The sequence below is a fragment of the Indioceanicola profundi genome (assembly GCF_003568845.1).
Lineage (GTDB): Bacteria > Pseudomonadota > Alphaproteobacteria > Azospirillales > Azospirillaceae > Indioceanicola > Indioceanicola profundi.
On the sequence record NZ_CP030127.1, the window covers coordinates 698,985 to 755,429 of the forward strand.

General features: G+C 64.9%; 52 protein-coding genes and 3 pseudogenes (2 of these 55 running past the window's edge). 23 read left to right on the top strand and 32 right to left on the bottom strand.

Annotated features, from left to right (window positions below):
- Nucleotides 1-740: the 3' portion of a glycosyltransferase family protein gene (locus tag DOL89_RS19290; protein ID WP_119680983.1), read on the top strand. Its footprint begins 460 nt before the window's first position; only the last 740 of its 1,200 coding nucleotides appear in the window; the start codon falls outside the window, past its left edge; the stop codon is at nucleotides 738-740.
- On the opposite strand, the gene DOL89_RS19295 is transcribed toward DOL89_RS19290, so the two are convergent.
- The gene (locus DOL89_RS19295) at nucleotides 676-1,674 is read right to left on the bottom strand and encodes a glycosyltransferase family 2 protein (protein WP_119680984.1); all 999 of its coding nucleotides are present in this window, start codon (nucleotides 1,672-1,674) and stop codon (nucleotides 676-678) included. The genes DOL89_RS19290 and DOL89_RS19295 overlap by 65 nt on opposite strands.
- A complete protein-coding gene (locus DOL89_RS19300) occupies nucleotides 1,671-2,447 on the bottom strand; it encodes a glycoside hydrolase family 16 protein (RefSeq protein ID WP_119680985.1) in 777 nt (258 codons plus the stop codon). Before DOL89_RS19300 ends, DOL89_RS19295 begins: the two co-directional genes overlap by 4 nt.
- Before the next feature lie 222 nt (nucleotides 2,448-2,669).
- Between DOL89_RS19300 and DOL89_RS19305 the strand changes: the two genes are divergently transcribed.
- Together DOL89_RS19305 and DOL89_RS19310 are read left to right on the top strand one after the other, a co-directional pair.
- Complete coding sequence (locus tag DOL89_RS19305; protein WP_162937693.1) at nucleotides 2,670-3,935, top strand: O-antigen ligase family protein; 1,266 nt, start codon at nucleotides 2,670-2,672, stop codon at nucleotides 3,933-3,935.
- Entirely contained in the window at nucleotides 3,932-4,924 is a 993-nt protein-coding gene (locus DOL89_RS19310) for a glycosyltransferase family 2 protein (protein ID WP_162937694.1), read from the top strand. Before DOL89_RS19305 ends, DOL89_RS19310 begins: the two co-directional genes overlap by 4 nt.
- A 19-nt stretch (nucleotides 4,925-4,943) precedes the next feature.
- Here the strand turns inward: DOL89_RS19310 and DOL89_RS19315 are convergent, their stop codons facing one another.
- The 4 genes from DOL89_RS19315 to DOL89_RS19330 all read right to left on the bottom strand — a co-directional run bounded on the left by DOL89_RS19315 (nucleotide 4,944) and on the right by DOL89_RS19330 (nucleotide 9,999).
- Nucleotides 4,944-5,813, bottom strand: a complete 870-nt coding sequence (locus DOL89_RS19315; protein WP_119680987.1) for a hypothetical protein — start codon at nucleotides 5,811-5,813, stop codon at nucleotides 4,944-4,946.
- A 69-nt stretch (nucleotides 5,814-5,882) separates the two neighbouring features.
- Nucleotides 5,883-7,658, bottom strand: a complete 1,776-nt coding sequence (locus DOL89_RS19320) for a hypothetical protein (protein ID WP_162937695.1) — start codon at nucleotides 7,656-7,658, stop codon at nucleotides 5,883-5,885.
- Nucleotides 7,655-8,470, bottom strand: coding sequence for an acyltransferase (locus DOL89_RS19325; RefSeq protein ID WP_119680989.1), 816 nt, complete (start codon nucleotides 8,468-8,470; stop codon nucleotides 7,655-7,657). Before DOL89_RS19325 ends, DOL89_RS19320 begins: the two co-directional genes overlap by 4 nt.
- Before the next feature lie 11 nt (nucleotides 8,471-8,481).
- On the bottom strand, nucleotides 8,482-9,999 hold the full coding sequence (locus DOL89_RS19330) for an FAD-dependent oxidoreductase (protein WP_119680990.1): 1,518 nt from the start codon (nucleotides 9,997-9,999) through the stop codon (nucleotides 8,482-8,484).
- A gap of 372 nt (nucleotides 10,000-10,371) precedes the next feature.
- Here DOL89_RS19330 and DOL89_RS19335 point away from each other — a divergent pair, with 372 nt between their 5' ends.
- From DOL89_RS19335 to DOL89_RS19365, 7 genes are all read left to right on the top strand, one after another.
- Nucleotides 10,372-11,466, top strand: coding sequence for a glycosyltransferase family 2 protein (locus tag DOL89_RS19335; protein WP_225889989.1), 1,095 nt, complete (start codon nucleotides 10,372-10,374; stop codon nucleotides 11,464-11,466).
- The gene (locus DOL89_RS19340) at nucleotides 11,463-12,410 is read left to right on the top strand and encodes a glycosyltransferase (protein ID WP_119680991.1); all 948 of its coding nucleotides are present in this window, start codon (nucleotides 11,463-11,465) and stop codon (nucleotides 12,408-12,410) included. The genes DOL89_RS19335 and DOL89_RS19340 overlap by 4 nt, the downstream gene beginning before the upstream one ends.
- A gap of 32 nt (nucleotides 12,411-12,442) precedes the next feature.
- Nucleotides 12,443-13,438 (top strand): lysylphosphatidylglycerol synthase transmembrane domain-containing protein, encoded by a 996-nt coding sequence (locus DOL89_RS19345; protein WP_119680992.1) that lies wholly within the window; start codon nucleotides 12,443-12,445, stop codon nucleotides 13,436-13,438.
- A gap of 254 nt (nucleotides 13,439-13,692) precedes the next feature.
- Nucleotides 13,693-14,070, top strand: a complete 378-nt coding sequence (gene tnpA / locus DOL89_RS19350) for an IS66-like element accessory protein TnpA (protein WP_119680993.1) — start codon at nucleotides 13,693-13,695, stop codon at nucleotides 14,068-14,070.
- Complete coding sequence (gene tnpB, locus DOL89_RS19355) at nucleotides 14,067-14,414, top strand: IS66 family insertion sequence element accessory protein TnpB (RefSeq protein ID WP_119680994.1); 348 nt, start codon at nucleotides 14,067-14,069, stop codon at nucleotides 14,412-14,414. The genes tnpA and tnpB overlap by 4 nt, the downstream gene beginning before the upstream one ends.
- Nucleotides 14,415-14,494: 80 nt before the next feature.
- A complete protein-coding gene (tnpC, locus tag DOL89_RS19360) occupies nucleotides 14,495-16,120 on the top strand; it encodes an IS66 family transposase (RefSeq protein ID WP_119681371.1) in 1,626 nt (541 codons plus the stop codon).
- A 428-nt stretch (nucleotides 16,121-16,548) separates the two neighbouring features.
- Nucleotides 16,549-19,374, top strand: coding sequence for a nucleoside hydrolase-like domain-containing protein (locus tag DOL89_RS19365; RefSeq protein ID WP_119680995.1), 2,826 nt, complete (start codon nucleotides 16,549-16,551; stop codon nucleotides 19,372-19,374).
- A 102-nt stretch (nucleotides 19,375-19,476) separates the two neighbouring features.
- Here the strand turns inward: DOL89_RS19365 and DOL89_RS19370 are convergent, their stop codons facing one another.
- Both DOL89_RS19370 and DOL89_RS19375 read right to left on the bottom strand, forming a co-directional pair.
- On the bottom strand, nucleotides 19,477-20,064 hold the full coding sequence (locus DOL89_RS19370) for an NAD(P)/FAD-dependent oxidoreductase (protein WP_225889990.1): 588 nt from the start codon (nucleotides 20,062-20,064) through the stop codon (nucleotides 19,477-19,479).
- 239 nt (nucleotides 20,065-20,303) lie between these two features.
- Nucleotides 20,304-20,894, bottom strand: coding sequence for an NAD(P)/FAD-dependent oxidoreductase (locus DOL89_RS19375; protein ID WP_119680997.1), 591 nt, complete (start codon nucleotides 20,892-20,894; stop codon nucleotides 20,304-20,306).
- Between the two features lie 152 nt (nucleotides 20,895-21,046).
- Here DOL89_RS19375 and DOL89_RS19380 point away from each other — a divergent pair, with 152 nt between their 5' ends.
- The 3 genes and pseudogenes from DOL89_RS19380 (at nucleotide 21,047) to DOL89_RS19390 (ending at nucleotide 24,074) form a co-directional block, all read left to right on the top strand.
- Entirely contained in the window at nucleotides 21,047-21,265 is a 219-nt protein-coding gene (locus tag DOL89_RS19380; protein ID WP_119680998.1) for a hypothetical protein, read from the top strand.
- Nucleotides 21,266-21,426: 161 nt separating this feature from the next.
- Nucleotides 21,427-22,801, top strand: a pseudogene (locus DOL89_RS19385) (ISNCY family transposase).
- A gap of 208 nt (nucleotides 22,802-23,009) precedes the next feature.
- Complete coding sequence (locus DOL89_RS19390) at nucleotides 23,010-24,074, top strand: ISNCY family transposase (RefSeq protein WP_119680999.1); 1,065 nt, start codon at nucleotides 23,010-23,012, stop codon at nucleotides 24,072-24,074.
- Between the two features lie 50 nt (nucleotides 24,075-24,124).
- On the opposite strand, the gene DOL89_RS19395 is transcribed toward DOL89_RS19390, so the two are convergent.
- A complete protein-coding gene (locus DOL89_RS19395) occupies nucleotides 24,125-25,648 on the bottom strand; it encodes an integrase catalytic domain-containing protein (RefSeq protein ID WP_119681000.1) in 1,524 nt (507 codons plus the stop codon).
- A gap of 132 nt (nucleotides 25,649-25,780) precedes the next feature.
- Nucleotides 25,781-27,364, bottom strand: coding sequence for an ISL3 family transposase (locus tag DOL89_RS19400; RefSeq protein WP_318658541.1), 1,584 nt, complete (start codon nucleotides 27,362-27,364; stop codon nucleotides 25,781-25,783).
- Nucleotides 27,365-28,143: 779 nt separating this feature from the next.
- On the opposite strand from DOL89_RS19400, the gene DOL89_RS25395 reads away from it, so the two are divergent.
- From DOL89_RS25395 to DOL89_RS19415, 3 genes are all read left to right on the top strand, one after another.
- Entirely contained in the window at nucleotides 28,144-28,338 is a 195-nt protein-coding gene (locus tag DOL89_RS25395; RefSeq protein ID WP_205574711.1) for a site-specific integrase, read from the top strand.
- A 484-nt stretch (nucleotides 28,339-28,822) separates the two neighbouring features.
- Entirely contained in the window at nucleotides 28,823-29,233 is a 411-nt protein-coding gene (locus tag DOL89_RS19410) for an MbcA/ParS/Xre antitoxin family protein (RefSeq protein ID WP_119681001.1), read from the top strand.
- Nucleotides 29,227-29,925 carry an RES family NAD+ phosphorylase gene (locus DOL89_RS19415; protein ID WP_119681002.1) on the top strand — a complete coding sequence of 233 codons (699 nt, stop codon included), beginning with the start codon at nucleotides 29,227-29,229 and terminating at the stop codon, nucleotides 29,923-29,925. Before DOL89_RS19410 ends, DOL89_RS19415 begins: the two co-directional genes overlap by 7 nt.
- A 445-nt stretch (nucleotides 29,926-30,370) precedes the next feature.
- Here the strand turns inward: DOL89_RS19415 and DOL89_RS25650 are convergent, their stop codons facing one another.
- From DOL89_RS25650 to DOL89_RS19425, 3 genes are all read right to left on the bottom strand, one after another.
- Nucleotides 30,371-30,502, bottom strand: coding sequence for a hypothetical protein (locus DOL89_RS25650; RefSeq protein WP_404813502.1), 132 nt, complete (start codon nucleotides 30,500-30,502; stop codon nucleotides 30,371-30,373).
- 203 nt (nucleotides 30,503-30,705) lie between these two features.
- The gene (locus DOL89_RS19420; RefSeq protein WP_119681003.1) at nucleotides 30,706-30,963 is read right to left on the bottom strand and encodes a hypothetical protein; all 258 of its coding nucleotides are present in this window, start codon (nucleotides 30,961-30,963) and stop codon (nucleotides 30,706-30,708) included.
- A gap of 45 nt (nucleotides 30,964-31,008) precedes the next feature.
- Complete coding sequence (locus DOL89_RS19425; protein ID WP_119681004.1) at nucleotides 31,009-32,562, bottom strand: Fic family protein; 1,554 nt, start codon at nucleotides 32,560-32,562, stop codon at nucleotides 31,009-31,011.
- Nucleotides 32,563-33,704: 1,142 nt separating this feature from the next.
- On the opposite strand from DOL89_RS19425, the gene DOL89_RS19430 reads away from it, so the two are divergent.
- Nucleotides 33,705-34,313 (top strand): hypothetical protein, encoded by a 609-nt coding sequence (locus tag DOL89_RS19430; RefSeq protein ID WP_162937696.1) that lies wholly within the window; start codon nucleotides 33,705-33,707, stop codon nucleotides 34,311-34,313.
- Between the two features lie 48 nt (nucleotides 34,314-34,361).
- On the opposite strand, the gene DOL89_RS19435 is transcribed toward DOL89_RS19430, so the two are convergent.
- The 8 genes from DOL89_RS19435 to fliF form a co-directional block, all read right to left on the bottom strand.
- On the bottom strand, nucleotides 34,362-34,598 hold the full coding sequence (locus tag DOL89_RS19435) for a hypothetical protein (RefSeq protein WP_119681006.1): 237 nt from the start codon (nucleotides 34,596-34,598) through the stop codon (nucleotides 34,362-34,364).
- A 147-nt stretch (nucleotides 34,599-34,745) separates the two neighbouring features.
- A complete protein-coding gene (locus tag DOL89_RS25060; protein ID WP_162937697.1) occupies nucleotides 34,746-36,224 on the bottom strand; it encodes a hypothetical protein in 1,479 nt (492 codons plus the stop codon).
- 13 nt (nucleotides 36,225-36,237) lie between these two features.
- On the bottom strand, nucleotides 36,238-37,260 hold the full coding sequence (locus DOL89_RS19445) for a flagellar motor switch protein FliG (protein ID WP_119681008.1): 1,023 nt from the start codon (nucleotides 37,258-37,260) through the stop codon (nucleotides 36,238-36,240).
- 14 nt (nucleotides 37,261-37,274) lie between these two features.
- Nucleotides 37,275-37,601, bottom strand: a complete 327-nt coding sequence (locus DOL89_RS19450) for an EscU/YscU/HrcU family type III secretion system export apparatus switch protein (protein WP_119681009.1) — start codon at nucleotides 37,599-37,601, stop codon at nucleotides 37,275-37,277.
- Nucleotides 37,598-38,395 (bottom strand): flagellar type III secretion system pore protein FliP, encoded by a 798-nt coding sequence (fliP, locus tag DOL89_RS19455; RefSeq protein ID WP_119681010.1) that lies wholly within the window; start codon nucleotides 38,393-38,395, stop codon nucleotides 37,598-37,600. The genes DOL89_RS19450 and fliP overlap by 4 nt, the downstream gene beginning before the upstream one ends.
- 125 nt (nucleotides 38,396-38,520) lie before the next feature.
- Nucleotides 38,521-38,871, bottom strand: coding sequence for a flagellar motor switch protein FliN (gene fliN, locus DOL89_RS19460; protein WP_119681011.1), 351 nt, complete (start codon nucleotides 38,869-38,871; stop codon nucleotides 38,521-38,523).
- Between the two features lie 26 nt (nucleotides 38,872-38,897).
- Nucleotides 38,898-39,569 carry a FliH/SctL family protein gene (locus tag DOL89_RS19465; protein ID WP_119681012.1) on the bottom strand — a complete coding sequence of 224 codons (672 nt, stop codon included), beginning with the start codon at nucleotides 39,567-39,569 and terminating at the stop codon, nucleotides 38,898-38,900.
- Complete coding sequence (fliF, locus tag DOL89_RS19470; RefSeq protein WP_225889992.1) at nucleotides 39,569-41,230, bottom strand: flagellar basal-body MS-ring/collar protein FliF; 1,662 nt, start codon at nucleotides 41,228-41,230, stop codon at nucleotides 39,569-39,571. The genes DOL89_RS19465 and fliF overlap by 1 nt, the downstream gene beginning before the upstream one ends.
- A gap of 194 nt (nucleotides 41,231-41,424) precedes the next feature.
- Here fliF and DOL89_RS19475 point away from each other — a divergent pair, with 194 nt between their 5' ends.
- The 4 genes from DOL89_RS19475 to DOL89_RS19490 are packed head-to-tail and all read left to right on the top strand — an operon-like array spanning nucleotide 41,425 to nucleotide 44,217.
- Nucleotides 41,425-41,904: a flagellar basal body-associated FliL family protein gene (locus DOL89_RS19475; RefSeq protein ID WP_119681014.1), complete on the top strand. Its 480-nt coding sequence runs from the start codon at nucleotides 41,425-41,427 to the stop codon at nucleotides 41,902-41,904.
- A gap of 9 nt (nucleotides 41,905-41,913) precedes the next feature.
- Nucleotides 41,914-42,990 carry a flagellar motor switch protein FliM gene (gene fliM, locus DOL89_RS19480; protein ID WP_119681015.1) on the top strand — a complete coding sequence of 359 codons (1,077 nt, stop codon included), beginning with the start codon at nucleotides 41,914-41,916 and terminating at the stop codon, nucleotides 42,988-42,990.
- A 28-nt stretch (nucleotides 42,991-43,018) separates the two neighbouring features.
- Nucleotides 43,019-43,516 (top strand): DUF6468 domain-containing protein, encoded by a 498-nt coding sequence (locus tag DOL89_RS19485; protein WP_162937698.1) that lies wholly within the window; start codon nucleotides 43,019-43,021, stop codon nucleotides 43,514-43,516.
- A gap of 11 nt (nucleotides 43,517-43,527) precedes the next feature.
- The gene (locus DOL89_RS19490; RefSeq protein ID WP_119681017.1) at nucleotides 43,528-44,217 is read left to right on the top strand and encodes a MotE family protein; all 690 of its coding nucleotides are present in this window, start codon (nucleotides 43,528-43,530) and stop codon (nucleotides 44,215-44,217) included.
- 22 nt (nucleotides 44,218-44,239) lie between these two features.
- On the opposite strand, the gene DOL89_RS25965 is transcribed toward DOL89_RS19490, so the two are convergent.
- From DOL89_RS25965 to DOL89_RS19545, 11 genes and pseudogenes are all read right to left on the bottom strand, one after another.
- Nucleotides 44,240-44,449 (bottom strand): copper resistance protein B, encoded by a 210-nt coding sequence (locus DOL89_RS25965; protein WP_119681018.1) that lies wholly within the window; start codon nucleotides 44,447-44,449, stop codon nucleotides 44,240-44,242.
- Nucleotides 44,422-44,937: pseudogene (locus DOL89_RS19500) on the bottom strand (multicopper oxidase domain-containing protein); the annotation flags it as partial. The gene DOL89_RS25965 and the pseudogene DOL89_RS19500, both read right to left, overlap by 28 nt.
- Before the next feature lie 15 nt (nucleotides 44,938-44,952).
- Nucleotides 44,953-45,087, bottom strand: a pseudogene (locus tag DOL89_RS19505) (plastocyanin/azurin family copper-binding protein); the annotation flags it as partial.
- 130 nt (nucleotides 45,088-45,217) lie between these two features.
- Complete coding sequence (locus DOL89_RS19510) at nucleotides 45,218-46,201, bottom strand: glycosyltransferase family 4 protein (RefSeq protein ID WP_119681021.1); 984 nt, start codon at nucleotides 46,199-46,201, stop codon at nucleotides 45,218-45,220.
- A gap of 397 nt (nucleotides 46,202-46,598) precedes the next feature.
- Nucleotides 46,599-47,273 carry a zinc ribbon domain-containing protein gene (locus tag DOL89_RS19515; protein WP_119681022.1) on the bottom strand — a complete coding sequence of 225 codons (675 nt, stop codon included), beginning with the start codon at nucleotides 47,271-47,273 and terminating at the stop codon, nucleotides 46,599-46,601.
- A gap of 5 nt (nucleotides 47,274-47,278) precedes the next feature.
- Nucleotides 47,279-48,145 carry a hypothetical protein gene (locus tag DOL89_RS19520; protein ID WP_119681023.1) on the bottom strand — a complete coding sequence of 289 codons (867 nt, stop codon included), beginning with the start codon at nucleotides 48,143-48,145 and terminating at the stop codon, nucleotides 47,279-47,281.
- Nucleotides 48,145-48,423: a hypothetical protein gene (locus tag DOL89_RS19525; RefSeq protein ID WP_162937699.1), complete on the bottom strand. Its 279-nt coding sequence runs from the start codon at nucleotides 48,421-48,423 to the stop codon at nucleotides 48,145-48,147. Before DOL89_RS19525 ends, DOL89_RS19520 begins: the two co-directional genes overlap by 1 nt.
- Before the next feature lie 205 nt (nucleotides 48,424-48,628).
- Entirely contained in the window at nucleotides 48,629-48,892 is a 264-nt protein-coding gene (locus DOL89_RS19530; RefSeq protein WP_119681025.1) for a hypothetical protein, read from the bottom strand.
- 500 nt (nucleotides 48,893-49,392) lie between these two features.
- Nucleotides 49,393-50,997 carry an alkaline phosphatase D family protein gene (locus tag DOL89_RS19535; RefSeq protein WP_119681026.1) on the bottom strand — a complete coding sequence of 535 codons (1,605 nt, stop codon included), beginning with the start codon at nucleotides 50,995-50,997 and terminating at the stop codon, nucleotides 49,393-49,395.
- A gap of 136 nt (nucleotides 50,998-51,133) precedes the next feature.
- Nucleotides 51,134-53,194 carry a PhoX family protein gene (locus tag DOL89_RS19540; RefSeq protein WP_119681027.1) on the bottom strand — a complete coding sequence of 687 codons (2,061 nt, stop codon included), beginning with the start codon at nucleotides 53,192-53,194 and terminating at the stop codon, nucleotides 51,134-51,136.
- 190 nt (nucleotides 53,195-53,384) lie between these two features.
- The gene (locus DOL89_RS19545; RefSeq protein ID WP_119681028.1) at nucleotides 53,385-54,605 is read right to left on the bottom strand and encodes a glycosyltransferase family 4 protein; all 1,221 of its coding nucleotides are present in this window, start codon (nucleotides 54,603-54,605) and stop codon (nucleotides 53,385-53,387) included.
- 357 nt (nucleotides 54,606-54,962) lie between these two features.
- On the opposite strand from DOL89_RS19545, the gene DOL89_RS19550 reads away from it, so the two are divergent.
- The gene (locus tag DOL89_RS19550) at nucleotides 54,963-55,961 is read left to right on the top strand and encodes a BMP family lipoprotein (RefSeq protein WP_119681029.1); all 999 of its coding nucleotides are present in this window, start codon (nucleotides 54,963-54,965) and stop codon (nucleotides 55,959-55,961) included.
- A gap of 99 nt (nucleotides 55,962-56,060) precedes the next feature.
- Nucleotides 56,061-56,445: the 5' end (the start) of an ABC transporter ATP-binding protein gene (locus tag DOL89_RS19555; protein WP_119681030.1), read on the top strand. It continues 1,184 nt past the right edge of the window; only the first 385 of its 1,569 coding nucleotides appear in the window; it begins with the start codon at nucleotides 56,061-56,063; its stop codon lies off the right edge, out of view.

Genomic DNA, 56,445 nt, shown 5'->3' on the forward strand with positions numbered 1-56,445 from the left:
TGAGCTCCCCCGCCTTCATCAGCGAATATTTCGATAAGATGCAGGGGTTCCGCGGCGACTGGTTCCTGCTGGAGAACAAGATTTGCGCCGCCCAGCTTCCCGATGCACCGCAGGTCGAGCCGTCCCGTCCAGCGCCGGGGGAGCCCTGGGTGATCGGCTGGTTCGGAACCATGCGGTGCGTCCGCAGCCTGTCCCTCCTGACCCAGATCGCCGATGCCCTGCCGGACAAGGTCCGCATCGACCTGCGCGGATTTCCGACGGAGACCGGGCTGGAGCGCTTCCTAGAGATCATCGCCGACCATCCGAACATGGTCTACGGCGGCGAGTTCAAGAGCCCGCAGGATCTAGACCGCCTGTATGGCGGCGTGCATCTGGCCTGGTGCTTCGATTATCACGACGCCGACGCCAATTCCCGATGGCTGTTGCCCAACCGGCTGTATGACGCGGCGTATCACGCTGTCCCGCAGTTGGCCGCGGCCGGCACCTATACGGGCCGGCGGGTCGAAGAACAGGGGTTGGGTTGGACCTTTCCGGAACCGCTGGTGCCGGACCTGATCGCCTTCCTGAAGCGCCTCACCCCGGAGGAATGGGCAGAGCGGCATGCGGCCATTGCGGCACTGCCGGCCACCCACTTCCGGGACGACAGCGACATACCGGCGCTGGTCGCCCGGGTGCTCAGCCCACCAGGGGCTGCCGGAGCCGGACAATCCGCTTTTGCGCGCTCTCAAGCCCGAACTTGAAGATATAGGGCAGAAGCTGGGGCCGGCGGATCGCAAGTCCAAAGGCCTCAGCGGCAGCGCCGGACTTCAGCGCCCCGACAAAACGCATGTGGCCGATCATCAGCTCAATGGTCCGATGCCGTTCCTTCAAGGCCCGGACAACATCGGTCCGGCCCAGCGCCGACGCTTTGCCGACCGCCTCAAGGCTACGCCGCCGAATCGCTTCCATGTCCGACATGGACAGGGACCGGCTGAGGGAACCGGGAGTGACCGTGTAGTAGTAGTGCCCTTCCGGCACCAGCCGCCATCGCGCGCCTGTCAGCAGGCAGTCCAGATAAAAATGGAAGTCCTCCGCGACCGGCATATCGGTCAGGAACCGGATGCCGCGGTCCAGCACCTCCGCCCGGATCAGTGGCTTCAGATAGCCCAGCGTGTAGCCGTACTTTAGAAAGACGTTCCCACGGACAAAGGTCGGGGCGTCAAGCGGCTCCGGCAAGTCAAGCCGGTCCATCCGAAAGACATGCCCGCGCTGCTCACCCAGCGGACCGACCAGGACCATGTTGTCCGCGACCATGTCGGCGCCGTCCTCCTGCGCCAGCCGGAGAAGGCGCGCCAAGCGGCCCGGGGCGAAGCGGTCGTCGGCATCCAGAAGGGCAATCCAGCGGCCCCTCGCCGCGTCGAGCGCACGGTTGCGCGCGGCGCCGACCCCAGCGTTGCGCGGCTGCCGCAACAGACGGATGCGCGAATCTGCTTCCGCCATCCGCTCCACGATCAAGGCCGTCGAGTCAGGCGAAGCATCCTCGACCACCACCACTTCAACCTCGACGCCTCTCTGGTCCAAGGCGGAGGCGATAGCAGCTTCAATAGTCGATTGTGCCCGATAGGCCGGGATGATGACGCTGACATCAGGCCTGATCTCTGCAGTGGGAAGGGACATTGAACCGGGCGCGCTCATTTCTTGGTCTTCTCCCCGCAGGCCTGATTGCTTTCAAAAGGCGTGTACGAAATCCACTCATAGAGCGCCTTCAATGGCTCTCCCGGATATTCGAACCGCCCAAGCCAGCGGTCGACACCGGTACCGTTCCAGATATTGGCGATGATTTTGCCCGGCATTACCGGCAAGGGCCCTCGTGCGCCGCGCTCCTCATGTACCTGCCGTCCATTGACGAACCAGCGGATCGCGTCCGGACGCCATTCAATCGCATAGTCGTTGAAGCTGTCCGCCGCATCGAACCCCAGCTCGATCATGGTTTCCTTCCCACCTTTGCCGTTGGTGAAGTAGTTGACCTGCATGCGGGTCGTGTCCTTGCCCAGGAACTCGATATCCAGCTCGTCCATCGGGTCCCCATGGTGCGGCCCCGTGTAGACGAAGAAGGAGGAAACAGTTCCGATGCCACGGGCCGGCTTCATCCTGACGTCAAAACGCCCGTAACCGGCAAATCCCCGGCTCTGAATCTCGGCAGCCCGGAATGGACGGCCTGAACTGGGCTGATCGTCCAGCACAAGGGCAATGCCGCGTCCTTCGCGCCGCACATTGTCCTTGCTCCAGCCAGCATTGAACATGCCGCCATTGCTCCAACCTTCGGAAATCAGCCAGCGTTCGCCGTCCAGTTCCTCCAACTGGTCCACGAAGGGCTGACAGATGGTCTGGCGCGCCAGCGCCTCGCCCGGTCCCGCAAGAATCGCCATCAGCGCCACCAGTCCCGCCGAAAGATCAGTCCGCACCATGCGGATTCCTCATGTAGCTTCCCTGACATTCGGGTTGCAGGGTCGCAATCCGTAACCCAACGGGTCCACCGCTATGCCGAGGTAATTGCCTAATCCGGTCGGTTTCGGGCTGTTCCGGAGGTGGAGTGCGGAATGGGCACTCACTCCTTTCGAACTGTCCATGCAACCCGGACGCTTCAGCGGGGTTTACCGTCGTCAGCAGCCACTGCAGTGCGGCACAGCATGCAACGCTTATTCATCTTCCTCGAACTCCTCCTCTATGCGGGCGCCGTCCTGCTCGCGGCGGGAGCACTCGACTTCCTCATCCGCCTCGTCCCTGCGGCCGGTCTGCTGCGCGCGGGGCTCTGGGGCTTGACCTATCTTGGCTTCGCCGCGCTCTTTGCGCTCTACCCGAACGTATTGATGCAGGCGATGCGGGCGGGTTGGCCGCTGTTGCTCTGGCCGGCCATGGCCCTCCTGTCCTATCTGTGGTCGGCGGACAAGAGCTCGACCCTGGTGGCGGGGATGCAGCTTCTCTCCATCACCCTGTTTGGCATGTTCATGGGCGCCAGGCTGGGCGTGGCCGCCATGACCCGAATCCTCTTCCTGGTTCTTGGCGTCACCGCCGTGCTGTCACTGGGCGTGATCGGGCTGGGCGAGGTGGCGAAGGACCATCACGGCAATCTGATCGGCGCGTTCAGCCATAAGAATGTGACCGGCAACCGCATGGCCGTCCTGATCCTGGCCTCCACCATCCTGGTTGCGGCGGGGCAATGGCGCTGGATGGCGATACCGGCCTTTCTGCTGGCAGCCCTCGTCCTGGTCCTGTCCGGGTCCGCCACCGCATTGGTGGCCATTGCCGCATGCCTGTTCGGGCTGGCGATGCTCTATTGCCTCGACCTGCCGGGGCAGTTGCGCGTCCTCGGCCTGTCGCTGGTCGCCCTGGCGGGAACGGCAGTCCTTTTCGGCGCCTACTGGGTCCAGGTGAACCTGCCCGAAGCGGCGCTGGAGATGCTGGGGAAGGATACGACCCTGACCGGACGCTCGACGCTCTGGGAGTTCGCCCTGCGGTCCATCGCCGAAAAGCCGGGCTTTGGCTACGGTTATGACGCCTTCTGGACCGGCGACCGCTTCGATGCAGAGTGGCTGCGCTGGATCATGGAGCAGCGTCTGGCCCACTTCCACAACGGCTTCCTGGACATCGGCGTTCAGCTCGGCATTCCGGGCATGGTGGCTCAGGTCGGGATCATGCTGCTCTTCATCTGGAAGGCCTTCCGGTACATGGCTGCCGACGGGAGCGCGTTCGGCTGGATGCCTTTGGCACTGATGGCGCTGATCGTCGTGTCCAATACGGCCGAAGTGATTGTGTTCACCCGCCACGGCTTCCTGCAGTTCCTGATGTGCGCCGTCTATGTCCGGATGGTCCTGGCCGTGGTCCCGCGCCCGACCGTCACCTGGACGCCCGCACCCGCACGGATGCAGCCTCGGATGCAGGAGGGCTGGCAGTGAGCGTTCCCGATCCCGTCGTCTCCATCATCATCCCGGCCTACAACGCGGCCGGGTTCATCGCCCGATCCGTCCAGTCGGCCCTGGCGCAGAGCTACAGCGCCATAGAGGTCGTGGTCGTGGATGACGGTTCCAGTGACGGCACCGTGGGTGAGGTCCAGCGGATCTCCGCCTTGGACCCGCGCGTCCGCCTCGTCCGCACCCCTCGGAACCTGGGTCCGGCCGGCGCCCGCAACCTGGGGATCAGCGCCGCCCGGGGTGACTGGATCGCCCTTCTGGACGCAGACGATGCCTATGACCCGCGCCGGATTGAGACGCTGATGGTGTTCGCCGGCCGGGAAGGGGCGGACATGATCGCGGACAACCTTCTTCTGGACGAGGAGGGGGGAGGGGCGCAGCCCATGCTTCCACCAAGCCTCCTACCCGGTCCCAAGCGTGTCGACGCCTGCGCCTTTCTAGAGGGCAACCTGCCGATCCGCGGACATCCTCGGGTCAGCTATGGCTTTCTAAAACCGATGATGCGGCGCCAGTTCCTGCTGGATCACGAGCTGCGCTATGATGAGGAAATCCGCTTTGCGGAAGATTTCCTCATGTATGTGAATTGCCTGCTGGCGGGGGCCAGGTTCTGGCTGCTTCCGGAACCGCTCTACAGCTATCGCATCCGCGGGGACTCGTTGACCGCCTCACATGGCGCGGACGAGTTGCGGCGGCTGCACGACGCCGCCCGCTCCTTGATGCAGCGGAAGGAGGTCCGGCGGGACCAGCGGCTCCGGAACATGTTGCGCCGCCATGCCAGATCGGTCGAGGAACGGCTGGCCTGGAGGGTTTTCACAGACCGCATCAAAGAGGGCAATCCACTGGGTGCGCTTGGCGCTTTCATGTCGCTACGCAGCACCCTGCATATCGCCCGCGAATGCGTGCTGTTCACCCGCAAAATCCCGGCCAAGATTGCACGCATGCGCCGTGCCGGCACCCCTCAGCCGGCACGGTAACCGCGGCATCGCCGAAAAATCAGGCGGGGCGGGACACCACCGCTCCGCCGGCGGGCTTCAGCCCAGGCAGGCGCAGGCCGATCTGGCTGACCAGGCATCCGGGTAGGCTGCGTCGGCGTCCATATAGCTCCGGCTGCGCCGCAAGTTCCGCAAGATACTGGCGGAGAGCTTCTCCCGGCCGGTCGCCCGGCAGCCCGTCGCGGAGGATGAACCCGCACTCCCCGGCACGGCGTTCCTCCCACGACAAGGGCAGGGGGTCCGTTCCCGGTAGGTTCCAGATTCCACGGCCGGCTGCCTCCCCGAACAGAATCTCGGCCCGGTCAATGGCAGGGCGCCCTCCTGAGTCCCCCAGGAAGACCGGGTAAGGGGTATTCTCCAGAAACCCTTTCAGAAGGTCCCGGCGCTGGCCTGTCCACTTGCCGAAGCCCCAGGGGATCACCGGAAGCCCGCCCGCCGCATGGACCCGACGGACCGTCTCTGACAAATCCAGCCCGTCCGGCACGGGCTGGTCGGACAGCAGCGACAGAACCTCCAACCGCTCCTGCGTCGCCATCTGGCGACCGGCGAACAGCAGCACCGTTTCCCCTTCCGACGACCGAGCCATCAGCGAGATCGGGTCTCCCATCGGGCCCATCTCCCAGCCCGGAACAGTCCAGGTTCCACCGCGGAGCCGGCTGAAACCATCCTGGCCCCGCATGTCCACGACGATCAGCCCGACCACAGGCTTGGCAAGGCCCATACGGGCGGCCGCTTTGCGGCCGTTCGCCGCCGCGGCCTTCAACAGTTGGCTCGGATCGTGGGCGGAATGAAGATGAACATGGGCGTCGATCAGGAGAGGTCCCTGGATCGGGACCACTCCGGAGACCTCACCCGGAACGGTCTGCGACATTTTCGGAAATACCTTCCATTACGGATGTCGGTGCATGCGGATGCGCCGTCTCTCGATTTAGCGCCCGTCTCACTCCACCCCACGGATGGCCGCGTGAACGGCGCCGGTTGCGCCTGGTTCACTGGCCACGAGGGCGGGCGGAAGGGTGGGCGCCACGCCTGGACCTGTCTTCACGGCCGTACAATCCACACCGCTCGTCGGCACCGGGCTGTCCCAGGCGAATACATGGACCAGACTCTCAATCGGGGTCACCCGCGTGGTGCGCCGGGTCAATTCGGCGGCCATGTCGGCCGTTACCGTATGGGCAACGGGGAAGTGCCCCTGATCGACGACCACAAGGCCCTGTTCGGTGCAGGCCATGACGGCCAGCATCGACTCCGTCGTGCTGATGACCGGAATGCCGGTCCGGTGGTCCCGGGTGAAGTCGACCGGCTTTGGACCTTCCAGCAGTCGGCTCCGGCTGATCACCACGTCGGCGCGGCCCAGATGGTGCAGGGCCAGAAATTCGTTCGGGGTGGCGACGATAGCCCCTGCCGCCAACCGGTCGGCCACTATGGCGCGTACCTGCTGCCACGCCGCATGGGATTTGGCGTTGGCTGCACGCTCGTCCGTGGCGACGAACGCGTTCGCCACTTCCCCCATGCTGCGCCATGGCTTGCTGAAGTCGACCGTGACCGCCAGGACGGCGAGCGCCACAACGCCGCCGGCCACCAGATGCTGGAAAATCCCGCCGAACCGGTTTTCCGGGAGACCGAGCGCCCGCTCCGCCGCCATCCTGGCCTGTCTGTAGACCCATTCCACCATGACCGGAATGGCCAGCGCCCACACGATGAAGAAGAAGGGCAGGGCCCAGGCGATGTAGCGGAGATTCTTCATCCCGGCCAGGGAATGAAGGATGAACGCCACGGCGAACAGGGCCGTGCAGAATACCGTGAGACGGGGTGCGCGGGTTGCCGCGCAAACAATGGCGATGGGGAAGAGCAGCCAGATCGGGCCGAAACTCCCCTTCATGTGCCAGTGGTAATAGGCGACGGCATTGCGGTTCTCAGCGTTCCACAAGGCTGCGGACCGGAACTCGGTCCAGAGCGGCTGTAGAACGCCTGCGGCGTACAGGATGCCGAACCCTACGATTCCGCCGACGATGAGGAGCAGCAGCAGGATGCGGGCGTTGCGGCTCTGCGGCAGCTGCCACCCCAGGGCGATGGCGATGCAGATGGCGGCCCCGCCTGCGATGCCAGCTGCGGCGATTACCGTAGTGGGCTGCAGGTAGGCGGCGATCACAAGGCTGACCAGGATCGCCACGGCCAGCAGCGCCTTGGCGGCAATGCCGAGGACGGCCCAACGAACCGTGAGCATATAGCCGCATACGGCCGCCACGAGAACCAGCAGGCCATGCGGCGCATAGAACCGCACCATCTGCGAAATCGCGATCAGGTCCGGCGAAATGGCGACCAGCAGGCCGGCCAACCATGCCGCGAGCCAGCTCGCCTCCATCCGTACCCACAGGAACACACCTGCCGTCAGCGCCGCCCCGAACAGGGCGGAGGGGAAGCGCGCGGCCGCGAGCGTATCGCCCAATAGCTGCTGGGCCACCGCCACGAACTGCGTATAGAGCGCCGTCCGATGATATTCCCCCGCCAGGATAGCCAGCCGGCCTTCCTCGTTCCAGCCATGTGCAGCGAACACATGGTAATATTCATCGAAGTGCAGCGGCGCCTCGGCAAGCCCGTACAAGCGCACTGCCAGGGCGAACAGAAAGACAGCAGCACATTGTAGAAGCGTCATGGCGATCGTCGGCCTGGACGCCATGTCCGCCGGAGCGTCAAGCCGGCTAAATACCGTCAACTCTGCCTCCCTTGCACTTTGATTGGGGTAGGTTCCGTACGGCCGCCATTGGGCGCGCGTGAGCCGATCTGGCGGGCTGGAACGCCGGCCATGATTGCGTATTGCGGTACCGGCCCGTTGACCACGGCGCCGGCGCCCAGGATGCTGCCCGATCCGACCGTCGTGGCCGTCAGTACCGTGACGTTGCAGCCCAGCCAGACGTCGGAGCCGACGGTGATTCCATCCTGCAGCCGCATGCCCTGGCGGCACATCGGCACATCCAGCCGGTCCACATTGTAGTTTCCAGCGCCGATCAGGGTGCAGCTCGGGCCGATCATCACATCGTCTCCGATCCGGATGTCGGCGTTCGACGTGGTCTGGATCAGCGTTCCAGGCCCGATGCCCACATTCCGGCCGATACTGATCCTGGCGCCCTTGCATTGCAGGATGGCGCGGTCGGCCAGGATGCAGTCGTCCCCGACCGTCAGGGCCGGGCCTTCTTCCGTATGCCGGCCATCCAGGATGCAGTTATCGCTGATGACGACATTGGCGCCGAGGCGGATCCGGTTGGGATGCCGGATGCTGATTCCAGTGCCGAACAGAACACCTCGGCCGCAGCCGGCGAAAAGCTTCGGCCAGAAGGTTTTTCGCAGGAAGAGGCCCAGGGCGCCCGGCGTATTGCGGAACAGCATGCAGAACTCGTAGCGCAGAAGCGCTCCCCACCCATGCTGTCCAACCATCACGTCGGCATACCGGCTGATCGCCGATCCGTCCCCCGTCACCGCCTTGTGGGTCTTCATGCTGGGGGAAAGGGGGCCAGGCCCTGTGCTCATGGTGCGTCCTCTTAGGCCGTTGCCCGATCCACGCGCACGCGCGGGGCCAAGCCGGCCAGCATCGGGTCGCGCTCGGCCAGGGCGATCACCCCATCCCGCGCAGCTCTTCCGTTAACGGGACAGGACGCCCAATCGGTCCTCCGGATCAGAAGGTCGTCCAATGTCCACACCGCCTCATCCCGCATCAGCCGCAGCAACTCCCGCCGCGCCAGCATCGGATCGTCACGCAATGTCTGGACAAAGGCGGATGCTGGAAGAACCGGTGTCGGAGCAGGCCGCTCCGCCTGCGCGCGCGGCAGCACCCGGTCGGCTCGCGCGCCGAACGCGGTGCGCACCGCCTGCTCGGCAACCAGACGCGCCGTGGTGAACTTCACGCCGGATACGCTCACCAGCCCCTTGGGACCGCCGTGCTGGCCGTGATCGAGGACGATGGGCCGCCGGCTCGGCTCGGCTTGGCCCGGCTGCGCGGCCGGCAGAAGTCCAGCCATACAGCCCCGCACGTCGGAACGGTCCAGATCCATGCCCGGCACCGCACGGTTCAGATCGGCGAGGAAGCGATCCACCTGCTCCGCGTCGGGAACGATGTCCCCGGGCTCCGCCGGATATGGGCCGGTCCAGGGATGGTGGCCGGTACCCGCCAGCATGTGGCCTTTCCACGGCGTCAGGAAATAGGTCGGTCCTCCGGCCGGTGAAACGGCGACTGCGGCCGTGCTCGGCGCCTGCCGGTTAATGACCAGATTGAAGGCCAGTGCCGGCCGGAACAGGTCCGCCTGGTCCTGCCTGATGCCCTCGAGCAGCCGGCGCGCCCAGGGGCCGGCGCAATTCAGGACATAGGGCGCCCGGACTTCGACCTCCGCGCCTGACCGCCGATCCAGCGCCCGAACACCCTCGATGGTTCCGCGCGCACCGCGCAGGAGCCCCGTCACCTCCACATGATTGATGCATCGCGCGCCCAGATGCGTGGCCCAGCGCAGTGTTTCGATGATCACCCTCTGCGAGTCCGGCATGGTTCCATCGTACCAGAGCGCGGCGCCCCGCAGCCCCTGCCGCCTCACTGCCGGAAACATCTCGACGGTCTGAGCTGCGCTTAGCACCCGCCCACGCGGCAGTGACGATCCCAGGCCCGTCGAAATAAGATCGTTCATGCGAAGGGCGATCCGGAATATTCCCGGCCGCTTCATCCCTTCACCATATAAAGGCATCAGACAGGGCAGGGGCTGGCACAGATCCGGGAAGGAACGCAGGAACCACTGACGCTCCTGCGCGGACTGGCGGCTGCGGGACAGGTCCATGGACTGGAGATAGCGCAATCCGCCATGCAGGATACGCAAGCTGTTCCAGCTCGTATGCTGTCCGAAATCATCCCGCTCCAGCAGCAGAGGACGAAGGCCCCGGCGTGCGGCTTCCAGCGCGACCATCGCCCCGTAGATTCCCCCGCCGACGACGACCGCGTCATACCCGCCGGGTGCGTCCGCCCAGCCCTTGCCGCCAAGGCGGGCGCAACGTTCCGGAACTGGAAATGCGATCATCCTTCCGCCCCCTTGTTATATGTCGGCCGGCCGGGCCTCACCTGCCGAACGAATTTGGCTGGGAAAGTGCCACAGCTTCCCATCCATAGTCGATGAAACGGAGGGAGCAACGCCAGAGGCACCATTCGGGAAGTAGTAGAGGCGATTGGCGCTATGCCGCACTGCATCCGCATAGAACAGAAGCCAGAAATATACTTTTTAGAGAAATAGGACGCCTTCGGTTGGGAGCCCGGAACCTATTTTGGTACTTCCTGGCTAATTCATGTGGAAAAATGGCTTATCCGGAACCGCCTGTAGAATTTGCAGCGCCAAGTCGCCAGCCTGTGCGTTCAGAAGGTGTGTGCTGCCCTTGCTGTGCGGCGGAGAGTCGATGTGAGCCTACAAAGCCAAAGTCTTGCAATCACCTCGGATGTTCCCGGTGAAACCGCGGCTCCGCAGGATGGTTTCCATCCAGAGGTATCGATCATCGTTCCGCTCCATAATGAGGAGCAGAACGTGCCGCTCCTCTATGACGCGCTGGTCGGCGTCCTGGATGGAATGAACAGACCTTACGAGATCGTGCTGGTCGACGACGGCAGCCGCGATGCGACCTTCGAGATCGCAGCCGGCATCGCCGCCAAGGATCATCGCGTCCGCGTCATCCGGTTCCGCCGCAACTTCGGCCAGACCATGGCCATGGTGGCTGGCTTCGATCATGCGCGTGGTTCGGTACTGGTCACCATGGATGGAGACCTGCAGAACGAGCCCGCGGACATCCCGGCCCTGGTTGCCAAGCTCGAGGAGGGATATGACCTCGTTGCCGGCTGGCGCGACAAGCGGCAGGATGATTTCTTCCGCCGCAAGCTACCATCCTGGCTGGCGAACAAGCTGATCGCCTCTGTGACCGGCGTGCCGATCAAGGATAACGGCTGCTCGCTCAAGGCCTACCGGGCCGACCTGATCCGGCATGTGCCGCTCTATTCGGAGATGCACCGCTTCATCCCCGCGATGGCGCATCTCAGCGGCGCGCGCGTTGCCCAGGTGAAGACGCGGCACCATGCGCGCCGCTTCGGCAGTTCGAAATACGGCCTGTCCCGCACCTACAAGGTGATGCTGGATTTGATCAGCGTGAAGATCCTGCATCTATCCAGTGCGCGGCCGCTGCTCTGGTCTGGAACCGCGGCGGCCATGTTCTGGCTGGTTGGGCTGCTGTTCTTCGTAGAGGGCCTGCGCGAAACCTACTTCACCGACTGGGGCGTGCCGACGGTGCTGTTCGCCATCGCCCTGCTCTGGGGCACGGTGGGCGCCTTCACTATCTGCGCCGGGATGGTGGCGGAACTGGCGATTGCAACTGGCGGCTCACGCCATGACTTCTTCCCGGCCCTGACTGCCCGTATATCCCCCCCGGCCCCTGCTGTGGTCGAGGAGAGACCGGCTGCAAAGGCGCCGCATACGCGGCCCATCTCCTTGAAGGTAAGCTCCCCATGACGATCCAGCCCCAAGTCTCGCTGATTATTTCCGTCACCGAGGACGCGCCCGGACTGCGGCAGATCCATGAGGCCTATGCCGACGCCATGACGACGGCCGGGATTGACTGCGAGATGATTTACGTCCTCGACGGGCACATGCCCGGCTCGCAGGATTTCCTCGCAACGGTGCAGGAGCAGGACCCACGGGTCCGCACCCTCAGCCTTGCCCGCCGGTTCGGCGAGGCGACGGCACTGATGTTGGGTGTCAGACAGGCCCGTTCCCCCATCCTCGCCACCGTGCCGCAGACCCCTCAGGTGGAGCCGGCGGAGATTCCTCGCCTTCTGCGCATGTTGATGGAAAAGCCGGACCTGGACGTGGTGGTCGCCCGCCGCGAGGCCGTCGGGCGCGCCAACCTGCGCCAGTCGATCCGCCGCTCGGTATTCGCCAAGCTTGCCGCGCTTGGCAGCGGCCTCAGTCTCAGCGATCTCGGGTGCCGTCTCCGCGTGTTCCGTCGCGAAGTGGCGGAGCATCTGGATATCTACGGCGACCAGCAACACTTCCTCCCCATCCTTGCCGCCCGTCGCGGCTACAAGGTGGTTGAGGTTCCGGTCAGCCCCTCGACGATCACCTCCCGCGTTCCGCAATCGGCCCGGACCGATGTGCTGCGCCTGCTGGACATGGCGGCGACGCTCTTCCTGGTGAACTTCGTCCATCGGCCGCTGCGGTTCTTCGGGATCATCGGCATGGCGTCGCTCGCGCTCGGGCTGCTCTGGACCAGCGTGCTGGTGGTGCAGCGCTTCTTCTTCGATGTGCCGCTTGGCGACCGCCCTGCGCTGATGTTCAGCATGCTCATGGTGGCATTGGGCATCCAGGTCATCATCATCGGACTGGTGGGTGAGATCATCATCTTCACCCGCGCCAAGGACCTGAAGAACTACTTCGTTGACCGCGTCATCAACTGACCGGTCGCAAGCGTCGGAAACAAGGCTTCTCCATGACCACCGAGAACGGACCCCGGCCAGGTAAGCTGGCCGGCTTCGGCGTGCGGGCGTTCATCAGCATCGGCCTCCTGGCCATCATCGCTGGGACGTCCCTGGAATTCGACCAGCTCTGGCATGTGCTCGCCAGCGCATCGGCGCCACTGCTCCTGCTGGCCCTTGCCATGCGGCTGGGCGGCATCCTGATCAGCGCGGCCCGGTGGCGGGCAATGCTCCGCTTCCAGGGCCTCCGCCCACCGATCCGCTTTCTTCTCGACAGCTATATGGTCGGAGCCTTCTTCAACACTTTCATGCCGACGTCGTTCGGCGGCGACGTCATGCGCGTCATGGATCTCCAGCACTGGAGCCGCTCCGTCGGGCGGAGCGTGTCGTCGGTGTTCATGGAGCGGGTGCTGGGGATCGTAATCCTGGTTATCTTCGCCGTCGTCGCGATGGTCAGCTTCCCGCTGTCCATCGCCCAGGAGGTGCCGGCCGTACCTGTCGGGATCGCCTGCGCCGCCGGCGGTCTGGTCGGCCTCTTCATCGCCGTGCATACCGGCCTGGGGGACGAAATCCTCGAGAGGCTTCCGCGGAACCGGATTACGGAGAAGCTGGCCCGCGGCTGGGGCAACTTCCGGGAGGGCGCCGGTCAGTTGATGCGCCCCGGTCCGGCCCTCGGCATCGGGCTCGGCTATTCCTTGCTGCTTCAGCTCAACGTGGTTGTCCATTACTGGATCATCGGCATGGGCCTCGGTCTGGACATCCCGATGGTGGACTACTTCTTCCTGATCCCGATCCTGATCTTTGCCCTGATGCTGCCGGCCATCAATGGCGTCGGTGTGCGCGAGGCGACGGCGATCCTTCTATTCTCCGCCTACGGCGTGCCTGCGGAAGCGGCTGTCGCGTTCGGCCTGGTCGACCTCGGCCTGACCTTGGTGACGGGAGCGATCGGCGGCTGCCGGTTCGTCCTGCGGCGGTCACCGGGGGCCGTGGTCCAGGATGCGAGCACCTGACCACAGCAAATCTCCGCCGCTGCCCAGTCCGGCGGTGTGGCCGAACACCAAAAGTGTCGATCTAACCAAGCCATACTGACTTCCAGTTCACAGTTCCGACCGTATCAGAACCCGTCTTCCCTCTTCCAACGGCGCCCGTTCAGGGCGCCGTTTTTCGTTCCGGACCCCTGCAGAATGGTACGCCTCCGGTGAGGGTCGCCTGTTTGGGTGTGGGGTGATGTGAGAGTCATAGGGATATCCCTGTGACTATCCCTATGGCAGTCCCTATGGCTTCGCAGCGTGTAGAAGTGATCACCGGGCTGGCGGGTCGTCGCCGGTTCAGCGCCGACGAGAAAGTCCGGCTGGTGGAGGAGGCGTTTGCGCCTGGAGTGCAGGTGGCGAGCGTTGCCCGGCGGCTCGGAATTGACCAGAGCCTCCTGTATCGCTGGCGTCGTCAGTTGTTCGGCGACCCACCGCGTCTCCCAGCCTTCACGCCGGTCACGGTAACGGAGTTGTCGACGACGGCGCCGCCGACCTCAGCCGGTGTCATGGAGGTGGAGTTCGCGAGCGGGACGCGCGTGCGGATCAGCGGAGCCGTGGAAGCGTCGGTCGTAACGGCAGCCCTGGTCGTCCTGGCGGAGCGGTCGGCATGATCGTGGTGCCGAGCGGGGTGCGGGTCTGGCTGGCGGGCGGGGTCACCGACATGCGCTGCGGGATGAACTCGCTGGCGCTGAAGGTGCAGGAAGGCTTGGGCCGCGATCCCCATGCCGGTGATCTGTTCGTCTTTCGCGGCCGCCGGGGTGACCTGGTGAAATGTCTCTGGCACGACGGCCTGGGCATGTCCTTGTACGTGAAGCGTTTGGAGAAAGGACGGTTCGTCTGGCCCACCCCGGCGGACGGCGCTGTCGCGATTTCGGCGGCGCAGCTGGGCTATCTGCTCGACGCGATCGATTGGCGCAACCCGCAACACACGTTTCGGCCACGGTCGGCGGGATAGCTGCGACAGGGTGAATCAGGGGGTCCCGCGGGCGCGGAAAGTCCAGGATTGCTGCGGCTTTCCGGAGTATGCTGGTGGGCATGGACAGCCTGCCCGACGACATCGCCGCCTTGCGCACCGCGCTTGCTGAAGCGCAGGCGAAGGCAGCTGACGCCGAGGCCCGGCTGGCCCAGGCGGAGGCTGAGCGCTCCGACGATCAGGCCCGGATCGCCACCCTGATCCTCCAGATCGAGAAGCTCCAGCGCGAGCTCTATGGCCAGCGCTCGGAGCGCAAGGCCCGGCTGCTGGATCAGCTCGAGCTGGAGCTGGAAGAGTTGGAGACCAGCGCCAGCGAGGACGAGCTTATTGCCGAACAGGCCGCGGCCAGGACCACGACAGTGGCGGCGTTTACCCGCAAGCGCCCGGCACGCAGAGCGTTCCCTGAGCATCTGCCCCGCGAGCGTGTCGTCATCCCGGCGCCGACCAGCTGCCCGTGCTGCGGGTCGACGCGGCTGAGCAAGCTGGGCGAGACGGTGACGGAGAGTGCCGAGCGCATTCCCGCCTCCTACAAGATCATCCAGACGGTGCGGGAGAAGGTGAGCTGTCGGGATTGCGAGCGGATCAGCCAAGCGCCGGCGCCGTTCCATGCCACGCCCCGGGGCTGGGCCGGACCGAACCTGCTGGCCACCATCCTGGTCGACAAGCTCGCCCATCACTTGCCGCTGAACCGCCAGTGCGAGCGCTTTGCCCGCGAGGGGCTGCCGGTCAGCCTGTCCACCGCCGCCGATCAGGTCGGCCATGCCTGCGCCACCTTGAGGCCGCTCCATACCCTGCTGGAAAAACACGTCCTGGCGGCTGAACGCCTGCACGGTGACGACACCACGGTGCCGGTGCTGGCGAAGGGCAAGACCGATACCGGCCGGCTCTGGGTCTATGCTCGCGATGATCGTCCCTTTGCCGGCCAGGCCCCGCCGGCGGCGGTGTTCTACTACTCACACGACCGCAGCGGCTCGCATCCGGAGGCGCACCTGGCCGGCTATGCAGGCCTGCTCCAAGCCGACGCCTATGCCGGCTACGACCGGCTGTACGCGCCGACCCGGAAGCCGGGACCGGTCACCGACGCCCTTTGTTGGGCACATGCACGTCGCAAGTTTTTCGAGCTGGCGGACATCGCCGCCAAAGCGCGCCGGGGCGGGAAGGCGCCGGAGATTTCTCCGGTGGCGCTGGAGGCGGTGACGCGCATCGACGTGCTGTTCAGCCTGGAGCGCGAGATCAACGGCCTGCCGGCGGTGCAGCGCCTGGACATCCGGCAGGAGAAGGCGAAGCCCCTGGTCGATGAGCTCGAGACCTGGATGCGCGACCATCGCGCGGCGATGTCGAGACACGCTCCTGTGGCGAAGGCGCTGGATTATATGCTGACCCGCTGGCCGAGGTTCACCCGGTTCCTGACGGACGGCCGCGTCTGCCTGACCAACAATGCGGCCGAAAGAGCGCTGCGCGGTGTGGCTCTCGGGCGCCGGGCCTGGATGTTCGCGGGCAGCGACCGGGGCGGCCAGCGTGCTGCGTTCATGTACGGTCTGATGATCTCCGCCAAGCTGAACAGCATCGATCCCCAGGCCTGGCTGGCCGATGTCCTGGCCCGCATCAACGACCTGCCCCAGAACCGCCTGCACGAGTTGCTCCCCTGGGAATGGAAAGCGCTCCAGGAGGCCAAGCCGGCGGCCTGACGATCAGCCGGCCAGCAGCGCGAAACTACCCGCGTCATTCACCGGATGGATACGAACCCGTCTTCCCTCTTCCAACGGCGCCCGTTCAGGGCGCCGTTTTTCGTTCCGGACCCCTGCAGAATGGCTGCCGAAACCTGAAATGCAGTCCCAATCGAAGGTAAATATTACCACCTTCGAAATCTCCGCACAGGCAAGAGCTGCCTACAGAACGCCAACGATTTCAAAGGCGTGTCCAAGGTGGTGGCAAGTCATCACCTGGGGACAATCTCTGGACCGTCTGTAACAATCCCTGTCGTTAACGAATCCGTTAACCTTTTCCGGCCAGCGTCATCGTCATAACCGCGCCCCACGCCGAAAGTGGTCGAGGGGATTTTAGATCCAGGAGCATGTGAAAACTCACGTGTACCGTGAAGTAGGGATTAGAACTGATGACGAAGCCTCGTGTCTTCATTTCCTCCGATATTGGCGGAAGCGACAAGGACGATGATCAATCTCTTGTCCATGCACTTCTTTATGCCGATGACCTGCGAATTGAAGGCCTGGTGTCTTCTCCTGCACCCCATGGCGGTCGCGCCAAGGACATCCATGAGGTGATCGATGCGTACGCCAAGGATTACGCGAACCTCAAGAGCCACTCCTCGGACTATCCCACGCCGGATTATCTGCGCTCGGTGACGCACCAGGGTTCGACCAGCGCCCAGCCCTCGGCCGGCTACTCCAACTCCACCGCCGGTTCGCGCGCCATCGTTGAGGCCGCCCGCGAGGGGTCGGCGTCCGATCCGCTCTACATCCTGACCTGGGGCGCCATGACCGATGTCGCCCAGGCGCTGCATGATGCGCCGGACATCGTGAACAAGATCCGCCTGCTCTCGATCGGGGCCACCAACACGACCTTCGACAAGAACGCCCGCAACTACATCTACAACAACATGGATAAGGGCGAGGCGTTCGAGAACCTCTGGTGGGTCGAGAACAACTCCACCTTCCGCGGCATGTACGCCAGCTCCAGCGGCGCCAACGATCCCTCGATCCACAATGGCTGGATCGACGCCAACGCCAAGGGCCACGGCGCGCTCGGTGCTTACTTCGACAAGATGACCACCGACCTCTACGGGGCGGGTTCGGTCGACGGCCTGAAGATGGGCGACACCCCCTCGCTCATGTACCTGCTGGACAATGCCGACAACAACAATCCCGGCGCCAACGGCTGGGGCGGCAAGTTCGTGAAGACCGGTCACGCTCAGAACTACTGGACGGACAGCAAGGCGTCCGGCGACAAGCTCGGCTCCTATGCGGGTGCCAAGACCGTCGCTGAAGACCGCAGCGCCTATCTCAAGGACTTCGCCGCCCGTCTGGACCGCGCCAAATCCTCGGGCGACAACAAGGATGAGAGCCCGGCTCCGGCTCCGTCAAAGCCCACTCCGGCGCCGACGCCGGAACCGGCGAAACCCGCCCCGGCTCCGGAGGCGTCCAAGCCCACTCCGGCTCCCGAAGCTCCGAAGCCCGCTCCGGTCCCTGAGCCCAGCAAGCCGTCCGAACCGGCCCCCGTTTCCTCTGGTGCGACGTTCTCCGTCGGCACGACGGAAGCGGAGACGCTGGACCTGTCCGGCGGCTATGTCCGCGAGAGCCGCGGCGCTTCCTCGAACGGCGGCAACATCAAGCTCGAGGGCTCCGGCGCTGCCGAGGGCACCTTCGACGGCGCGTCCGGCACCTACAAGATGGTGGTCGGCTGGCTGAACGAGAACGACGGTGCGGCCGAGTTTGCGGTCGAGGTCAACGGCAAGACCGTGAATTCCTGGACCGGAAACGGCGGAAGCAACGGCGAGGCCACCCGCAGCTTCACCGTCGAGCTGACGGAAGGCGATAAGATTAGCCTGGCTGGCGAGCAGAAAGAGTGGGAACAGGCCCGCTTCGACTGGGTAAAGCTGGAAGCCACTGACAGCACGCCGGCCCCGCAGCCTGCACCTCAGGCGTCCGAGCCGGAGCTTGTTGAGGTTGCCAAGCCGGTGCCGGCCCCTGTCACCTCCGGTGCGACGTTCTCCGTCGGCACGACGGAAGCGGAGACGCTGGACCTGTCCGGCGGCTACGTCCGCGAGAGCCGTGGCGCTTCCTCGAACGGTGGCAACATTATGCTCGAGGGCTCCGGCGCTGCCGAGGGCACCTTCGACGGCGCGTCCGGCACCTACAAGATGGTGGTCGGCTGGCTGAACGAGAACGACGGTGCGGCCGAGTTCGCTGTCAAGGTCAATGGCAAGACCGTGAATTCCTGGACCGGAACCGGCGGCAACAACGGCGAGGCCACCCGCAGCTTCACTGTTGAGCTGAAGGAAGGTGACAAGATCAGCCTGGCCGGCGAGCAGAAGGAGTGGGAACAGGCCCGCTTCGACTGGGTAAAGCTGGAAAAGACCGACGGTTCTGCTCCGGCACCTGTTTCCGAGCCGAAGCCGGCTGTCGAGGCTAAGCCGACCCTGGTTGCTGAGCCGAAGCCGGCCCCGGAGCCTGTTGCGCAGCCGAAGCCGGAGCCGGTGAAGGCCGATGCTGCCGGTCTTCAGAACGGTGATTTCGACGCCTTCGCCTTTGTGGGTCAGTCGAACGCGGCCGGTCACTTCTTCAAGCGCGGCGGGGACCAGTCCGGCGGCTCGCTCGGCAGCGACATGTTCGAGAAGACCCTGTCGGCCAAGCTGGACGGGGCGGTGAAGACCATCAACGCCGCCAGCTCGGGCAGCGGTTCGAACGAGAAGGTGGACGGTTCGAACTACTGGTGGAACCTCAGCCAGGACAAGCCCGGCCCGGCGCTGCGCGAGGCCGTGTCCAAGATCAAGGCCGGTCTCGGCGGCAAGGATCTCGACGGCTTCATCTGGGCCCAGGGCGAGGACGACGCCCGTGCGGTCAAGAGCGACTGGAGCAACCTGTCCGAGGTGGTGAACGACTTCACCACCGCCACCAGGAAGGTGTTCGCCTACCTGCAGGACCAGTTCGGGGACGATCTGCCGATCTTCGTCCAGGAGCTGGGCACCTTCCGCCAGGACAATGCTTGGCTGGACGGCCCCGTCGGGGCGCTGGACAAGCTCCGCGAGGCCCAGTCCAAGCTGATCTCCGGCATGGATGACGTGTATCTGGGCGCAAAGACCGACGGTCTGCCGGCGCACGACCAGATCCACTTCAACAACGATGCCTATGGCGACATCGCCGTGCGCCTCGCCAACTCCGTCGCCGTCACGTTGGTTGGCCAGCACTACGACGACATCGCTTAAGAAGCGTCCTCTCAGCCGGCCGCAAGGATGTTCCTTGCGGCCGGTTTCCTTTTGTTCCGGCTGATCAGGTGGGCCGGGCAGGGGCCTCGCGCTTGCTGAAGCCTATCGGGCGGCCAGACCGGCAGCCACATACTCTCCAATTGCAAGGCACGCCGTAAGTCCGGGCGATTCGATGCCGTAGAGGCAAGCAAGTCCCGGAACGCCCGTCTCCTTAGGGAAATCGATCCGGAAATCGGCAAATCCGCCGCCCGGACCCGATAGTTTCGGTCGGATGCCCGTGTAGCCCGGCTGAAGCCGCGCTTCCTCCAGTCCGGGATAGTAGCTGCGAATAGCCGTCAGGAACCGCTCACGGCGGCTGTCGTCGAAAGTATAATCAACCTCTTCGATCCAGCGGACGTCCGGCCCGAACTTGGCCTGGCCTCCCAGATCAACAGTAACATGCACGCCCAGCCCGCCATCCTCAGGCACTGGATAGACCAGTCGCCCGAAGGGGCTGCGACCGCTCAACACGTAGTAATGTCCGATTGCCAGATGTCGCGCCGGCACCCGATCCGCCTGAACACCCAGGCCGAGAGCCAGATTCTGCGCGCCCAGGCCGGCCGCATCCACTACCGTGCGGCAAGCCAGCCGCATAGGCTCGGCCCCGCCGATATCCAGTTCCGGGCCTCTCGCCTTGATTAAGGCGGCCACAAACCCACTGTACAAATCATGAACGAAACGGCCCTCTCCCTGCGCGACTTCAACCGCCTCTTCCCGGACGAAGAGGCCGCTCGCGCTTACGGGTCAAGGCTTTGCGCCATGACCGATCCGGGAGCAGGGGGGCCCCCGCCGACCCACGACTGACCAATCCTTACTTAGGTGGGGTGAAGCCGGTCCTGGTGAGGTCTACCGGAAGCCGAAAGGCTTCCAAATCGCCCAAGACTCAAGCTCTAGTGGCTGCATGAGCTAAGGCGATAGTGCCCAGAGTCCAATTCCGGCCCATCGACGCCGATGCGCCCGCCCAGAACCGGCGTGTGCAACAGCACCGCTCCGCCAGAATTCTCGATGTCGCCCTGTAGGTTCAGCATCAGCGCATGGCTGTCGATGATTCCGGAGGAGGGGGAGAGCAGGCCAGTTACCGCCTCCACCTTCGGCTCCATGTCCCTCACCGCCGCACGATCCAGCATCTGTAGATCCGTTACGCTGTTTGCTGCGGCAAGGGTGCGGTAGCCCTCCAGCGTCGCATGATGCTCCGGCCGAGTGCCGACGATCAGCTTCCCGCATTGCCGATGGGCAATTCCACGCTCCCGGCAATACGCATAAAGTCGATCCCGGCCTTTCACGCAGAGCTGCGCCTTCAATGTCCCGGCCGGATAATAGATGCCGGCATGGACCACTTCGGAATTACGGCTGCTGGTTTCCTGGCCGATTCCCGCGCCGCGCTCCAGCACCAGCACTTCGCGACCGCTCAATGCCAGCGCTCTTCCAACCGCCAACCCGACCACGCCGGCTCCGACGACCACGCAGTCCACCGTCTCCATGTCCTCTCCCAGGCAACCGTGCTCATGAATCAGTCATAGCAGATGACCTTCCTTGCGTGCGACCAACGCATGGATGGAGAAACGCTTACAGTGAATTCGCTTGGGACAAGCGCAAACGGACAGCGTAATCTCCCCGAACGCTGGGGGATCAGATGAAGACAGAACCGGACGACGAGAATCCCATGGAAGCCGTGCAAGAGCTGGCCGCCGAAATGGCGCAACGGCACCGCGCGCACGATACGGAAGCTCTTGCACGCTTCGTCGAAGAATGCCGCGCCCTGGGGATCGATCCCGCGAAGCAGCGCGTGACGCCGCTGGTTTATGCACTCGCAGTCGCCGGGGCAGTACAGCCCAGGAACCCGAAGAAGTAAGGTATCAACAGCTCCCGTAGTGAGCACGCCGGACCATTTGTTTTCCATAATCATGCTTATCGGCAAAGTCATGTGTAAGCGCCATATAGAGATGTCACCCCCTGGCCAGATTGAAATGTCACTCTGTGTGGCCGCTTTACAGCCGCTCAGGGAGACATCCGATGACGGTGGTGACCATGACCCGATTGGAATTGTCGCGCGTCGAGGTTCTCGTTCAGCTTGAGGCTGGCAAGCTGACGGTTGGTGCGGCGGCGGAGATTTTGGGCTTATGCCGGCGCCAGGTGCTGCGGCTGCGTAAGCGGTACCGGCACTCTGGTCCGGCTGGGCTGGTGTCCGGCCATCGCGGCTGGCCGAGCAATCATCGTCTGCCGGAGGATGTCCGGGCCACGGCGCTGGCGCTGGTACGGGCGCGCTATGCGGATTTCGGCCCGACGCTGGCGGCTGCCGGAGGATGTCCGGGCCACGGCGCTGGCGCTGGTACGGGCGCGCTATGCGGATTTCGGCCCGACGCTGGCGGCCGAAAAGCTGGCCGAGTTGCACGGGATCAAGCTCAGCCGGGAGACGCTGCGGGGCTGGATGATTGCCGATGGCCTCTGGCTGGAGCGGCGGATGCGGGCCCGGGCCGTCCACCAGCCGCGCTATCGCCGCGACTGCCCTGGCGAGCTGGTGCAGATTGATGGCTGCGAACACTGGTGGTTTGAGCAGCGCGGTCCGCACTGCACGCTGCTGGTCTTTGTGGACGATGCCACCAGCCGGCTGATGCATCTGAAGTTCGTGCCCTCGGAGAGTGCCTTGGCCTATCTGCAGGCCACGCGGGACTACATTGCCGCCTATGGCAAGCCGATCGCCTTTTACAGCGACAAGCACGGTATTTTCCGGGTGAACCGGCCCGGCGCCCAGCTGCGTGGCGACGGCATGACCCAGTTCGGTCGGGCGCTGCATGATCTCAACATCGACATCCTGTGCGCCAACAGCTGTCAGGCCAAGGGCCGGGTGGAACGGGCGCACCTCACCTTGCAGGATCGCTTGGTCAAGGAGCTGCGGCTGCAAGGGATCTCCACTGTGGAGGCGGCGAACCGGTTCCTGCCGGGCTTCATTGCCGATTACAACCAGCGCTTTGGCAAGGCGCCGCGCAATTCCAAGGATGTGCACCGGCCGCTGGCGCCGTATGAGAGTTTGGACGAGGCGCTGGCCTGGCGCGAGCAGCGTACCGTCACGGCAAACCTGACCCTGCACTACAACAAGGTGATGTTCCTGCTGGAGCCCAACCGGATCACCCGGGCCGCGGCCCGGCAGCGGGTGACCGTGTATGATTATCCTGATGGCCGGCTGGCGATCCGCTGGAAAGGCGTCGACCTGCCCTATCGCGCCTTCGACAAGCTGCGGCAGGTGGACCAGGGCGCCATCGTCGACAACAAGCGCTTATCTGCAGCCCTGGCGTTTGCGGCAGAAGCACAGGCAGAGCGGCCACGTCGGCGCAACAACAACCTCAAGCGCACGGCCCAGTCCAGGGGATTGATGTCGCTGTCGAGCTGAGCCGCGGGCGGGGCGCTGCGCGCAATGGAGGGGCTGCGCGCCCCGCCCGCCCCGGCCAGCAGTGACATCTCTATCCTGCACAAACAGCGACATCTCTACTTGGCACCGACATCATGTGTAAGCGGGTGTAGACGCCGGATAGTGATGTCACCGCCCTGCCGGATAGAAGTGTCACCCTCTTCCTGGGTGCGTGTCCAGGGAGGCGGCGATGGTGCTCGTGATGATGAGTTCGCGGGAGCTGCGACGAGTGGAGGTGCTGGCCGAGGTGGCCGGTGGACACATGGCGGCAGCGGTGGCAGCAGGCCACCTGGGCGTCAGCCGCCGCCAGCTGTTCCGGCTGCTGGCGCGGTTCCGGGCCGAAGGCCCGGCCGGTATGGCGTCGCGCCGGCGCGGCCGGCCGAGTAACCGGCGCACGCCCGCGGCGGTGCGCGACCAAGCCCTAACGCTGGTGCGCGAGCGCTACGCCGACTTCGGCCCGACGCTGGCGGCGGAGAAGCTATTGGCGCTGCACGGCGTCAAGGTGGGCCGCGAGACCCTGCGGGGCTGGATGGCCGCCGCGGGCCTGTGGACCAGCCGCAAGGCGCACCTCGCCCGGGTGCACCAGCCCAGACCCCGGCGCGAGCGGCTGGGCGAACTGGTCCAGGTGGATGGCTGCGAGCACCCCTGGCTGGAGGACCGCGGCCCTGCCTGCTCGCTGCTGGTGTTTGTGGACGACGCCACCAGCCGGCTCATGCACCTGAAGTTCGTGCCGGCCGAGAGCGCGCTGGCTTACATGCAGGCGACGCGCGACTACGTGGCCGCCTACGGAAAGCCGCTGGCCCTTTACTCCGACCGCCACGGCATCTTCCGGGTGAACCGTGAGGCCAAGCGTGGCGACGGCATGACCCAGTTCGGGCGGGCGCTGCGGGACCTGGACATCCAGATCCTGTGCGCGCCCTCTCCGCAGGCCAAGGGGCGTGTGGAGCGGGCGCACCTCACGCTCCAGGACCGCCTCGTCAAGGAACTGCGCCTGGCCGGCGCCTGCACCGTGGAGGCGGCGAACTGGCTGCTGCCGGGCTTCGTGGCCGACTATAACAGACGTTTCGCCAAGCCTGCGCGCTGCCCGGACGACGCGCACCGCCGCTTGGCGCCCTACGAGAACCTGGATGAGGCGCTGGCCTGGCGCGAGGACCGCACGGTCACCGCCGCGCTGACGTTGCACTACAACCGCATGATGCTCATCCTGGACCGCGGCCACCGGGTGGCCCGGGCTATGGCGCGACAATCTGAGTGAGAGACGTGTTGCCTCATCCGAGAATGCTCCCATGAGCCGCACCTGTTGCCTCACGCGGATGCTCCCGGGGGAGCATCCGCGTGAGCGTCTAATTTGTTGCCGCTGCCGAACACCAGTGCATGGGCGTGCTCCATGCGCCAGATCTTGAGCCGCCGCTGCAGGGTGCGTATCTGGCCATCGGGGTACCGGCCGGGATGTTCGCCTTGCAGGCGGTCCAGGAACTCGCAGCTGGTTCGCCAGGGCTCTGCGAGAAACCAGTCGCGCAATTGGCTGTCCACCGCGGCGAATGGGTCAGGGCGTCGGCGACCACGCTTCTGCTTGGCCTTCGGCAGGGCCGTGGGCCTAACCTCCCCACCCTGCCAAGCCGTGCGCATGCCAGCGAGAAACGCGTCCAGCGGCGGCGGATCCTCCTTGCCTGATGGGGCTGCCGCGACCTTATCGGCGATGGCGACCAGAGCCGCCTGCCCGGAGCGGATGTCCCGCAGCAGCCGAACCGGATCGAGTGCTTGGACCATCCCCTTCAGTTCGGATTTGGTCTCGGACGGTGTCTGCGGATGTGCCTGCAAGCGCTGGCAGGGCGTTGCCGGTGCTTGATGCCGTTTCCGCACCTTCGCTCCGTCACGCTCCTTGCTGACCAGCTTGAACGAGGGTTGGTAGAAGTTGACGAACCGGCGCACGTCGGCATAGAGCCGGCCCAGGCAGGCAGCGGCCTCAAGCCCTTCCAGGCGCCGGTAGCCCACGATGCAGCGGACCACCGCCCCGTTCTTCTGCTCCACCCAGGCTTGGTCGTTCTTGCGGTAAGGGCGGCAGCGGGTGAACTCCACCCCGGCTTCAGCGCACCAGGCCTGCAGGGTCTCGTTCATGAAGACGCTGTCATTGTCTGTGTCCAGGCCGAGTAGCGGGAACGGCAGCATCTTCACAACCTCGTCCAGCACCTGGGTGAGCAGGCGCTGCTCACGCACCAGCAGCGGCGCGCACTCCGTCCAGCCGGTGGCGATATCGGTGAGCACCAAGGTCTGCAGATAGCTGCCCTTCGTGGCCGTCCCGCAATGGAGCACCAGGTCGGCCTCCATGAACCCGGGCGGCGGGTTGTTCCAGTCTTGGTGGGTGCGCACCGGAATGCTGGCCCGCACGGCCGAGGCGGGTGGCCGCCGACGGGAGCGCCCGGCACTCTCCCGCATGGGCCGCAAGGCACGGTCGATGGAAGCTGAACTCATCGCCAGCAGCTGTTCCTTGACGCCTGGATCAAGACGGAGGTGGCTATGGCGCTCCATGCCCTCCACCAGCAGCGGCAGCATGGCCTTAAGCCGCTTGCCGCAGACCCGGTCCGATGCCTCCCAGATCACAACGAGCGCCTCGCGCGTCGCGTCGGTGTAGGTTCGGCGGGCCGGCCGGACCGTTTCCCTCGGCCCGGGACCAGACCGCAGCAGGCGCATCGCGTGCTTGCGATGCAGCCCTGTCACGGCCGTGAACTCGTCCAGGATCGCCTTCTTCTCCGCCCGCGTCGACAGACCGTATCGTGCTGCCACCGCCGCCACCAGCTCATCGCGCGTCGCCATGCTTACCTTCCTCATCGTACCCCCCGGCCCGATCGTCCTGGGGAGCATTCTATGTGAGGCAACGGCCCAGCTTCCGGGAGCATTTCTGGCGAGGTGTCAGGCGACATGTGAAACTGGGCTCTTCCGCAGATTTGGTGATGGACTGGGTCATGCGGCGATGAGCCTATGGCGGAGCAGGCTGATGCTGGCGCGGCCGTACATGGCGCGCTTGATCAGCTTCAGCTTGGTGATCTTGCCCTCGACCGGACCCGTGCTCCAGGGCAGTGACAAGGCGGCTTCAACGGCGGCCCGGTCACGCCGGAGGCCCTCGGCAAAGCCGCCGAGCACTCCCCCGCGCGCATCGGCAAGCCAGGCCGGGAACGCGGCTTTGTCCTTCGCCCGGACCATATCCGAGAACCGCCTGGCCAGCGCTGTCGCAGCCGGGATCTCACCCTCACCGGCCAGCACCTCGTCCACATACGCGGCGTCCATCCCGGTCGGCTTGGAGCTGCCCAGCAGCATGCGGGCGAGTTGGCGGGTGCTGGGCCGGCGCCAAGTCGGCTGTGCTGGAGCGGGAGCATAGGCGGGATCGCCGTTCCGGAGCCGGGCAACGGTAGCCCGGACCAGAATGACCTTGCCTGGATAGCCCTGCTGCTGGATGTCCCGCCACAGCTGGGTGGCATTGTGGCACCCCTCACCCAGGCGCTTGCGCAGATAGGGAAGGAACGGGTCAATGATGCTGGCGCGCCCACCCTTCTTCCAGTCGCGTGGGCGGCCCTCGTGCAACCAACGCCGGATCGTGTTGCGGCTCAGGCCGGTTTCCCGCCGGATGGCCCGCAATCCCATGCCGGCGTGAGCTAGACGGGCCACCTCCTCAAAGCGCTGCACCCGGTCCGCTTGGGCAGCTCTCTGCCGCAGCTCTGCTTTGGTCGGCACCTTGGGCCCTGGTTCCGGCAGCGCTCCAACGGCTCTGGCCAGAACAGCCTTGGCCGCATCGCGCAGGCGGGGCCAGTTGCGGTCGAGCACGGTCTGGAATGCATCCGTGCTGTTGCGGAGCAAATGCCAACGGTCGGCAACCTGAATGGCCTCAGGCGCGCCAACTCGGATGCCCTCGGCATAGGCGTTGGCCCGGTCGCGGGCAACTACCTCCACGCCGGGATGGTCCTTCAGCCAAGCCGCAAAGGTGGCACCCTCGCGGTCAGGCAGGAGATCCACGACCTTGTGAGTTTCCAGATCGAGCAGGATGGTGCCGTATCGCTGACCGCGGCGCCAGGCGAAGTCGTCCACGCCCAGCAGACGTGGCGTTTGTGCCAGCGGCACGGCTCTGCGCTGAACGAGACGGAGCAGGCTGTCATCACTGACCGTCATGGCGAGCCGCTGGGACAGGTGGGATCCGGCCGATCCGCCCAGAGCCAATCCGATCTGGTGAAGAATGCCCGCCATTCTGCCGGTTCGGCGCGCCCAGGCCGGCACCTCTGGCAGGCGCTCGGCAAAGATCCGGCGGGGGCAACCGCGTCTCGTACAGCGGAACTTGCGTGCTCTCACCACCAACGCCACAGCCCGCCCCTGCCACGGCAAGTCGGCCAGGGTGCGCCGGTAGCGGCCATGTACATGGCTGCTCCGCTGCTGGCAAATGGGGCAGGTCGCCGTGCCGGGCACCGGCTCGACGATGATGCTGATCTTGGCGGGCTCCGGCACAACCTGCTCAACCGAGAGGCCAGCCGGAATGAGAGGAAGAATGCGTCTGGGCACAATGCATAACAGGCAACGGGTAGGTTCCCGTTATGTGCGCATCCGCGGCCGGCCAGCCTAGGGCCATCACCAAATCTGCGGAAGAGCCCAGTTCCTGATGTCGCTTGATACGAGGCAATGCGGTTCTCACCTTGATTGCCGCGCAGCAGTCAGCAGCTTCCAGCCGCCGCGCGGGGGCAGTCTGCGGAGCCGGCTGTAAATACCGGCAGGTCTTCACCTCGTGCAAAGCCGGACTGGTATGGTCATGACGGGCTTCCGACGGCAGGGCACGTGAGGTGAGCACAGCTCTTGCGCCGGTCTGGGGGGCTCGCCGGCCTTATCCGACCGGCGCAGGTTTCTGCGGGCTTCAAGGCACCAAGGCTGCCGCAGCCCCTCTCCCGCCCCGCGGGCCGGCTCGCCAGCCGTGTCTTTGGTGCAGCATCCCCCGCCAGGGCAGCCTGATGGTGAGGTTGCTGTGGAATGCAGGTGGTACCCTTGGAGCCGTGTGGAGGTCGGGATGCGCAGAACGGCAATGCGGAAGTCGGCGATCCGCCGCTAGGCGCGGCAAAGACCCGCGACAACGGATCTGGTCATGGCGGGCGGCGCGCACGGCCGGGTGGCCCTGCCCGCCAGTTCAGACACCGTGGCGCCGTATCTCGCCAACCGCGCGACGCGGCTCCGGCCGGCCACCGGCTGGACCGTGCCGCCCCGCTGCTGGTGGAAGCCCGACGCAGTATTCGACGTATGCTGGGCACGCGGCCTCGGCCGAAGGCAGCCCTGATGCTGGCGGACTGCGGGCCATGCTGGCCACATTGGGCCCGGGTCTGGCGGGGCAGCGCGACCGAGCCCTCCTGCTTATTGGCTTCGTCGGGGCCTTCCGGCGGTCGGAGTTGGTGGGGCTGGATGTGGAGATTACCAGCGCAGGTCTGCGGCTGCGCCTCCAGCCCGGCAAGGCCGATGCTGGCGGCCCCGGCAGATGGCAGGAGCGGAGCTGAGAACCGGTCCGCTGTTCCGGCCGGTGGATCGCTGGGGCCGGATCGGCTGCCAGCGCCTGGGGACCGGGTAGTGGCCTTGGTAGTGAGGCGCACGGCGATTGCGGCCCAGCATGCGGCCGGCGTGCCGGCAAATGTGGCCCAGGCGCCGGCGGCAGATCTGGCCAGCCATTTCCTGCGGTTGGGCTTTGTGACTGAAGCGGCCTTGGCCGGAGCGATCCCGTGGGAAATCATGCAGTAGACCGGGCACCGGCAGGCCCGCAGCGTGGAAGCCTATGTGCGCTTGACGGCCGAGGCCGGCTGCAGATCAGCGCCGCGGCTTAAGCTCTAGCGGTCCACGCAAGAACAAGTGGTGTTTGGCGGCCAGGCGCCACCGCCCTTTGCAGCGATATTTGCCTGAACAGGCGGACTTGGCCTTGAAAGCCCTTGTTGTGTCAAATGACATTGATTACGTATATGCATGTCATTTGGTGGGGAGAGGGCGGTTATGCCACAGCTGCTGAGGACCACGGTCGAAGATCCGGCGACTGTTGACGTCACGCCGGCAGAGGCCGCCGCCATGATGCGCGCAGTCTTCAACCTCTTCGTCCGCTGGGGCGTGAATGATACCCAGGCCCGCATATTGCTGGGCCAGCCGAGCCCGTCCACCTTCTACCGCTGGAAGCGCGGCGACATCAGCAGCGTGCCCCGGGACACCGCCTGGCGTCTCGGCGACCTCATGGGCATTCACAAGGCCCTGCGATACATGTTTGCCGAGCCGGTGCGGGCCTATGACTGGATCAAGAAGCCCAACGCGGCATTTGCCGGCAAGTCGGCCCTCGACCGCATGCTCGCCGGTGCGCCGAGCGATATCACGGCCGTGCGCGCCTATCTCGACGCGGAGCGCAGCGGATGGTAGCGCCGCCAACCGAGAACATCGATTGGCGCCCCGCTTACCGCATCATCCGCACCATCTACCCGCCGGTGTTCCTGTTCGAGGACATCGCGGATCCGGCCGACTGGGATCTGATCGCCAGCGCCGAAGCCAAGACCAACCCGCGGGTCCGGGACCAGGTCGGCAATCTGAGCCTTGTGCCGGCGGACAAGCGGCTGTCCGGCCCCACCGCCAGCCTTGCCATGGGGGCGTTCACGCATGCCTCTCCGGACCGGCCCGGCCGGTTTTCCGACGGCTCCTACGGGATCTGGTACTGCGGGGACAGGTTCGAGGTGGCGCTCATGGAAACCGTGCACCACCATGAACGCTTCATGCGGCGGACACATGAACCGGCCGGCAGCAGCCAGTTCAGGGAGCTGAACGCCCGGGTGGCGTGCGCGCTGCACAGCATCCGCGGCGGCGGGTTCGACGCCTGCCTCGACCCGGACAGCTGGGCGGCAGGCCAGGCGCTCGGGGCCAGCCTGCGGGCATCCGGAGGCAATGGTATTCTCTACCCCAGCGTCCGATATCCGGCCGGCAATGCGGCGGCGCTGTTCTGGCCGAACCTTATCAGCCTGCCCATCACCCAGGCCCGGACCCTCTATTATCATTGGGATGGCGCCCGGGTCAGCCGGTACTTCATCGCTGGCGGCGCGAACTGGTATGGGCTTCCCTGAGCCCGGCTCCGCTGGGCCGCCCCGGGCGGCGGCGTGGACCAACTCGTCGCTCCGCGACGACCGGCTGCCATATCATCCCTGGGCGCCGGCATCGCGCAGCTGCACGGGGGCATGCCCACGGCGGCGGTTCAGAAATCGCCAGCGCGCCCACGCGGCCAGTAGACTCAGGACGCCCGGGCAGGCGGAGGAGAACTTGGTGCTTTGGACAGATTGGCGGCGTGGCGACACTATCGCCGGGGGATGGTCAGGCCGCCAATGATGCTGTGAGAACCCTCCTGTCCCGGGCCTCCCCCGGACAGGATCGACTGACACAGTTTGTTGGGGGGCATCCAGCCAAGGCGGAATCCGGCCAAGCTGTGTTGTAGGCCCTGGTCCGCCGGGAGAGGCCGTAGCGCACCTCCGATCCGGTGTCGAATGCATGCGGGTAGATGCACGCGGACTTGAGCTATCGCCAGAGCCGCTCGATGAACACGCAATATATCCAGCGTCCCCGCCCGTCCATCCAGATCCGCACGCCTGCACCCCTTCGCACCGTGGCGAAGCGGCGGCTGGTGAGCTGGCTGCCCTGTCGTGCCATCCGCCGCGCACCCGCTATCGCCCGACCGCACAGCCCTATTAGCGGAGATGGCGGGCCATCCGCCGCGCCCGGAGAACGGTCCCTCCAGGACCGCTTCGTCGATCAGCCGCTTCCGCTCCCGAATCCGCGGGCTCTCGCTAGCAGGCCTCTGTGCTGAGGCTTATCATCTTCCGCCTTTGCTCGATGCGCACCGACCGAAAGCCTTAGACAAAAACCAGCTGGCCGATTTTGGCGTGCAACCGGTTCAATTCCGCCTCGCTCGTCTCCTGGGTCACCTCCATCTTGCCGTTGAAGCTGGCCGCCATGCCCTCTCGTGCTTGCTGTTTCCAGGCTGCCGCCAGTGGCTGATGCATACCGAGGTTCGAGGTCAGTTCCGCCAGGGTCAGTTCACTCTTGGCCGCGTTCAGCGCCACCTTTCCATTGTGACGTCCGCCCAATACCGCTTGCGTTGCCACGCCCATTCTCCCAGGCCTCTTCTCAACTCCCGGACCAGCTGATTACCCAGTTCAGATTCCCGGGGGCACCTCAAAAGCCTTGGCAAATATTGCCTCGATCTTCTCCACTTCCTCGTCGTTCAGGGCCGCGAACTCCCTTGCGCGGGCTCGGTTAGAGACCTTTCCGCTATTCTGTTTGAGAAAGCGGAAGAGCAGGTCGACGGTGCGCTCGGGCATGTCGACCATGGCTTGTATGCGGTTGTGGAACTCGTCGTAGCGACGAAGAAAGTCCGTCTCGTAGGGAAGGTCATGCTCGATTGTTCGCTGGACGCAGTCATAGAGGAATTCGGCGTGGGGGGTTGCGTCGAAGAAACGGTAGAAATCTGCGGTGTCGTTCAGAACCCGGACGTTGAACTGCGCCGTCGGCTCCCAGCTGACATGCGGCAGCAGGCGTTGCGAGTAGGTCTCGAGCGTTTCCCGGTAGCAGTCGATCTGGTCGAGGATCGCCGCGGAGACAGGAAAGACAAGGCCGGGCGGATTGTAGCCGCGCTCAGCCAGGACATGGTGGATCAGATAGCGGTGAAGACGGCCGTTTCCGTCTTCGAACGGATGAATATAGATAAAGCCGAACGCCAGGACCGCTGCGGCGATGACGGCGTCCATCTTCTGCGCCGGCCCCTGGGCGAAGGCGATCATACCGCGGACCAGCGCCGGCAAATCCTCGGCCTTTGCGCTGATATGGTCGGGCAATGGCAGCCGCGTGTCTCGGTCATGCTCGCCGACAAAGCCGCCTTCGTCCCGGAAGCCGAGCTTTATAAAGCGGGCATCGCCGATGACAATGCGTTGCAGGCGGAGCAGCTCGTCAGTGTCGAGGGGCTTGCGGCCGGCCTCGCCGATGGCACGGCCCCAGCGCTGGATACGGTCCTGCGGCGGGTGTTCGCCCTCGATTGCATAGCTTGATTTTGAGTCTTTAAGCAGCAGGAAGGCGGCAGTGCGGGCGAGCAAATCGCGCGGTATGTCCGCGACAATGTCCTTCGCCCGCTGCGGCAAGTCGAGGGCAATGAGCTTTTCAAGCTTCTCGGTCCGGAAGACCAGTGGGCAGAATGATGAGGTGCCGGGCAGGTTGTTTCTCAGCCGGTAGCGTGGGGCTGTTTCGCCCGCGACTCCCCATTGCAGGCTGGTATCCAGAACGTCGGTGTATTTACCGGTCTGCGCGTCCGGCAGGTCAAGCCTGTCGGCGTTCAGCCATTCATACAGGAACCAGATGCGCCGGGCATATGTCCCGGTTGGTTTAGCACGGACCAGCGCTTCAACAGGGGTAGGCCCAGTCGCGAGGAAGAGCCGCTTCAAGACCGCGAGGTCGAGCCCCTCATATTTAAGGGCGAAGGTCAGGTGGCCGTCCAGGCTCGCGGCCGGCGCATGGCGCGGCGTCAGGATGCGCCAGCCATCCCGTTCAAGAACACGGTGGCGCGCACCGATGGCGCAGAGAAGGCGTGGCAGCGGCACTTTCAGCCCGTACGCACCGATTAGAGCGCTGTAGCCCGCAGGACTCGCGGTCTCAGGAAGCCGTCTCTCCTGAAAAACGGATACGGGCCCTGAAAACGGAATCTGTATAGCCAAAGCCATGAAAATCGTGCCTCTTGCGGTCTGGTCCCCTGGAAATCCCTATCCTGAAAGCCGATTCTGACACATGAAAATTGGTGCCAAAAGTCCATTTTCCTGAAAATGGATTCTGGGCAACCTATTGACCACAACCGGTTTGCCGGATGCAACGACGCGCACGCCGCCCCCTGGCACCGCATTGGCCTTTTCCCCAGTGAGCGGTCCGGCCCCATTCCGAGCTCCGATGTTGGTGGGCGAGGATCTCCCGGACCGTGATGATACAGGCAAAGGGGCGGTTGGCGGCATCGGTTCAGCCAGGAAAGGGGCGCTCCACCATCTAGCGGGGGCTGCTACGGGTGGGCGGGCATTGCCACGCGATCCCCACCCCTGCGGCGGATATGGCAGGTGACTTGAATGGGGTGGCCTGCAACGCGCGGCACACCAGCGCTTGCTTTTGATTATGCCTGCGGAGGCAGGTGTCGGATATTCCCCGCCCCAGGATGTCCGGTCGGTCCTGCTCGACCGCGTGCCCGGTCTTTTTTGCGTGTGACGCCGTGGCGCTTGAAGAAGCGATGCACCGCGTCGGTGCCGACAGGCAGCCCGCGTTCGGCCAGGCGGCGCTGTATGTCCACCAGCGTGATATTGCACTGCTCCCCCTAGAGACCGAGAATGCAGTCGGCATGCGCCTTGATCCGGTGCGGGTGGTTGTCCTGTGGCATCGGGGCTGGGCTGCCGGTTGCCCGCATACGTGCGCATCAGCGGATCGCCGCCGATGGGGCGATCCCGAAACGGGCAGCGGCAGCTCATTTCCTCATTCGCGATCGCCGCAACTACGCGGCGACGAAGATCCTTCGAAAGTCGACACCCCGTCCCAGGCCAGCCTCCAAACCCCGCATGCGGGCTGAATCAGAAATTCAGACCATCGGAAATCCCTCGCGATTCCCGCCATATGGAGCCAGCTCTAATGACCCCGGCCGAGGTATTCGCGGCTCAGCTGGAAGCGCTCTCCAGAAACCGCTAGCCTCCCCCCCCCTCGCCTGTCGCACTTCAGCGTGAAATCTCACTCTCCCCGACTGGTATCCGGATCAAAGCCGGTGCGTCCGCGATGTGATTTACGGCTGCTTAAGCGGCGTCATGACAGCATGGGTGCGGAAGGAGACCATCCCGTGCGCATGACGTTCCTGGAGAAGCGCCGGCAACTGCGCGAACCGGTTAAGGCCGGAAGCGCCAAGGTGAACGGCCATACGCTCAGGATCATGAACTGGAGTCTGAACGGATTCCTGCTCGATGGCGTGGATGGGGAGATTGTTGCCGGACGCCGCTTCTCGGTGGACATCGATCTGGTCGCCATAAGCGGTGAGCGTTTTACCTTTCCGGCCGAGGCACGGGTGGCGAGGGTGCCGGGACTAGGCCGCCTTGCCGCCACCTATGTCTGCCTTGATAGCCAGGTAGCGCCGCGCATCGTCCGCCACTTCAATCCCCTGCCGGGAGATCGTATGCGGGTGCTGAACGATGCGGCGGCGGCGCGCGACGAGGACGTACATCCAACATCTCCTCCGCCGCCTGCACAGGCCGATCCCGCCGACGACAAGGTGCGGCTGTCGGACATGGTCGTCGCGGCCCGCGAAGTTTCCCAACTGAAATGCGACTTTGCCCGGCGCTTCCATCCTGACACTGCCCCGCGGGATGAGACCCACGCCATGCGGGCGGAACTTTTCAAGGAGTTCTGGGACGTTCTGGATGCAGCCGAAAAGCGGTTGCGCGGCCAGAGTTGAACTGGAGCGGAGCTGCGGGTGCGCAACACCGCTCCCGCGCTCTCTATGTCAGCAGCGCCCCGCGGCTTCCACCGTCAGCAGGTCCTGAAGCATGTGGCGCCGGTGCAGTGCCGGGACGTGATCGAGTCCCTCCGGCACTTCCACCCGCCAGTCCGCCAGTTCCGCACCTTCAGCGAGGCAGGTCAGCATCTCCATCAATCGCGAGAGACCCTGCTCATCGCTGTAATCGGCCGCAAGGTCGAGAAGATCGTGGAGTTCGCTGCGAAGGGAAGATGCCTGGCTCATTGGGTAGGTCCCCCATGTTGGGACTGGCAACCGGATCTGTTCTGCCGGTCGTCGCGCCGTCGTTGGATAAAATTTAATACGACCGCGGTTAAAGCTGGTTTAAAAATGCCTCGTATTCTCTTCAACTTCCGGCGGATATCGCGCCGATTAGGTGGAGGTTTCGCAGGTCGACGACCGGCCTGACGGCATCAGTTCCGGCATTTCAGGCGCGGTGCCCCACCTTATGCCAAGTCGGCCTTCAGCAACCGTTTTGAGCGCGCTGTGGAGCACGGCTTCGAAGGCGGCCCGGACCGGTGGCTCCGGTTCCGCGGCCAGGGAGAGGATCAGGCCCAGCTCCCTCCCCGCCATCCTGCCGCAGATCTGCACAGCGCCAAGTTCGCCAAAATTCAGGCCGACCACGAACCGGGTGGAAGCCGGGACGATATCCTGCGGCCCGGTGATGTCCTCTTCCTCCCGATAAATGGGACCATGATCCATTGCCGTGGCCAGCAGAACCGAACCCAGCTCCTCTCCGTCCAGATAGGGAACCAGAACGGTCGACCAGCTCCGGCCGTCGGGCGTGATGCGCTGCTCCTCGGCCATTTGCGCGTCCAGCATATTGAGTGCCGCCGTCTCGGCGCGGGTGAGGTGCCGCAGCCCCTCCTCTCCGATCCAGGTTCGTACCCCGCCATTGCGCACGCCGATCAGGTAAAGCATCAGGGCAAGACCGCCCAAACGGTCGGGTCGTGGCAGCAGCGCGGCCATGCGCGCCATTATTCCCGGATGGGCAAAGGCGGCAAGTAGCTGCTGGTCTGGACGCGGCGGCAATGGAGCTTCGTCAGGCAGCGGTTCGGCAGCCACGCCGATCCCGCTCGAGGATGCGTCAGACCGGCTCCCCGCGCCACTTGGCCGAAGACCGGCCTGTCGCATCAGATCGCCGGCTTGGCTTGGCGAGCTTCCTCGTACTCCTGCCACCGCCTGGGCCGTTTCCACGCCGACCGAAAGGCGCGGCCCGTCGCCGGCCTGAAGCGGCGCTGCAGGCGGAGTGAAATTGCGCTGGTTCGCCGCCGCCGTGGTCGCGAGAAGCCCGGCATTGGCCGCTGGCGCATGGGCCGATCCCGGCATGTTCGGCTGCGCGCCGGGACCTGCCGTCCCGGCCGCTGCTTGCCCTTGGACCATTTGGCCTACCCTCACAGGCTGCGGCGCATCCGCAGCATGTCGCAATGCTGGCATCAGCATGCCGCGCAGCCCCGCCTCCGCACCGCCGATAGCCCGCGCGCTGACCGGGCCGGTTCCTGTCGGGAGCGTCGGCGCGCGGCTTCCGGGTTCGGCCCGGACGACCACCTCGCTCGCACGGCTTCCGGGACCCAAGGTAATTGCAAGCTCGCTGCCCGGCAGGGCCGCCGGCCACGCTCCCGGCAATGGCCGTAGCAGGACTGTTCCGGACTTGGTCGCAAGAGGAAGAAGCCCATCCGGGGTGGCGCTGCCCAGAATGCCGCTCACAGTCAGCGGGCCGCCCCCGGACAGGTCCGGGGGGCGGGAGATGATCACCGCCTGTACCGTGGGAAGCCGCACGCCTGCTGTCGGCGCTCTGTCCACGCCGCCAATGCTCCCCACCCCAGCCGGGCCGCCCAGCTTGTCAGACATGAGAGCCTGCCGGTCAGTAGATTAGTTGCGCCGCCGGATCGCCTTGGCGGGTGATCAGGATGCTGCCATCCTCCGCCAATTGCTTGGCGGTGCGCAGGATGCCATTGCGCGCATCCTCCACGTCGCGCGCACGCACGGCCCCCATGAGTTCGATCTCTTCGCGCAGTAGATTGCTGGCGCGCTCCGACATGTTCGACAGGAAGACCTCCTGCAACGAATTGTCCAACCCCTTGAGCGCATAGGCAAGCTGGTCCCCGTCGCAGTTGCGGATCAGGACCTGGATGGCAGGCGGCTCCAGACGCGCCAGATCCTCGAAGGTGAACATGAGTTGCTTGATCCGTTGCGCGCTCTCTGGAAGCTTGCGCTCGAGCGGCTCCATGATGCTGTCGAACAGCTCCCGGTCGGTGCGGTTCAGGATTTCCGCCATGATGGCGTGGCTGTCATGGCCGTGGGTCCGGACATAGTTGGCCATGAACTCGCTGCGCAGGGTCTTCTCCACATCTTCCAGCACGTCTCGCGGCACCGCCTCCATTTTGATGATGCGGCCCACCACCATCTGGATCAGGTTCTGCGGCAGGAGCGCCAGGACCTTGGCCGCATGTTCCGGACGGATTTTGGTCAGCACCACGGCGATGGTCTGCGGGTGCTCGTTGCGCAGATAGTTTGCCAGCACCTGTTCATTCACATTCGACATCTTCTCCCACATGGTCCGGCCGGCCGGACCACGCAACTCAGCCAGGATTTCCTGGACCCGATCACCCGGCATGAACTTGGCGAGGAAGCGTTCGGTGGAGTCGAAGCTGCCCGCAATCTCGCCCGTGCCGGCGAAGCGCTCGGTGAAATCCCGGATCAGCCGCTCGACCACCTTGCCGGATACGGTGCCCAGCCCAGCCATGGCATAGGAGACATCGCGGATTTCGTCATCCTCCAGCCGTTCCATCAGGCGGGACCCGCGCTCTTCCCCCAGCGCCAGCAGGATGACGGCTGTCTTCTCCAGGCCGGACAGAGACTTCACATCGCTACGGATTTTCAGCATTGCTCACTCCACGGTCAGGCCTGGTCGGGGCCGGGGGATTGTACTGGGGAACTGGCGCGCTCCGCGGCCAGCCAGCGATTCAGCCGATAGAGGTGCGACAGCACCTCCGCCACTGCAATGACGGCCTCGGGCGGGATCTGCGCCCCCTCGTCGACAGCGGCAAGAATGGCAGCAAGGTCGGAATCCTCCCGCACGGGAATGCCATTGGCAAAGGCCAGCGCCACGATGCGCTCCGCCACCGCGCCACGCCCGCTGGCCACCACGTGCGGCAGGGCGTCGGAGCCTTGGTCATACCGCAGGGCGGCGGCTCGGGCGGCCGGGCGGAACGGAGGCGCGGTCATCCGACACCCCCGTAGCTGCGCACCAGGCTCTGCGCCACCAGCAGCCAGCCGTCCACCAGGACAAAGAAGATGATCTTGAACGGCAGTGAGATGATCACCGGCGGCAGCATCATCATGCCCATGGCCATCAGCACCGCTGCCACGATCATGTCGATCACCAGGAAGGGCAGGAACAGCAGGAAGCCGATCTCGAACGCCCGGCGCAGTTCGGAGATCACGAAGGCGGCGATCAGAGTACGCAGGTCCGGTCTCGCGGCGGCTTCGGTATGCGGATCGGCCGCTATGGCCGGCGCGATCACGGACGGCGGCGCAGCCGGCTCCGCACCGTTCTGGAAGGCCTGGAAAACGGCAAGATCCTTCGGCCGTACATGAACCGCCATGAAATCGCGGAACGGCTCCACCACCCGCTCGAACGCCTGTTCCTCCGTGATCTGGCCGTCCACCAGCGGCTGCACCCCCTCGCTCCAGGACCGGTCCAGGGTAGGCGCCATGATGTAGGCGGTCAGCAGCAGGCCGAGCCCGATCAGCACCATGTTCGGCGGCGTCTGCTGAAGCCCCAGCGCCGAGCGCAGCAGTGACAGGACCACCACGATGCGGGTGAAGCTGGTGACCATGACCAGGATGCCCGGCGCAACCGACAGCACGGTGACAAGGGCGACGATCTGAACCAAGCGGCCAGAAAAACTGCCCTCTCCGCCCATATCCATGGTCAGCGACTGCGCCGCCGCCGGTGCGGCGGCCGTCATGAGCCCGATGGTAAGGGAGAGGAGGAGAAGCAAGCGCCCGAAATACATGGAAATCGTCCTTCTGGACGTCGCAGGGATTGATCCCGCGCAGAGATGCCGATTGGGGAATGAAAGCGTGGAAGCGCGTCTGCCGGCCCCGATCCGCATATCGCCGCTCCCCGCCCGCCTGTGCGTCAGAACAGGCCCAGATCCGCCTTGACGATTTCCGTCATGGTGACGCCCAGGTTGCCGTCATCCACGATCACGACCTCGCCACGGGCAATCAGCCGGTCGTTGACATAGACGTCCACCGCCTCTCCCACCTTCCGGTTCAACTCCACCACCGCTCCGCGGCCGAGCTTCAGGAGCTGGCTGACCGGCATCTGGGTCCGGCCCAAGACCACCTGCACATTGACGGGCACGTTGAAGATGGCGCGCATCTCGTCCCGCTCCTGCACCGCGGCGGCGTCTTCGGCCGGAGCGCTCGTGATCGAGGCTGAGGCCGTCTCGCTGACAGGGGGAAAGGTCGTCTGGGTCGTGGTCATGGTTTGGTCCTTGCTGGCTGTTCTGTTCAATGGGAGTCACGGGCGCGGACGGTCAGGCGGCTGACCGCGATGGCGACGGCGTCCGCCACCTGACGTTCGACGGTGCGGGGATCGCGGGCCGCCCCGCCGGCGCCCCAGTCCGCCCGGGCGGTGCCGGGCGGCAGCGATGGGTCGGCCGCCAGGTCCACGACACCGCCGAATCCGGCCGCTTCCTGGACTTTCGCGAGATCGCGGCTGAGCCGTTCCAGGGCAGATGGCGCGACCCGCAGGCGTAGGCAGGGCCGACCGATGGCAGCCTCCAACGTCTCCCGGACCAGCGTATCGAGTTCCGCCTCCGCCACCGCGTCGAGCAGCGGCGGCGCCAAGCGCGTCACCAGCGCCGTCACCACCTTGACCGCATCGTGCTCCAGTTCCGCCTGGAAGCCGTGCAGGCTGCCAGCGACGCTTTTCAGCGCGGTCTCCACCGCTGCAAGGGTCTGGGCGGCCTGCGCCTCTGCCGACTGGTGGGCATTCTGGACACCGCGCTCGAACCCGTCGCGCTCACCGACCTCCAGCCCCTGCTTGAAGGCACGGTCGCGAACCGCTTCCAGATCGGCCTCCGTAAAGCCGCCAAGGACTGGTTCAAGGGCTGGCGGATCGATCCCCTCGGGCACCAGATCCGCCGGAAAATGCGTGTCGAACAGGAAAGGGCGGGTCATCACGTTCCCTCATAGATCCAGGTGCGCAGCGCGGTGATGCATTCCTCGGGATGCTCGTCCACGATGCTGGCCAGCCGCTTCAGCGCCGCAGCGCTTACGCCGCCATCGACGGACCGGAGGTCGATCAGCTCCTCCAACTCCCGCTCCAGCGTTGTCTCTTCGCCAGCTGCACCGGCGGCTGCGAGAGCAGTGCCGCCGGCATGGGTGAGTTGGGGCGCATCGGTCTCGGCCCGCGCATCGGTGAGCTGGGGGGTGCCGTCGGCGGCCTGTGCAGGTGTCGCGGCCGCTTCCGTGCGGCGCTGAAGCAGCGGCCGGAGAACCAACGCCAGCAGGATCAGCGCCACGATGCCTGCCACAGCCCATTGCAGCAGGCGGGCCCAGTCCGGACCGAGCCCGGTCGGCGCGGCAACATCCGCCGTCATCTCCGGCGCAGGCTCTGCCAGGAAGCGGAGGTTCTCGACCGTGACCATATCGCCTCTGCTATCGGAGAAGCCGATGGCGGTACGGACCACATTCTCGACCTGGCGCAGCTCCTCCGCTGTGCGGGGCGTGTAGGTGGACTGACCATCGGCACCGGTCGCGTAACTCCCGTTCACCACGACGGCAACGGCGAGGCGGCGGATTTCACCGGCGTCCTGCACCCTTTCCCGCAGCTTGGAGCTGATCTCGAAGTTGGTCGTTTCTTCCTCGCGCTGGCTTTCGCTCCGGGCCGTGGCTGAAGCGTTGTTGACGTCCTCCAACGGAAGGTTCTGTTCGACCGTGGTCGGCTGATCCAGCGTACGGTCGGTGGAGTTCTCCCGCTCTTCGACCATCTGGACGGAGCGCGCGACGCGGCTGTTGGGGTCGAAAGTCTGCTCCCGCAGGGTCTCGCGGCCTAGATCCACCTCTGCTGCCACCTGAACACGGACATTCCCTGGACCGAACATCGGCATCAGCATCTGCTCGATGGATCGCGCCATGCGCTGTTCCACGGAGACTCGCATCTCCTCCGCCCGGACCAAGGCGACGCCATCGTTCTGGCCATCGCCCGCCAGCACGACGCCGTTTGTGTCCATCACCGTGACCGCCCCTGAAGCGAGGCCCGGCACAGCGGCGGAAACGAGGTGCCGGACCGCCAGGGCTTGGCCGCGGTCAAGCCCGGCGCCCGCCGTTCGGACCACGACCGAGGCGCTGGCCGGCTGCGTCTGCGGGCTGAATGCCTCCGGGTCCGGCAGTGAAAGATGGACGCGGGCGGATTTTACGCCGTTCAGGGTCTGGATGGTCCGGCCCAGTTCCCCTTCCAGCGCCCGCACCCGGTTCAAGCGCTGCATGAAGGAGGTGAGGCCGAGCGCGCCCTGATCGTCGAACAGTTCGTATCCAGCACCGCCGGCGCTGGGCAGGCCCTGTTGCGCCAGCATCATGCGGGTCCGGGCGATCTGCGCTTCCGGCACTTGGATGGTGCCGCTGGCGGCCACCTCGTGCGGAACTTTCATGGCCTGAAGTTGACTGACAATCCGGCCAGCCTCCGCATCGTCGAGCCCGGCATAGAGAAGCCCCATCCGCGGCTGGGATACCCCGGCTGCGACCAGGGCCATGGCCAGGAGCACGGCAGCCGCCGCAACCCCCAGGATGATAAGGCGCTGCCGGCCCAAGGCCCGGAGTGTCTGAAGAAGGTTCGCCACCACGCCACCGGATCTTTAACGTTTCTGGAAACCGGCCGCGGCTATGTTCCGACCGCAACCAGAATGCACCTTAGCCGGGCCTCTTTTAACGGGCGTAAAAAACGGCGGCGGGCAGCTGAAGAGAAAACTGGATAAAATACTTCGGTTCTTCTTGCGCGCTTCGCTTGAAAACTGAATTCCGGGGCACAGGACAGATGGCTGAAAGCACGTTCGACCGGATGAGTAAGCAGCTTTCACCGCCGCAGGATGGAGTCAGGCGGCGGCGTCTGCTGATCGTTGCCGCAGCCGGGCTCTGTGCCGGGTTTGTGGGGCTTGGAGCCGGCATCTGGCGCGACTGGATCGGGGAGCAGTTGGCCGAGCCGACGCCCGCACCGACCGCTACCTTCCATCAGCTGGCTGATCTCACCGTCAATCTCCGCCAGACCGCCTCGGTCAAGCTGATGAAAATCGGCCTGACCCTCCGGGTCCCATCCAATCAGATTGCAGAGCTGACAGCGCTGGAGCCGGTCATTATCGACGGGCTCACCCCCTATCTGCGCCAACTCGACGAGCACGATCTGGAAGGTGCTTCGGGACTGGAGAAGCTCCGCGCCGACCTGATCCATCGCATCCGTCTGCTGGCGGAGCCTGTGGAGGTGAATGACGTCCTGTTACGCACTCTGATCCTGCAGTAGGGCCAAGCCATGAGCGACACCAGCATCGACAGCACGGTCGGCAGCATGACGGACGAGGGCGATGACGAGTCCATCGTCTGGGAAACCGCGCTCGCCGCCGAGGCTGAGCGCGTTCTGAGCCAGACGGAGATCGACCGTCTGCTGAACCTGGATGACAGCAGCGCGCCCAGCAAGCGCAGCGTCATCGACCAGATCGTCAATTCCAGCTTCGTGAACTACGACCGACTTCCAATGCTGGATGTAGTTTTCGACCGGCTGGTGCGCTTGCTGAACACCAGCTTCCGCAATCTCACTTCCGGCAATGTCGAGGTCAGCGTCGCCGGCATCCAGTCGGTCCGTTTCGGCGACTTCCTCTACAATGTGCCCCTGCCCTCGTTGATCTCCGTCGTCAAGGCGGAGGAGTGGGACAGCAACTTTCTGCTGACCGTGGACAGTGAGCTGATCTACAGCATCGTGGACATTCTGCTGGGCGGCCGCCGCAGCGAGCCCGCCCCTATCGATGGGCGGCCCTATACGGTGATCGAGCGGGCGCTGGCAGAGCGGGTAATCAAGCTGGTGCTGAAGGATCTTGGCTCCGCCTTCGCCCCCCTGTCGGCTGTGCGCTTCCTGCCGGAACGGGTGGAAACCAATCCGCAATTCGCGGTGATCACCCGCTCAAACAACGCGACCATCACGGCGCGTTTTCAGGTCCAGCTCGACGGCCGCGGCGGGTTCATCAACATCGCCATCCCCTATGCGGCTCTGGAGCCGGTCCGAGACCTGCTGTTGCAGATGTTCATGGGTGAGAAGTTCGGCCGCGACAGCATGTGGGAATCCCACCTGAAGACGGAGCTGCGCCGGACTAATGTCGACCTCTCGGCCGTGCTGGCCAGCGTGCAGGTCAGCCTGACCGATTTGTTGTCCTGGAAAAAGGGCACGGAACTGCGGCTGGAACTCCGGCCCGACGCGAAGGTCACCTTGAGCTGCGGGCAGGTCCCCATGTTCCAGGGCGACATGGGCCAGCGAAATGGCCGGCTGGCCCTGCGCATCGATGCCGACCTCGGCGCCCAGGATGAGGTGATCCATGGCCTTCTCAATAACCGCTGACGCGCTCGGCCCTTTGCTCAGTCTCGGCATGGCCGGGCTGTTCCTCGGCACGCTCATCTATCTGGCGCGTTTAAACCAGCGCCTCGGCGCGCTACGCGGCGCACAGTCAGAACTGCATGGCCTCCTGCGCGCCTGCTCCGACAATGTGGATTCGGCAGAGAAGTCCATCACCGCCCTGCGCGCCGCGGCGCAGTCCATGGCCGGCGACCTGGGACGATCCCTGGAACAGGCAGAGCGCCTGAAAGCGGACATCGATGCCACGTGCGCCGCCGCCGCGCGCCTTCTGGACCGGCTGTCGGAGGAACCGGCCGTTGGCGAAATGAAAGCTGCCGCCCCGGCTGTCGCTACCCGGTCCGAGTCCCCCCGCCCGGAGGTCCGGCCTCCGTCTACCGCCCAGGCCGACACCGGTGAAGAACAGGCGGCCTCCGTGCCTGCCCCGGTCGAGCCGCGCTGGACGGAAAAGCTGCGCCCGGAAGGTGAGCGTACAGCGATGCGCCTTTTCCGCGACACCATCCGCGCCCTCTGACGGAGCGTTACATGCCCCGCCCGCGTCTTCTTCCCGTCGTTATTGCCGCTTCCGCCATTGCGGTTCCGCTTTATGCCAGCGGCATGGCCGGCCTGTTCGGTCCAGCCTCCGCCCAACCTACCCCGCAGGCAAATACCCCGGCCGCCATTGAGGCCCCGGCTTCGCGGCGGGAACCCGGATTCACCGACCTTTTGCAGCCGGGAGAAAAGCAAACGCCAGCACCGGCGGCCCAGCCGGTCAACTCATGCTCTCCGGCCCTGGTCGATCTGCTGGCCGCAGAGCGGAAGGCGTTGGACGCCCGTGCAGCCGAACTTGAACTCATGGAAGAGTATCTGGAGGCAGTCCGGCAGCGGGCCGCGGAACAGGTTGCGGCGCTCGAATCGGTTCGCGTCGAGGTGGCCGCCCTGGTCGACCGCCGTAGCGTCATGGCCGAGGCGGACCTGAACCGCTTGGTCGCCATCTATGGGAACATGAAGCCAAAGGATGCTGCGCGCCTGCTGAACGGCACGGAAACGCAAATCGTCGTCGGCCTGCTGGATCGGATGGAAGAGCGCCGGGCCGCCCCGATCCTGGCGGAGATGGAGGCTGCCAAGGTCAACGACCTTACCCGGATGCTGGCCGTGCGCCGGCAGTTCGAAGGCGACCGCCCGCCGCCGCAATCGGCCGAAGCCTTGCCGCTGACCACGGTGCCGCGGATGTAGCGGCGCTGCAGTCGGCAAACGGTCAGAACCAGAAGGACAGGCCCGTCACGAGGGACAGCCTGTCCGCCTCTTCGCCTTCCGTGCGGACCAGTTCGGCCGTACGGCCCAGCCTCCTCTCCCAGGCCAGGCCCACATAGGGCGCGAACTTCCGCGCGATCTCATACTTCAGCCGGATGCCGGCACCGGCATGTGTGAAGCCGGCAACAGCACGACATAGTCCCGATCGGCCCAGATCGGATCGCGGCCGGCAGGCTCAATGACGATGGCCCCATACATCCCCGCCTGTTCCTGCATGGCGGAGTGGCTGTGATACCAGTAGGTGCCGGCCTGCCGCAGCTTGAGACGGTAGGTGTAGGTGCCGCCGGGCGGGATGGCCTCATACCCGTTGAAGCCCGGCGCGCCGTCCATCACCCCCTCCAGCAACAGGCCGTGCCAGTGCATGGAGGTCGGCTCCGCCAGACGGTTGGTGACCCGGATCACCACCTCCTGTCCCTCCCGCCAGAAGAGGGTTGGGGCCGGAATGGAGCTCCCCATGGAGATGGCTGGACTGGTCCGTCCGTCGATGGTGATCCGGGTCGGCTGGACCAGCAGGTCCAGCGTCTGATCGGCGGACGCGAAGCTCCGCCGTTCGGGATGAATGGTAAAGACGCCGGCCAGCCCAGCCACTCCGGCCAGACGCAACGCATCCCGCCGGCTTAGCCCCCTGTCTGAACTGCTCATTTCCGATGGCTCCGATCAGCGGGACACGTGCAGGCCGCCAGCCATTCCGGCTTCGTAATGACCGGGCATCGAGCATGCGAATTCCAGTGTTCCGGCTTCAGTGAAGGTCCATGCCACCTCCTCCGTGCCGCCCGGCTCGACCAGCAGGGTCGCGATGGCTGCATGTCCATCGATGCCAACTCATGGAGAATGTGTCTGGAACCGCGCCCGATCTTATCTGGACCCATAATATAGGCTTGTCTTATCCGCTCACAAGCCAAGTGCGTCCGCAGCCCTTAGCTCAGGCAGCCACCACCTCGCTGCGGCTGAACGCTCCCGTCCGCCTCAGCAGATCCAGATAGCCGCGCTCCATGGCTTCAGTCGGAAACAAGGCCAATGCCCGCGCTTGGTTCGCAGCACCGATCCTGGCCCGGAGAGCCGGGCTGGACAGCAGATCGGTCATCGCCCGGACCAAAGCCATGACATCCTGCGGCGGGACGATGAAGGGTCGGTTGGACGGTGCAACCATCTCAGGTACGTCGCCGACCGCCGGCGCGACCACCGGCCGCCCGGCGGCCATGGCTTCCATCAATGCGTGTGGCATCTGTGCCGCATCGGATGTCAGTGCGAACAGGTCGAAGCGTCCCAGGACAAGTTCCGGCCGGCGCAGGCGTCCGGCAAAGATCACCCTACCCGTAAGCCCCAGGGCATCGGCCATTCCCTCAAGATCGCCACGATCAGGCCCATCGCCGACGATCAGCAGCTTCGCCGCCGTCGGAAGCTGGGATACGGCGCGGAGCAGGCGGATTATGCCCTGCCCAGAAACCAGGGGGGCGATGGCGCCAAGCACCAAATCGCCTGCCCGTACGCCAAGCCGTTCCAGGGTTGCTTCACAAGGAGGACGGACAAACCGATAGGCATCTATCCCATTCGGAATGTGGTGCAGCTTGTCCTGCGGTACCCGCCATTGGCTGGAAGCAATGCGGTGCAGAGCCTTGGAGGGAACTACAACTTGAATTCCCTGGCACAGGGCGGCCCTCCGTTCCTGCATTCTTGGATGATCCGCGTCCGCTATTTCCGCCACATCCACCGAATCCTCGATGTGGATGTGTGGCACGGTGTGCCCGCCCCGGCCGGCCCTACCCCAGCCCAACGCTTCCCAACCATAGGTCAGAAGAATGTCGGGCCGCATTTCGTCCAGTAATGACTGTTTGACGCCAGCATGGTTCAGCAACCTTGCCGAGCCCGGCGTCAGTACATTCATGGGAATGTCAGCGGGGATCATGATTCGAGCTGCCGTGTCCCCGTTCAGGGAAACAACGGTATGCCGGATTTCCCCGGTACCGATTAGACCGGCAAGCCGCCCAAGCCGCAACTGCGGCCCGTCGATACCAAATCCGGGAAAGACGTGCAGCAGATGAGGCACCCGTCCACCCCATGTGTCATTTTTAGGACAGTGTAACGTGTAGAAAGTGGGGTTGGCTCAGTAGCAAAGGCTTATCAGAGGAATAGTGGGATCAATCGCGTCCTGATTACCCAATCTGCACAGGGGTGAATCCAACACAACCCGCGGCATTCAACGGACGGCGGGAACCAGACCGCGCCACGTTGCGGCATACGGGAACATGGCCATGTTCCCGTGCGGGCGACCATATCTCAGGAGAGGGCACTATCGCTTTAACTCAGGCAGCCACAAGGGCTCGAGTTTTCGGCGATTTGGGAACCTTACGGCTTCCGATGGACCTCACCATGACTGGCTTCACCCTACCGAAGTAGGGGTTTGCCAGTCGCGGGTCGGCGGGGGCACCCCGGCTCCCGGATCGGTTAGAGCGTAATGCCCTGACCCGTCGCTCACCGAACCCGCGCACGAGGTCGGCGAGGACCGCAGCCTTGCTCTGGAACAGCCAACCGTTAGGGTGCGCACGGCGCACTTCGATGTTGGCTGCCGCATTGAGGTCGGCATGCATTGTCTTACCGCACCAGAGACACTTGAAGGTACTCTGGTCGCGGCGGTTTCTTTTGTCCCCGTAGCCACAGCAGGAACAGGTCTGGCTGCTGTAGGCCGGGTTGACTTCCGTGGACGTGATGCCGTGGCGGTCCTTCATGTCCGCCAGCCTAGCCTTGATGATCGACCGCCCGCAGTTGCGCAGGATGGCGTTCAGGCGGCGGGACAGATCCGAGTGCCGGAAATCCAGACGCTTCAGCACCGGTCCTGCGGGCTTGCCGCCGGCCACGAGCTTGTTCAGCACGCGACCGATCTCGGTGCGCAGGAACCCGCACATGTCGTCCACCAGGTCGCGATACCGCTTGCTGTCGCGGGGCTTTCGCCCGGCTCTCTGCTGGCTGGCGGCGATCATGGAGATCAGGCGTCGTAGCGCCGGAGTTGCTTCAGCCAGCCCTGACCGAGCAGTTGGCCCTCGCTGGTGGCGAACAGCATGTATAAGCCGAAGTCGAGTGCGATCACGCCGCTGCCGTCGTAAGCTGCGCGGGAGGCGGTACAGGACTCCCCCATGTCGGTGACGATGCCGAAGGTCAGCCGTCCGTCACGCTGGTTGACCTGGATGCCGTCGGTGGCCCGGCCGGGTCTCCGGTCATGGTAAGCATGGATCAGCAGTGGGACGGCGATCTTGCGCCCTTTCTCCCTGGTGGAGAGGTTGACCCACCAACCGACTTGGCCGCCCTGCATCGCCTTTACGGGCTTAGCAATGGAGCCCACCCGGTGGTCCAGCCGCATGGAGATGCGGGACAGGTCCGGAGGGCGGTGTTCGCTCATGACATGGTGCGTAATCGACCGGGCCAGCCGCCGGATCTCGACGGAAATGATCTCGCCCGTTCCCTTCATCACCACGTCCGTGCGGGAGAACCAAGCGCCCGCGCGGTTGATGGTATGAAGCATGTGCTTGGTGTCGGACGGCAGGCTGCTGGCGTTCACCGTATCGCGGAACTCGTTGGCCCGGTTGCTCACCCAGCCCTGCAACTGCACCACGACCTGATAGCGGCACATTTGGACCCGGTTGGCCGCGCCGATGACGGCGGCGAAGGTTACCTTGTCCACGTCGTGATTCCTGTCGAACCGGCCCGTCTCGAAGAACAGCCGCCACTGCTCGCGGCCCAGCAGCACCGCACCAGCCCGATAGGCCCGCAGCAGGGCCAGCACCGCCTGCTCCTTGCTCACCGTCAGGTTCGACGGCAGCATGACGGGCGGATGGGCGGGCTTGGTCCGTGCCATCAGGCGGTTATGTGTTGGGATGACCCGCGTGACGACATCGCCCCCGCGACCAGCAGCAGCGGCCGCTTTGTTCCACGCCCCTTCGGATTGGCCGGAGGCGGCTCGTTGTCGTCATCCTTGTGCTCGGGCTTGGCTCGCTTGCGCGGCGGTGCCCCGGCGTAGGTCTCGTCAATCTCGACGATGACCGAAAGCAGCGGGTTCTGCTCCGCCATCATGGCCCTGATCCGATGATCGAGATGCCAAGCCGTCTCGGAGGACACGCCCAGCATATCGGCCATCTTGACGGCGCTACGGAGCCGCAGGCAGGATACACGGGGCCGTCGGGTCACCGGGACTGCTCGAACCATGCACGCGCCGCCTCTTCGTCGGGAAAAAGCCGGTTGAAGTCGCGCAGGGAGAGAGCCGCTTCGTTTATGCTTTGCACATAGAACTTAGGGGGCGCCTTAGTCAAGGCGTTAGTCCCACCAAGAGATATCGCGGAGTTCAGCTAAGCAGTTTGGCTGTCATCCAGATGAGTCCGGTCCAGACAGCCAGGCTGAATACCAGTAGGACCGATACGCTGACCAGCAATGGCACCCGCCGCTCATCCGGGCCGGCATCCGGCTCTTCCATCGGATAGGGAAGCACAGGCATCCGGCCATCGGCATCCCGGCTAGCCATCGGTGCAGCCTGCTTGGAAACTTCCCGGCCAGACACAGCCAACCGGGACAGCGTTGCCGTCGAAGAGGTGGTGACGGTCTGGTGCATGGCCTTCTCCTTCCGATGGCGACCGGTGATTCTGGGCGGCCACTGCACGCCCGCCCCAGCCTCTTTAGGAGGATATATTAGGCCAACCACCCCCTCCGCGTCGACATGCCCGTGCGAATCTACCCCAAAATTTCGGCACAGAAAGTAGGGAGATGTCGGCGGGTAGGCTAGGCTGTTGATGCAAACCCGAAATTCAATCAGCAACTCGCTGCCGGACCAGCGCCAGCCTCGCGCATCCAACCGTCCAGCCAAGCAGCAGACGCATCTGGTTCCTCTCCGAACGGGTTATCAACAACCGTCTCTCCGCGTTTGCGGGCAGCCATTCCCATCACATGGGCCAGCAGGTTGAAGCCAGTGAGTTCGGCGGTCGAGGCGGGCAACATCGCGGGTGTCCCTTCAGGTGATGCGCCCACAATAGGACATCAGCCCCGCTCCCTCGTTGATGTATGTCAATTGCGTCGGCGAGCGAACCTTTCCCCGACCTGTCCTCTGCAACAAGCTCAGACCTGCGCCAGGTCGGCCCTGCCCTGCTCCACCGCGAAGATCGCGCGCGTCGACAGATTTCCACCGGGTCGGCTCACCTGGTCCAGTACTTTGAAATGCGTCTGAAACAGGTTCGGCGTGACGTCACACACGACATATCCGCGCTGATCGTTCAACAGCTTGAGATGCGGGTTCTCGGCCAGGATACCGGCACTCCACGGGCGATGCTCTCCGCCGTCGCCGCCCGAACTGATGGAGGTGGTTACGAACTCGGCGGCGACCTTCTCCGAATCCGGGTTCATGGGGTCGCGGTGGACTTCCCCTGCGTAGTTCTGGTGCTCATCCCCTGTCAGAATGATGGTATTGCGCTGCTTGCGGCGGCCCAGGAATTCGGTCAGCCGTCGGCGCGGCTTCAAGTAGGCGTCCCAGCTGTCCAGATTTCGCACATCCCGTTCGGACGGATCGCGGTCCAGCGGCATGAACATGATCTGCTGGGCCAACACGTTCCAGTTCGCCCGTGACTTGTCGATCCCTTCCAGCAACCACTTTTCCTGCCGCTCCCCCAGCACGGTCGCCTCCTCCGAATCCACCGCTTCGCAGGCTTTTTTGAAGCCGTCGCCGCAGGGTTGGTCGCTGCGGTACTGGCGGGTATCAAGGACATTCATGTCCAAGAGCGAGCCGAAACCGAACCGGCGGAAAAGCTGCATCTCAGGTCCCAGCGGCCAGGAACTGCGCCGGAACGGCAGATGCTCATAATAGGCCTGCGCCGCAGCGACGCGCCGTAGCAGGAAGATCTCCGGCGCGACATCATCGTCCCCGTGCGCCTCCACCCAGTTGTTGACCACCTCGTGGTCATCCCAGACGCTGATCCAGGCCGCCGCCGCATGGGCGAGCTGAAGGTTCGGGTCCATTTTGTACAAGGCGTAGCGCCGACGATAATCGTCCAGGCTGAAGCACTCGCCTTCGGGCACAGGACGGACGGTGGGCAGCATCGTTTCCGTATACCGGCTGAAGAAAAGCGGCCGGCTGCCATACTCGTAGATGTAGTCGCCGTAATGATAGACGAAGTCCAGATCGGCCTCTGCCGCTAGATGGCTGTAGGCCGTATACAGCCCCTGAGACCACTCCTGGCAGCCGGCAACAGCGAAGCGCAGCCTCTCCACCGCAGCGCCCGCTGCCGGGGCGGTCCGGGCCCGCCCGGTGATGCTGCGCTCCCGGCCGGACGTGAATCGGTACCAGTATGGCCGGCCGGGCTCGAGCCCGGTCACCTCCACATGCACGGCATGGGCTAACTCCGGCCGGGCAACGGCGGTACCGCTCTGCACCACCTTGCGGAAGCGCTCATCCGCCGCGACCTGCCATTCAACCTCCATGCCGTCCCGTGGCATGCCATGGCCGGGTTCGAAGGGCCGGGGGGCCAGACGCGTCCAGATCACGAACCCGTCCGGCAACGGGTCGCCTGCGGCGACGCCGAGCTGGAAGGGATATTCGACGAAAGTGGGCTGCGCCAGCGCACGGGACGGCGCAAACGGAATGGAAAGGGCGGCGGTGGCCGCCGCACCGAAGGTCTGGATGAGCTGCCGGCGGGTCAGCCGCCGCGGATCGATCACGGAACGTTTCATGGAACCCGGCCAGTGGTGCGGCCCGGCGCCCGAGGGAGTAGGCGCCGGACACTTTCGATATATGGCTTTACACGCCAGCCGAGCTCCTACTCAACCCTTCTGATAGTAGGAGCCGCGCGAACCCGGAATGGACGGATCAGCTTCCGATGATTCCCCCGTCCTGCTTGGTGACGACGACCACGCTGGGACGCGGCGGAACCTTGTCGTTGAAGTCGGGCCAGCGAGTTCCTGGATGGGCGAAGGTCGCGCGTTCACCCGCATCCAGGAAGTCCTCTACCCCGTCCACGCCCGGGTGCTGAACCGAGAGGAACAGCGTCTTGTCATCGGGCGTGAAGCAGGGACCGCACATTTCCGCCCCGACCGGCACGCGGAAGAAACGCTTGGACGTACCGCGCAGCGGCCCCTCCGTCTCCATGGCGAACAGCCCGTCGGCGACGCCGCTGGTCCACTGCCACTTGCTGCCCTGGTCGGTCGACACCCAGACACGGCCCTTGCCATCGATCGCGCAGTTGTCGGGGCAGGCAAACCAGCCGTTCTCGGTTGTTGCCGGATTGAACACGGCCTGGGTCTGTGGGGCGGCAGGGTTGCCCGCCTGCACCAGGATTTCCCATTGGTAGGTCTCGGCCGTGTGGTCGCCGTCGGGAGGAGTCATCTCCACGATATGACCCCACAGGTTCTGGGCGCGGGGGTTCGCCGCATCCACGAAGCCGATTGGGGCGTGACGGACAGGATCGGCCGGCTTGCGGGCATCATTGTTGGTCAGCATCGCATAGACCTTGTTGGTCTTGGGATTGACCTCGATGTCCTCGGGCCGGTCCATTCGAGTGGCCCCCATCAATGTGGCGGCATGGCGGGCATTGATGACCACGTCGCCCTGGTCGTTGAAACCGTTCTCCGACGTCACCGGTCCTTGCCCATGCACCAGGGGCAGCCAGGTCACGGTCCCATCCTCGTTGTAGCGCGCGGCATACAGAGTGCCGTCCGTCAGCAGCTCCATATTGGCCTTACGGTCGTCCGGACTGAACTTTCCGGCCGAGACGAAGCGGTAGACGAACTCGAACCGCTGATCGTCGCCCATATAGACGACAACGCGCCCGTCCTTATTCACCGCGACGCCCGCCCCCTCATGCTTGAAGCGGCCAAGCGCGGTTTGCTTGCGCGGCGTGGACGTCGGATCGTAGGGGTCGATTTCGACGACCCAGCCGAACCGGTTCGCCTCGTGCGGCTCCTTATTCACGTCCCAGCGCTCATCGTGCAGTCCCCAAAGGTACCACATGCCGGGAATGCCATAACGGTCGTAGTTCTTCTGCTCCGGGTGGGAGGCATCAACCGTGCCGATGAAATATCCGTCGATGTTCTCCTCGCAGGTCAGGAACGTGCCCCAGGGGGTGACGCCCCCGGCACAGTTGTTGACCATGCCGATGACCGTCCGCCCTTCCGGGTCCGCCTTGGTCTGCATACGGCGGTGGCCGGCAGCCGGCCCGCTGATCGCCATCCTTGTTTCCAGTGCGGTGATACGGCGGTTGTAGCTGCCGTCCTTGACGTAGCTCCACTTCCCATCGGCGCCCCGCCGGATCTCCACGATGCTGCCGCCATGGGCGGCCATCTCGATCTCCGAAATCTGCTTCGTGTATCGCTGAACCAGCTCTTCCGGCGTCAGCCTGTCCTGTCCCTCCGGAACGAAGCCGGGGAACATGACATCGCGTTCCGTATATTCGTGGTTCACCCAGAGCAGGCCATGATCGGCCGAATCGCCGCCTTGCGGCAGCGGAAGGAAGCCAACGAAGTCGCAGTTATAGCCGAACTGCCTGAGCTGGCTTTCCACTGTCTGCGCATAGGGATCGAATTCAGGCGCGTCGGCGAAGATCGGATCGCCCCAGCGGATCAGGATATCGGCGTTGTAACCTGGCGAGACATGGTGGGTCTGGTCCACTCCGTGCGGCACCTCGGTAAAGCCGAAGCTGGGAACCGCCCCCGCGGCAGCCTGCGCCTGAGCGGGCCGGGCGCCTGCCAGGATCGGCGGCACCAGGGCAGCCAGGGCGGTGGTGGCCAGCGCGCCGCGGAGAATGTCACGCCGCCCGAAGCGCCGCTGAACCACCTCTCCAAGCGTCGGCGAATCGGCCGGGCTGGCCGGGCGGTCCTGAAGGGCTTCGAATTCTTCGGCGGTGGTCAGCGGGACCAGGTGGTGGGCGCTCATCTACGCAGGCTCCAGTACGATCGGGTGCAGGCATGCCGACGCCTACCTGACATGGAGCGTCGGCGGACTGCAACACACAGCCACACGGGCGCCGCCACCGGCGCCCGGCTGCTGCTCGAAGCCTGCTTATAGCCGTTGAAGGCTACAGAAATCTGACAAAGAAACAGGTGGAACGGTCCGTCGCGCCCTGCTAATGAGCGGCCGCAAGTTCCCGCAGCCAATCCGCGGCCCGGCCGCGGATGCGGTCCCAGCGGAACCGCTCCGACGTCAGCTGGAACGCGTTCTCCGCCAGCCTGTCGGCAAGAGCCTTGTCGGTGCAGAGGGTGAAGATGTCCTCGGCAATCGCATGGGGAGTATCCGAAATCAAGGCGCTGGTCCGATCCCGCAACGCAAGTCCCTCGGCCCCCACCGGGGTGGTTGAAAGCGGGATGCGGTTCGCCATGGCCTCCAGGACCTTCAGCTTGGTCCCTCCCCCGAGCCGGAGCGGCGCCACGAACACGTCATAGCCAGCCAGGGCGTCCGCCAGATCGTCGACGAAGCCGCGGAAGCGAACCGGCCCCGCATAGGCTTCCCGCATGGCCTGTGTCGTGCCGGGGCCGATCACATCAAGCATCAGGCCGGGCAGCCGGTCGCTGAGGAGCGGATGGATTTCGCGGGCGAAGAACTCGACCGCATCCAGATTCGGCCCGTACTGCATGTTCCCGACGAAGACCAGACGGGGCGCCGCCCCATTCCGACCAGACCGGCGGGGACGCAAAGTCGGCATGGCGACCCCGTTCGGCACAGTGTGGACGTTGCCCATCCCGAACATCTTCAGATAGTCCCTGTCCTCGTCGGAGCAGACGACTGTCGCCAGATAGCGCCGGGCACCCATTGTCTCCCGGTACCAGAGGCGAAGCCCACGGGGCAGCATGCGGATGGATTGGCGTGGGGAAGCCTTCTCGCGAAGTTCGCGGAAATGCTTCTTATGCTCGACATCGTCCAGATCAAGGATCGTCTTACCCGACCAGGCCCGCAGCAACGGAGCAAGCTCGCGCCGTTCGACCCAGATGAGGTCATAGGAATCCAACTGAATCCCCTCGAGCGCACGGGCGAAGCGATGCAGCAGAGGCAACCGCTCGGGACCCACGATCTCCCCGGTGCGGACAAAGTTGCGGAGCGTGTCCACCAAGCTGGTGCTTTCCCCTTCACCCGTCTCCACTGCAATCATCTCCTCGCAGAACGAGGATAGGCTCGCCTGTGCTGCATCGCTCGGCGGAGGCGGAGAGACCAGCGTAACGGCGAAATCGCGGCTGCAGCCCTGAATCAGATTGGCGATGCGTACATGCTGCCCACGGTCGAGCGGATAGGGGAAAACCGGCGACAGGAACAGAAGACGGGGCTTTTCGCCCGACAGGCTGCTTTGGATCATGATCGTCCCTTACGTATCGGACCCGCCGGTCTCTACTTTTTTGCGTCCAGTCGAAGGGGCGGATCGCAATGGATTCCCCGCCCCCGATGCCGAGCGCTGAACATCGCAGCCGCCGATCCATTGCGATGCGAAAAAGAGGCGGGCCTGTTGTAATCGCCCGATTTCTCAGGGATTCCGGGACTTGAGCGGCCCAATGACAAAATTGGGCACCCTCGCATCCGAACTTTGCCTCGGCAGCTATGGCCCTGCTTGCCCCGGAACGGCGACCTGTTTAGCTTGGGACCGGTTCCCACCGGAACTTCGCCACATTCGCCTTTCACAAGGGTTCCGCCCCGCCCTCCCGGATACGGATTACCGATGACTCTTCGCCTTCGTCCCGTTCTCGCCGGCTTCGCCCTTCTGCTCGCGACCGCCCTGCCCGCACACGCCTTCGAACCCGCCATCGTCTTCGACATGGGCGGCCGGTTCGACAAGTCCTTCAATGAGGGCGCGAATATGGGAGCGGAGCGCTTCCAGAAGGAAACGGGCGTCAAGTACCGCTGGTTCGAGGTCACGAACGAGGCGCAGCGGGAGCAGTTCCTGCGCCGCCTTGCGCAGCGCAACACGGATGTGATCGTCGCCGTCGGCTTCTCCATGGCCCCGGCAGTGGAAAAGGTCGCGAAGGAATTTCCGAAGGTGAAGTTCACCGTGATCGACGGTGCGGTGGACCTGCCCAATGTGCAGTCCGTCAGCTTCGCCGAGCATGAGGGCTCCTACCTTGTCGGCATGCTGGCGGCGATGGCCAGCAAGACCGATACGGTGGGGTTTGTCGGCGGCATGGACATCCCCCTGATCCGTCGTTTCGCCTGCGGTTATGAGCAGGGCGTGAAGGCTGTCGAGCCTGAAACCACGATCCTGGTCAACATGGCCGGAACGACCCCGGCCGCCTGGTCGGACCCGACCCGCGGAGCCGAGCTAGCGCGTAGCCAGTTCGACCGCGGCGCGGATGTGATCTTTGCCGCAGCCGGCCAGACCGGAATGGGCGTGCTACAGGCGGCCAAGGATTCCGGCAAGCTGGCCATCGGCGTGGATTCCAATCAGAATCATCTCTTCCCCGGCAACGTGCTTACCAGCATGGTCAAGCGGGTCGACACGGCCGCCTACAGCGCCTTCAAGACAGCACAGGACGGTACCTGGAAGCCGGGCGTCGCCGTTCTCGGCCTCAAGGATGAGGGTGTCGATTGGGCCTTGGACGAGAACAACGAGCCGCTCATCAGCGATGAGATGAAGGCCGCTGTGGAATCCGCGAAGGACGAGATCAAGAACGGCACGCGCACGGTCGCCAACTATGACGACCAAAGCGGCTGCAAGTACTGAGAAAAGGCTGCAATTCCGGGGTGATTGGGGTAGTGATAGCGGGGCTCCCCACAGGGGTGTCCCGCTTCCCTTCCCTTGTGCAGGCCGGAAACGCTGCCCTTGTCGTCCGATGCCACGTCCCGTGCTTCCTCCGCTGCCGCGGCGCCCGCGGTCGAGCTGGTGGGAATCGATAAAAGCTTTGGCCCCGTTCACGCCAACCGCAATGTCCATCTGACAATCGCGCGCGGCACCATCCACGGCCTCGTGGGTGAGAACGGCGCCGGAAAATCCACCTTGATGAGCATCCTGTACGGCTTTTACCAAGCCGATGCGGGCGAAATCCGCGTCAGCGGCAAGCCGGTGCGTATCAAGGGGCCGGAAGACGCCATCCGGCTGGGGATCGGCATGGTCCACCAACATTTCATGCTGGTGGAGACCTTCACCGTCCTGGAGAACCTCCTTCTGGGCGCCGAGGGCGGAGCCCTGCTCAGCCCGGCCATGGCCC

Coding starts and splice junctions, on each gene's coding strand:
- tnpB (WP_119680994.1), top strand. CDS start 14,067: ATGATCGTGGTGCCGAGCGGGGTGCGGGTCTGGCTGGCGGGCGGGGTC.
- DOL89_RS25060 (WP_162937697.1), bottom strand. CDS start 36,224: ATGTCTGACAAGCTGGGCGGCCCGGCTGGGGTGGGGAGCATTGGCGGC.
- DOL89_RS19425 (WP_119681004.1), bottom strand. CDS start 32,562: ATGGCTTTGGCTATACAGATTCCGTTTTCAGGGCCCGTATCCGTTTTT.
- DOL89_RS19435 (WP_119681006.1), bottom strand. CDS start 34,598: ATGAGCCAGGCATCTTCCCTTCGCAGCGAACTCCACGATCTTCTCGAC.
- DOL89_RS19540 (WP_119681027.1), bottom strand. CDS start 53,194: ATGAGCGCCCACCACCTGGTCCCGCTGACCACCGCCGAAGAATTCGAA.
- DOL89_RS19390 (WP_119680999.1), top strand. CDS start 23,010: ATGGTGCTCGTGATGATGAGTTCGCGGGAGCTGCGACGAGTGGAGGTG.
- DOL89_RS19450 (WP_119681009.1), bottom strand. CDS start 37,601: ATGACCGCGCCTCCGTTCCGCCCGGCCGCCCGAGCCGCCGCCCTGCGG.
- DOL89_RS19380 (WP_119680998.1), top strand. CDS start 21,047: ATGAAGACAGAACCGGACGACGAGAATCCCATGGAAGCCGTGCAAGAG.
- DOL89_RS19345 (WP_119680992.1), top strand. CDS start 12,443: ATGACCACCGAGAACGGACCCCGGCCAGGTAAGCTGGCCGGCTTCGGC.
- DOL89_RS19515 (WP_119681022.1), bottom strand. CDS start 47,273: ATGATCGCCGCCAGCCAGCAGAGAGCCGGGCGAAAGCCCCGCGACAGC.
- fliP (WP_119681010.1), bottom strand. CDS start 38,395: ATGTATTTCGGGCGCTTGCTTCTCCTCCTCTCCCTTACCATCGGGCTC.
- DOL89_RS19465 (WP_119681012.1), bottom strand. CDS start 39,569: ATGACCCGCCCTTTCCTGTTCGACACGCATTTTCCGGCGGATCTGGTG.
- DOL89_RS19300 (WP_119680985.1), bottom strand. CDS start 2,447: ATGGTGCGGACTGATCTTTCGGCGGGACTGGTGGCGCTGATGGCGATT.
- DOL89_RS19420 (WP_119681003.1), bottom strand. CDS start 30,963: ATGGGCGTGGCAACGCAAGCGGTATTGGGCGGACGTCACAATGGAAAG.
- DOL89_RS19530 (WP_119681025.1), bottom strand. CDS start 48,892: ATGCACCAGACCGTCACCACCTCTTCGACGGCAACGCTGTCCCGGTTG.
- fliM (WP_119681015.1), top strand. CDS start 41,914: ATGAGCGACACCAGCATCGACAGCACGGTCGGCAGCATGACGGACGAG.
- DOL89_RS19395 (WP_119681000.1), bottom strand. CDS start 25,648: ATGAGGAAGGTAAGCATGGCGACGCGCGATGAGCTGGTGGCGGCGGTG.
- DOL89_RS19490 (WP_119681017.1), top strand. CDS start 43,528: ATGCCCCGCCCGCGTCTTCTTCCCGTCGTTATTGCCGCTTCCGCCATT.
- DOL89_RS19520 (WP_119681023.1), bottom strand. CDS start 48,145: ATGGCACGGACCAAGCCCGCCCATCCGCCCGTCATGCTGCCGTCGAAC.
- DOL89_RS19510 (WP_119681021.1), bottom strand. CDS start 46,201: ATGATCCCCGCTGACATTCCCATGAATGTACTGACGCCGGGCTCGGCA.
- DOL89_RS25650 (WP_404813502.1), bottom strand. CDS start 30,502: ATGGCACGACAGGGCAGCCAGCTCACCAGCCGCCGCTTCGCCACGGTG.
- tnpC (WP_119681371.1), top strand. CDS start 14,495: ATGGACAGCCTGCCCGACGACATCGCCGCCTTGCGCACCGCGCTTGCT.
- DOL89_RS19410 (WP_119681001.1), top strand. CDS start 28,823: ATGCCACAGCTGCTGAGGACCACGGTCGAAGATCCGGCGACTGTTGAC.
- DOL89_RS19315 (WP_119680987.1), bottom strand. CDS start 5,813: ATGTCGCAGACCGTTCCGGGTGAGGTCTCCGGAGTGGTCCCGATCCAG.
- DOL89_RS25395 (WP_205574711.1), top strand. CDS start 28,144: ATGCTGGCCACATTGGGCCCGGGTCTGGCGGGGCAGCGCGACCGAGCC.
- DOL89_RS19475 (WP_119681014.1), top strand. CDS start 41,425: ATGGCTGAAAGCACGTTCGACCGGATGAGTAAGCAGCTTTCACCGCCG.
- DOL89_RS19535 (WP_119681026.1), bottom strand. CDS start 50,997: ATGAAACGTTCCGTGATCGATCCGCGGCGGCTGACCCGCCGGCAGCTC.
- DOL89_RS19365 (WP_119680995.1), top strand. CDS start 16,549: ATGACGAAGCCTCGTGTCTTCATTTCCTCCGATATTGGCGGAAGCGAC.
- DOL89_RS19485 (WP_162937698.1), top strand. CDS start 43,019: ATGGCCGGGCTGTTCCTCGGCACGCTCATCTATCTGGCGCGTTTAAAC.
- DOL89_RS19305 (WP_162937693.1), top strand. CDS start 2,670: ATGCAACGCTTATTCATCTTCCTCGAACTCCTCCTCTATGCGGGCGCC.
- DOL89_RS19545 (WP_119681028.1), bottom strand. CDS start 54,605: ATGATCCAAAGCAGCCTGTCGGGCGAAAAGCCCCGTCTTCTGTTCCTG.
- tnpA (WP_119680993.1), top strand. CDS start 13,693: ATGGCAGTCCCTATGGCTTCGCAGCGTGTAGAAGTGATCACCGGGCTG.
- DOL89_RS19550 (WP_119681029.1), top strand. CDS start 54,963: ATGACTCTTCGCCTTCGTCCCGTTCTCGCCGGCTTCGCCCTTCTGCTC.
- DOL89_RS19525 (WP_162937699.1), bottom strand. CDS start 48,423: ATGGCCGATATGCTGGGCGTGTCCTCCGAGACGGCTTGGCATCTCGAT.
- DOL89_RS19415 (WP_119681002.1), top strand. CDS start 29,227: ATGGTAGCGCCGCCAACCGAGAACATCGATTGGCGCCCCGCTTACCGC.
- DOL89_RS19295 (WP_119680984.1), bottom strand. CDS start 1,674: ATGAGCGCGCCCGGTTCAATGTCCCTTCCCACTGCAGAGATCAGGCCT.
- DOL89_RS19325 (WP_119680989.1), bottom strand. CDS start 8,470: ATGAGCACAGGGCCTGGCCCCCTTTCCCCCAGCATGAAGACCCACAAG.
- DOL89_RS19375 (WP_119680997.1), bottom strand. CDS start 20,894: ATGGAGACGGTGGACTGCGTGGTCGTCGGAGCCGGCGTGGTCGGGTTG.
- fliN (WP_119681011.1), bottom strand. CDS start 38,871: ATGACCACGACCCAGACGACCTTTCCCCCTGTCAGCGAGACGGCCTCA.
- DOL89_RS19330 (WP_119680990.1), bottom strand. CDS start 9,999: ATGATCGCATTTCCAGTTCCGGAACGTTGCGCCCGCCTTGGCGGCAAG.
- DOL89_RS19445 (WP_119681008.1), bottom strand. CDS start 37,260: ATGCTGAAAATCCGTAGCGATGTGAAGTCTCTGTCCGGCCTGGAGAAG.
- DOL89_RS19340 (WP_119680991.1), top strand. CDS start 11,463: ATGACGATCCAGCCCCAAGTCTCGCTGATTATTTCCGTCACCGAGGAC.